At 63.3% G+C, this 56067-nt stretch carries 53 protein-coding genes, 2 tRNA genes and 1 pseudogene (1 of these 56 only partly in view); 27 read left to right on the forward strand and 29 right to left on the reverse strand.

Going from position 1 to position 56067, the window contains the following annotated elements; all coding sequences use genetic code 11:
* On the forward strand, positions 1-1164 hold the 3' portion of the coding sequence (locus QN085_RS19315; protein WP_013973758.1) for a S9 family peptidase. Its footprint begins 879 nt before the window's first position; 1164 of the gene's 2043 nt are visible here — the last part of the coding sequence; its start codon lies off the left edge, out of view; the stop codon is at positions 1162-1164.
* Between the two features lie 194 nt (positions 1165-1358).
* Here QN085_RS19315 and QN085_RS19320 read toward each other — a convergent pair whose 3' ends face one another.
* Positions 1359-1637, reverse strand: a complete 279-nt coding sequence (locus tag QN085_RS19320; RefSeq protein WP_013973759.1) for a hypothetical protein — start codon at positions 1635-1637, stop codon at positions 1359-1361.
* A 131-nt stretch (positions 1638-1768) separates the two neighbouring features.
* Between QN085_RS19320 and QN085_RS19325 the strand changes: the two genes are divergently transcribed.
* The 4 genes from QN085_RS19325 (at position 1769) to QN085_RS19340 (ending at position 4565) form a co-directional block, all read left to right on the forward strand.
* Positions 1769-2140, forward strand: a complete 372-nt coding sequence (locus tag QN085_RS19325; protein WP_003259546.1) for a YajD family HNH nuclease — start codon at positions 1769-1771, stop codon at positions 2138-2140.
* Between the two features lie 73 nt (positions 2141-2213).
* Positions 2214-2684, forward strand: a complete 471-nt coding sequence (locus tag QN085_RS19330) for an RNA methyltransferase (protein ID WP_013973760.1) — start codon at positions 2214-2216, stop codon at positions 2682-2684.
* 62 nt (positions 2685-2746) lie between these two features.
* Positions 2747-3085, forward strand: a complete 339-nt coding sequence (locus tag QN085_RS19335; protein WP_013973761.1) for a YgaP family membrane protein — start codon at positions 2747-2749, stop codon at positions 3083-3085.
* A 128-nt stretch (positions 3086-3213) separates the two neighbouring features.
* Positions 3214-4565 (forward strand): IS3 family transposase gene (locus tag QN085_RS19340; protein ID WP_410479626.1). Its coding sequence is split into 2 segments (ribosomal slippage): positions 3214-3685 and positions 3685-4565, totalling 1353 coding nucleotides; the frame shifts between segments, so codons are not numbered across the junction.
* Between the two features lie 80 nt (positions 4566-4645).
* Here the strand turns inward: QN085_RS19340 and QN085_RS19345 are convergent.
* On the reverse strand, positions 4646-5854 hold the full coding sequence (locus QN085_RS19345) for a hypothetical protein (RefSeq protein WP_013973763.1): 1209 nt from the start codon (positions 5852-5854) through the stop codon (positions 4646-4648).
* Positions 5855-5895: 41 nt separating this feature from the next.
* Positions 5896-6345, reverse strand: a complete 450-nt coding sequence (locus QN085_RS19350) for a YcgN family cysteine cluster protein (protein WP_015271351.1) — start codon at positions 6343-6345, stop codon at positions 5896-5898.
* Positions 6346-6489: 144 nt separating this feature from the next.
* Here QN085_RS19350 and QN085_RS19355 point away from each other — a divergent pair, with 144 nt between their 5' ends.
* Positions 6490-7083, forward strand: a complete 594-nt coding sequence (locus tag QN085_RS19355; protein ID WP_013973765.1) for a nitroreductase family protein — start codon at positions 6490-6492, stop codon at positions 7081-7083.
* Between the two features lie 185 nt (positions 7084-7268).
* On the opposite strand, the gene QN085_RS19360 is transcribed toward QN085_RS19355, so the two are convergent.
* The 5 genes from QN085_RS19360 to QN085_RS19380 all read right to left on the reverse strand — a co-directional run bounded on the left by QN085_RS19360 (position 7269) and on the right by QN085_RS19380 (position 11894).
* On the reverse strand, positions 7269-8201 hold the full coding sequence (locus QN085_RS19360) for a D-2-hydroxyacid dehydrogenase (RefSeq protein ID WP_013973766.1): 933 nt from the start codon (positions 8199-8201) through the stop codon (positions 7269-7271).
* Positions 8202-8203: 2 nt separating this feature from the next.
* On the reverse strand, positions 8204-8497 hold the full coding sequence (locus QN085_RS19365) for a YcgL domain-containing protein (RefSeq protein ID WP_015271354.1): 294 nt from the start codon (positions 8495-8497) through the stop codon (positions 8204-8206).
* A complete protein-coding gene (gene rnd / locus QN085_RS19370; RefSeq protein WP_013973768.1) occupies positions 8494-9627 on the reverse strand; it encodes a ribonuclease D in 1134 nt (377 codons plus the stop codon). The genes QN085_RS19365 and rnd overlap by 4 nt, the downstream gene beginning before the upstream one ends.
* Positions 9628-9725: 98 nt before the next feature.
* The gene (locus QN085_RS19375; RefSeq protein WP_013973769.1) at positions 9726-11363 is read right to left on the reverse strand and encodes a phosphoethanolamine transferase; all 1638 of its coding nucleotides are present in this window, start codon (positions 11361-11363) and stop codon (positions 9726-9728) included.
* 165 nt (positions 11364-11528) lie between these two features.
* Positions 11529-11894: a 5-carboxymethyl-2-hydroxymuconate Delta-isomerase gene (locus QN085_RS19380; RefSeq protein WP_023662359.1), complete on the reverse strand. Its 366-nt coding sequence runs from the start codon at positions 11892-11894 to the stop codon at positions 11529-11531.
* A gap of 117 nt (positions 11895-12011) precedes the next feature.
* On the opposite strand from QN085_RS19380, the gene QN085_RS19385 reads away from it, so the two are divergent.
* Entirely contained in the window at positions 12012-12248 is a 237-nt protein-coding gene (locus QN085_RS19385; protein WP_003259536.1) for an HP1242/YdcH family protein, read from the forward strand.
* Positions 12249-12371: 123 nt separating this feature from the next.
* Here QN085_RS19385 and QN085_RS19390 read toward each other — a convergent pair whose 3' ends face one another.
* Positions 12372-13553: a trans-sulfuration enzyme family protein gene (locus tag QN085_RS19390; protein WP_013973771.1), complete on the reverse strand. Its 1182-nt coding sequence runs from the start codon at positions 13551-13553 to the stop codon at positions 12372-12374.
* 92 nt (positions 13554-13645) lie between these two features.
* Here QN085_RS19390 and QN085_RS19395 point away from each other — a divergent pair, with 92 nt between their 5' ends.
* Positions 13646-14107 carry an Lrp/AsnC family transcriptional regulator gene (locus QN085_RS19395; RefSeq protein WP_013973772.1) on the forward strand — a complete coding sequence of 154 codons (462 nt, stop codon included), beginning with the start codon at positions 13646-13648 and terminating at the stop codon, positions 14105-14107.
* A 117-nt stretch (positions 14108-14224) separates the two neighbouring features.
* On the opposite strand, the gene QN085_RS19400 is transcribed toward QN085_RS19395, so the two are convergent.
* Positions 14225-16555, reverse strand: a complete 2331-nt coding sequence (locus QN085_RS19400) for an FdhF/YdeP family oxidoreductase (protein WP_041505653.1) — start codon at positions 16553-16555, stop codon at positions 14225-14227.
* 348 nt (positions 16556-16903) lie between these two features.
* Here QN085_RS19400 and moaA point away from each other — a divergent pair, with 348 nt between their 5' ends.
* Together moaA and QN085_RS19410 are read left to right on the forward strand one after the other, a co-directional pair.
* On the forward strand, positions 16904-17908 hold the full coding sequence (moaA, locus tag QN085_RS19405) for a GTP 3',8-cyclase MoaA (protein WP_013973774.1): 1005 nt from the start codon (positions 16904-16906) through the stop codon (positions 17906-17908).
* A gap of 20 nt (positions 17909-17928) precedes the next feature.
* Positions 17929-18828, forward strand: coding sequence for a bestrophin family protein (locus tag QN085_RS19410; protein ID WP_013973775.1), 900 nt, complete (start codon positions 17929-17931; stop codon positions 18826-18828).
* A gap of 129 nt (positions 18829-18957) precedes the next feature.
* On the opposite strand, the gene moaB is transcribed toward QN085_RS19410, so the two are convergent.
* Entirely contained in the window at positions 18958-19497 is a 540-nt protein-coding gene (gene moaB / locus QN085_RS19415) for a molybdenum cofactor biosynthesis protein B (RefSeq protein WP_003259533.1), read from the reverse strand.
* Between the two features lie 140 nt (positions 19498-19637).
* Here moaB and QN085_RS19420 point away from each other — a divergent pair, with 140 nt between their 5' ends.
* Entirely contained in the window at positions 19638-20525 is an 888-nt protein-coding gene (locus QN085_RS19420; protein ID WP_013973776.1) for a LysR family transcriptional regulator, read from the forward strand.
* Here the strand turns inward: QN085_RS19420 and QN085_RS19425 are convergent.
* Positions 20513-21295 (reverse strand): AraC family transcriptional regulator, encoded by a 783-nt coding sequence (locus QN085_RS19425; RefSeq protein ID WP_013973777.1) that lies wholly within the window; start codon positions 21293-21295, stop codon positions 20513-20515. The genes QN085_RS19420 and QN085_RS19425 overlap by 13 nt on opposite strands.
* A gap of 378 nt (positions 21296-21673) precedes the next feature.
* Between QN085_RS19425 and QN085_RS19430 the strand changes: the two genes are divergently transcribed.
* The 5 genes from QN085_RS19430 (at position 21674) to QN085_RS19450 (ending at position 28218) form a co-directional block, all read left to right on the forward strand.
* Entirely contained in the window at positions 21674-23290 is a 1617-nt protein-coding gene (locus QN085_RS19430; RefSeq protein ID WP_013973778.1) for an APC family permease, read from the forward strand.
* 23 nt (positions 23291-23313) lie between these two features.
* A complete protein-coding gene (locus tag QN085_RS19435; protein ID WP_031325247.1) occupies positions 23314-24240 on the forward strand; it encodes a 4-hydroxyproline epimerase in 927 nt (308 codons plus the stop codon).
* A 45-nt stretch (positions 24241-24285) separates the two neighbouring features.
* Positions 24286-25233: a dihydrodipicolinate synthase family protein gene (locus QN085_RS19440; protein ID WP_013973780.1), complete on the forward strand. Its 948-nt coding sequence runs from the start codon at positions 24286-24288 to the stop codon at positions 25231-25233.
* Between the two features lie 157 nt (positions 25234-25390).
* On the forward strand, positions 25391-26968 hold the full coding sequence (locus QN085_RS19445; protein ID WP_041505652.1) for an aldehyde dehydrogenase (NADP(+)): 1578 nt from the start codon (positions 25391-25393) through the stop codon (positions 26966-26968).
* A gap of 2 nt (positions 26969-26970) precedes the next feature.
* Entirely contained in the window at positions 26971-28218 is a 1248-nt protein-coding gene (locus QN085_RS19450) for an FAD-dependent oxidoreductase (RefSeq protein ID WP_013973782.1), read from the forward strand.
* Between the two features lie 124 nt (positions 28219-28342).
* Here QN085_RS19450 and xenA read toward each other — a convergent pair whose 3' ends face one another.
* On the reverse strand, positions 28343-29434 hold the full coding sequence (gene xenA, locus QN085_RS19455) for a xenobiotic reductase XenA (RefSeq protein WP_024087583.1): 1092 nt from the start codon (positions 29432-29434) through the stop codon (positions 28343-28345).
* 50 nt (positions 29435-29484) lie between these two features.
* Between xenA and QN085_RS19460 the strand changes: the two genes are divergently transcribed.
* On the forward strand, positions 29485-29820 hold the full coding sequence (locus QN085_RS19460; RefSeq protein WP_003259528.1) for an ArsR/SmtB family transcription factor: 336 nt from the start codon (positions 29485-29487) through the stop codon (positions 29818-29820).
* A 119-nt stretch (positions 29821-29939) separates the two neighbouring features.
* Here QN085_RS19460 and QN085_RS19465 read toward each other — a convergent pair whose 3' ends face one another.
* The 3 genes from QN085_RS19465 to mqo form a co-directional block, all read right to left on the reverse strand.
* Positions 29940-30557 carry a helix-turn-helix transcriptional regulator gene (locus tag QN085_RS19465; RefSeq protein WP_013973785.1) on the reverse strand — a complete coding sequence of 206 codons (618 nt, stop codon included), beginning with the start codon at positions 30555-30557 and terminating at the stop codon, positions 29940-29942.
* Entirely contained in the window at positions 30557-31201 is a 645-nt protein-coding gene (locus tag QN085_RS19470) for a hypothetical protein (RefSeq protein ID WP_013973786.1), read from the reverse strand. Before QN085_RS19470 ends, QN085_RS19465 begins: the two co-directional genes overlap by 1 nt.
* A 260-nt stretch (positions 31202-31461) precedes the next feature.
* The gene (gene mqo, locus QN085_RS19475; protein WP_013973787.1) at positions 31462-33099 is read right to left on the reverse strand and encodes a malate dehydrogenase (quinone); all 1638 of its coding nucleotides are present in this window, start codon (positions 33097-33099) and stop codon (positions 31462-31464) included.
* A 405-nt stretch (positions 33100-33504) separates the two neighbouring features.
* On the opposite strand from mqo, the gene QN085_RS19480 reads away from it, so the two are divergent.
* Positions 33505-34557 (forward strand): proline racemase family protein, encoded by a 1053-nt coding sequence (locus QN085_RS19480; protein ID WP_013973788.1) that lies wholly within the window; start codon positions 33505-33507, stop codon positions 34555-34557.
* A 152-nt stretch (positions 34558-34709) separates the two neighbouring features.
* Here the strand turns inward: QN085_RS19480 and QN085_RS19485 are convergent, their stop codons facing one another.
* Positions 34710-34901 (reverse strand): YhfL family protein, encoded by a 192-nt coding sequence (locus QN085_RS19485; RefSeq protein WP_003254720.1) that lies wholly within the window; start codon positions 34899-34901, stop codon positions 34710-34712.
* Positions 34902-35121: 220 nt separating this feature from the next.
* Here QN085_RS19485 and QN085_RS19490 point away from each other — a divergent pair, with 220 nt between their 5' ends.
* From QN085_RS19490 to QN085_RS19500, 3 genes and pseudogenes are all read left to right on the forward strand, one after another.
* Positions 35122-36576: a TrkH family potassium uptake protein gene (locus QN085_RS19490; RefSeq protein ID WP_023660685.1), complete on the forward strand. Its 1455-nt coding sequence runs from the start codon at positions 35122-35124 to the stop codon at positions 36574-36576.
* Positions 36577-36737: 161 nt separating this feature from the next.
* Positions 36738-38099: a Na+/H+ antiporter NhaA gene (gene nhaA, locus QN085_RS19495; protein WP_285687972.1), complete on the forward strand. Its 1362-nt coding sequence runs from the start codon at positions 36738-36740 to the stop codon at positions 38097-38099.
* Positions 38100-38137: 38 nt separating this feature from the next.
* A pseudogene (locus tag QN085_RS19500) lies at positions 38138-38218 on the forward strand (chloride channel protein); the annotation flags it as partial.
* A 167-nt stretch (positions 38219-38385) separates the two neighbouring features.
* On the opposite strand, the gene QN085_RS19505 reads toward QN085_RS19500, so the two are convergent.
* The 5 genes from QN085_RS19505 to dapA form a co-directional block, all read right to left on the reverse strand.
* A tRNA-Ser gene (locus QN085_RS19505) sits at positions 38386-38475 on the reverse strand.
* Between the two features lie 91 nt (positions 38476-38566).
* Complete coding sequence (gene purC, locus QN085_RS19510) at positions 38567-39277, reverse strand: phosphoribosylaminoimidazolesuccinocarboxamide synthase (protein ID WP_004375217.1); 711 nt, start codon at positions 39275-39277, stop codon at positions 38567-38569.
* Between the two features lie 30 nt (positions 39278-39307).
* On the reverse strand, positions 39308-40066 hold the full coding sequence (locus tag QN085_RS19515; protein WP_013973791.1) for an MBL fold metallo-hydrolase: 759 nt from the start codon (positions 40064-40066) through the stop codon (positions 39308-39310).
* Positions 40067-41188, reverse strand: a complete 1122-nt coding sequence (bamC, locus tag QN085_RS19520) for an NlpB/DapX family lipoprotein (protein WP_004375223.1) — start codon at positions 41186-41188, stop codon at positions 40067-40069. It lies immediately after the preceding gene.
* A 15-nt stretch (positions 41189-41203) separates the two neighbouring features.
* Positions 41204-42091: a 4-hydroxy-tetrahydrodipicolinate synthase gene (gene dapA / locus QN085_RS19525; RefSeq protein WP_023660687.1), complete on the reverse strand. Its 888-nt coding sequence runs from the start codon at positions 42089-42091 to the stop codon at positions 41204-41206.
* A gap of 259 nt (positions 42092-42350) precedes the next feature.
* Here dapA and QN085_RS19530 point away from each other — a divergent pair, with 259 nt between their 5' ends.
* On the forward strand, positions 42351-42911 hold the full coding sequence (locus tag QN085_RS19530) for a glycine cleavage system transcriptional repressor (RefSeq protein ID WP_013973793.1): 561 nt from the start codon (positions 42351-42353) through the stop codon (positions 42909-42911).
* An 11-nt stretch (positions 42912-42922) separates the two neighbouring features.
* Positions 42923-43396 carry a peroxiredoxin gene (locus QN085_RS19535; RefSeq protein WP_013973794.1) on the forward strand — a complete coding sequence of 158 codons (474 nt, stop codon included), beginning with the start codon at positions 42923-42925 and terminating at the stop codon, positions 43394-43396.
* Positions 43397-43510: 114 nt separating this feature from the next.
* On the opposite strand, the gene QN085_RS19540 is transcribed toward QN085_RS19535, so the two are convergent.
* Together QN085_RS19540 and QN085_RS19545 are read right to left on the reverse strand one after the other, a co-directional pair.
* Positions 43511-44581, reverse strand: a complete 1071-nt coding sequence (locus QN085_RS19540; RefSeq protein ID WP_015271461.1) for an AI-2E family transporter — start codon at positions 44579-44581, stop codon at positions 43511-43513.
* A gap of 19 nt (positions 44582-44600) precedes the next feature.
* Positions 44601-44840 carry a sulfurtransferase TusA family protein gene (locus tag QN085_RS19545; RefSeq protein WP_004375233.1) on the reverse strand — a complete coding sequence of 80 codons (240 nt, stop codon included), beginning with the start codon at positions 44838-44840 and terminating at the stop codon, positions 44601-44603.
* Positions 44841-44962: 122 nt separating this feature from the next.
* Here QN085_RS19545 and QN085_RS19550 point away from each other — a divergent pair, with 122 nt between their 5' ends.
* Entirely contained in the window at positions 44963-46399 is a 1437-nt protein-coding gene (locus QN085_RS19550; RefSeq protein WP_013973796.1) for a M48 family metalloprotease, read from the forward strand.
* A gap of 109 nt (positions 46400-46508) precedes the next feature.
* Here QN085_RS19550 and nadA read toward each other — a convergent pair whose 3' ends face one another.
* Positions 46509-47567, reverse strand: coding sequence for a quinolinate synthase NadA (gene nadA, locus QN085_RS19555; RefSeq protein WP_003254747.1), 1059 nt, complete (start codon positions 47565-47567; stop codon positions 46509-46511).
* A gap of 277 nt (positions 47568-47844) precedes the next feature.
* A complete protein-coding gene (locus QN085_RS19560; RefSeq protein WP_013973797.1) occupies positions 47845-49353 on the reverse strand; it encodes a YdgA family protein in 1509 nt (502 codons plus the stop codon).
* A 444-nt stretch (positions 49354-49797) separates the two neighbouring features.
* Here QN085_RS19560 and QN085_RS19565 point away from each other — a divergent pair, with 444 nt between their 5' ends.
* From QN085_RS19565 to QN085_RS19575, 3 genes are all read left to right on the forward strand, one after another.
* Complete coding sequence (locus tag QN085_RS19565; protein ID WP_013973798.1) at positions 49798-51150, forward strand: APC family permease; 1353 nt, start codon at positions 49798-49800, stop codon at positions 51148-51150.
* Positions 51151-51216: 66 nt separating this feature from the next.
* Positions 51217-53280, forward strand: coding sequence for a methyl-accepting chemotaxis protein McpU (gene mcpU, locus QN085_RS19570; RefSeq protein WP_023660689.1), 2064 nt, complete (start codon positions 51217-51219; stop codon positions 53278-53280).
* A gap of 155 nt (positions 53281-53435) precedes the next feature.
* Positions 53436-54395: a cation diffusion facilitator family transporter gene (locus tag QN085_RS19575; protein WP_013973800.1), complete on the forward strand. Its 960-nt coding sequence runs from the start codon at positions 53436-53438 to the stop codon at positions 54393-54395.
* A gap of 177 nt (positions 54396-54572) precedes the next feature.
* On the opposite strand, the gene QN085_RS19580 is transcribed toward QN085_RS19575, so the two are convergent.
* From QN085_RS19580 to queE, 3 genes are all read right to left on the reverse strand, one after another.
* Positions 54573-54648, reverse strand: a tRNA-Lys gene (locus QN085_RS19580).
* A 60-nt stretch (positions 54649-54708) separates the two neighbouring features.
* Positions 54709-55383: a 7-cyano-7-deazaguanine synthase QueC gene (gene queC, locus QN085_RS19585; protein ID WP_013973801.1), complete on the reverse strand. Its 675-nt coding sequence runs from the start codon at positions 55381-55383 to the stop codon at positions 54709-54711.
* A 17-nt stretch (positions 55384-55400) separates the two neighbouring features.
* Positions 55401-56048, reverse strand: coding sequence for a 7-carboxy-7-deazaguanine synthase QueE (gene queE, locus QN085_RS19590; RefSeq protein WP_015271468.1), 648 nt, complete (start codon positions 56046-56048; stop codon positions 55401-55403).
* Positions 56049-56067: the final 19 nt, after the last annotated feature.

Raw genomic sequence — 56067 nt, forward strand, 5'->3', positions numbered from 1 at the left:
CTGTACCACGCCCCGGTCGCACCAGTGCCCAGCCGTGAGCAATGGCAGGTGCTGGTAGCGCACCGCGACGCGATCATGCTCGAAGGCCTCAGCCTGAATGCCGGCGCGCTGACCCTGAGCCTGCGCGAAGGCGGCCTGCCGATCATCGAGGTACGCCCGCAGGGCCTGGCACCCTACCGCGTCGAACTGCCCGACGCGGCCTACAGCCTGTACGTGCAGGACAGTCTGGAATTCGCCAGCCCACGCCTGCGCCTGCGCTACGAAGCACTCAACCGCCCAGCCCAGGTACGCCAGCTGGAGCTGGCCAGCGGTGCCCAGGCGGTGCTCAAGCAAACCCCGGTGCTGGGGCCGTTCGATGCCGACGACTATGTCAGCGAGCGCCTGTGGGCTACCGCAGCGGACGGCACCCGGGTGCCGATCAGCCTGGTGCGCCGCCGCCAGGACCTGGGCCAGACCGTGCCGCTGTACCTTTATGGCTACGGCGCCTATGGCGAAAGCCTCGACCCGTGGTTCTCGCACGCGCGCCTGAGCCTGCTGGAGCGCGGCGTGGCCTTTGCCATCGCTCATGTGCGTGGTGGTGGCGAACTGGGCGAAGCCTGGTACCGCGCCGGCAAGCAGGAGCACAAGCACAACACCTTCAGCGACTTCATCGCCTGTGCCGAGCACCTGATCGCCGAGGGTGTCACGGCTGCCGACCGCCTGGCCATCAGTGGCGGCAGCGCTGGTGGCCTGCTGATGGGCGCTGTGCTCAACCTGCGCCCCGAGCTGTTCCGCTGTGCGATTGCCGAAGTGCCGTTCGTCGACGTGCTCAACACCATGCTCGACCCCGAGCTGCCGCTGACCGTGACCGAGTACGACGAATGGGGTAACCCTGAGGAGCCGGAGGTGTATGAGCGGATCAAGGCCTATGCACCGTACGAGAACGTGAAGGAACAGGCCTACCCGGCGATGCTGGTGGTGGCGGGCTACAACGACAGCCGCGTGCAGTACTGGGAAGCGGCCAAGTGGGTGGCGCGGCTGCGCACGCGAAAAACCGACGATAACCTGCTGCTGCTCAAGACCGAGATGGGGGCTGGGCATGGCGGGATGAGCGGGCGGTATCAGGGGCTCAAGGATGTGGCCCTTGAGTACGCGTTCGTGTTCGGCGAGCTAGGTATCGTTTGAGAAAGCTGGGGGCGCTTTGCGCCCCTTTCGCGACACAAGGCCGCTCCCACAGGTACCGTGCATGCCCTGGATCCTGCGCGATCCCTGTAGGAGCGGGTTTACCCGCGAACACGGGCGAAGCCCGTGCCATCCACCGCGGCGCCTGCTTCGCGGGTAAACCCGCTCCCACAGAAAACCGGGGCAGCCGGCTGAATTCAATCATCCTGCACCGGCTGCTTCGGCGGGTCCTGGCGCAACCCCGGCAATGGCTGGTCTTTCGGCGGCCCGGGCACGGGCATCGGCGGTAACAGTGGCGCCCCCGGCTGGCTGTCATAGGCCTTGGGCGGCGTACTCGGGGTAATCTGCGGATATGGCGTAGGCGTAGGCGTACCCGGTGCACCGGGCACCGGCGTGCTCAACCGGGGTGGCGTGCTGGCAGCTTCGGCCATGGGCAGGCCGGCCAACAACAGCACAACGAGGATCGCGCGAAACATCAGCAACCTCCTGTCGGGAACCTTCCTACAGGCTACGCCTAAATCAAAGCTTTCGCCTGTCCGCCTGCCCCGCAAGCGCGCTAGACTCAGCGCATAACCGTCATTTGCCTGATCAGAACAAAGGAAACACCATGAGCTCCACCTCTTCCGCCGCCGCCACCGCGCGCCTGGACCGCATCCTGGCCGATGCCAAGCGCGACAAGGAAATGGGCTACCGCGACAAGGCCCTGAAAATGTACCCGCACGTCTGCGGCCGCTGCGCCCGCGAGTTCTCCGGCAAGCGCCTGAGCGAGCTGACCGTGCACCACCGCGACCACAACCACGACAACAACCCGCAGGACGGCTCCAACTGGGAGCTGCTGTGCCTGTACTGCCACGACAACGAGCACTCGCGCTATACCGACCAGCAGTACTTCAGCGAAGGCTCCACCAGCACCCCGAGCATCGCCAAGGCCACCCACAACCCGTTCGCCGGGCTGGCGGGCATGCTGAAGAAAGACTGACCATCGATTCACCGCCCCGCTGCTACCGGGCAGCCCGTATAATCGCGCTTTTTTTCGCGAAGGGCCCCGGTACGTGGCAAACAAACGATACAGCTGCATTGGCCTGTTCAACCCCAAGTCGGCAGAAAACGTCGGCTCGGTGATGCGCGCCGCGGGCTGCTATGGCGTCAATTCGGTGTTCTACACCGGCAAACGCTACGAGCGTGCGCGTGACTTCGTCACCGACACCAAGCGCGTGCACTACGACATCCCACTGATCAGCATCGATGACCTGCAGCGCATCATCCCGCTGGGCTGCACGCCGGTGGCCGTGGAGTTGGTGGAAGGCGCGCGGCCATTGCCGGAATACACCCACCCGGATCGGGCCATCTACATCTTCGGGCCGGAAGACGGCAGCCTCAGTGCCGATGTGCGGGCATGGTGCGAAGAGACCATCTACATTCCGACCGAGGGCTGCATGAACCTCGCAGCGACGGTGAATGTGGTGCTGTATGACCGCATGGCCAAGGGGCTGAATACCCGTTCGGGGCCCAGGTTCAAATAGCCGACTGAACGATGGCGGCGGCCGACAGGTCACCTGCATACACTTCAGACGGAGACCTTGCCATGCTTGATATCCATTCGGCAGCGACATCGCAAGACAAGAACGTTCACGGCCTGGAGCGCGCCAGTTCGCTGGCTGGCGGCGCGTTGATGGTCAGCAAGGGGCTGCGCCACGGCGGCCTGGTCGGGTTGTTGCAGATCGCAGTTGGCGGCTTGGCACTGGCTCGGGGCTTCAGCGGGCATTGTGCGACCAAGGCCTGGTGGCAGCGGCACCGGCAGGAGTATCACCGCTTGCGTTCGGACATCGAGCGCAGTGCTGCGGAACTGGAGGCGTTGAAGGCCAGTGCCGAGGCGGCGACGCGGGGGGTGACGGTAACCGGGAAGGATCCGTTGGCCAGTTGATTTTGCACCGCCTGTGCCGGCCCTTTCGCGGGTAAACCCGCTCCCACAGGATCACCGAGGCTTCGGCCTCTTCGCCGTACTGGACTGCCCCCAAGAAGTTGGACACCAATCCAACCCTTGGGGGATCTATGGGTAAATACACAGAGCAGTTCAAGCTCACGGCTATCACCGCTTACCTAGAGGGCAGCCGGGGCTTTCGCAAGGTGGCACAACACTTTGGCATCGATTTCAGCCTGCTTCGGCGCTGGGTTGCTGGCTACCAAGTCGATGCCAGCCTCGGCCCTCGCTCGCATGGTCGCCGCTACACCGAGGAATTCAAGCGGCGGGTGCTCAAGTACATGCTTGAGCATCGCCTGTCCCTGCGCCAAACAGCGGCGCACTTTGACCTTGGACAGTCCTCACAGATAGGCATTTGGCTGCGGCAGCACTACAGTGGCAGTCCTGAAGCCACTCTCGCCAAACAAAGAAAATCAGCCGTGCCGAAGAAAATTAAGCCCATCAAGCCGACAGATACCAATGACGCAGAGAAATCTCGTGAGCAGTTGTTGAGCGAGCTCGAGTATCTGCGCATGGAGAATGATGTCCTAAAGGAGTTAAAGGCTCTGCGAGAGGAGAAGGAGCGAACACGGACGAAAAAGCCCTGATCGTCTGTAAATTCAGACATAAATATCCGCTGCCTGACCTCTTGCAGATGGTGGGGTTGGCACGCAGTACCTTTTATTACCAGATCAAGTGCCAGCAAAAGCCGGACAGGCACGCCTCGCTCAAGGAGTTGGTGCAGCGTGTCTATCACGAGGAGAAAGGGCTGTATGGCTACCGCCGCATTGCCCTTGCCATCAGGAATCAGGGGACCTTGGTCAACAAGAAGGTCATTGAACGGTTGATGGCTGAGCTTGGTTTGCAGTCCGTTGTACGCCCGAAGAAGTATCGATCCTATCGCGGCATTGTCGGCAAGGTGGCAATGAATTTGCTGGAGCGTAATTTCGTCGCGCAACGCCCCAACCAGAAGTGGGCGACCGATGTCACTGAGTTCAAAGTGGCCCAACAAAAGCTCTACCTGTCGCCCGTGATGGACTTGTACAACGGTGAGATCATCGCCTATGAAACAGCTTGCCGGCCTACTTATGGCTTGGTCGGGAACATGCTGGAAAAGGCGCTCGATGGGTTGGGTGAAAAGCCCAAGCTAGTGATCCACTCAGACCAAGGATGGCATTACCAGCAGCCCCAATACCGCCATAAGCTCGCAGCGCGCGGTGTGAAGCAGAGCATGTCTCGCAAGGGCAATTGTCTGGATAATGCAGCGATGGAAAGCTTCTTCGGCACACTGAAGTCAGAGTTCTTCTACCTGAAGCGCTTTGAAAGCGTCGAACAGCTGAAGGCGGGCCTGGAGGAGTACATCCATTACTACAACCATGACCGCATCAGGCTGAAACTCAATGGCCTGAGCCCTGTCAGCTACAGGACTCAGGCCACTGGCTAAAACTGTCCAACTTTTTGGGGGCAGTCCATACTGTGGGAGCGGGTTTACCCGCGAAGAGGCCGGCACAGGTGCAGAAACGGCTAGCGCAACGCCTTGCTCTGCAACACCTCTGAGCGCCGCCCCAGCACGTTCTCGCTGATCTGCACGAAGTCTTCGGTGCTGACGCTGGGCAGGCGCATCAACCCGCGTGCCACATCGTCCAGCGAGCGTTTGGCCTGAGTGTGGATGCGGATTTCCTTGTCCAGCGCTTGCAACAGCATCACTCCGCGCGCCACCTGCGCCGGGGTGGCATGCTCGCCCTTGAGCCGGGTGACCTTGGCGCCCTGCTTGCTCAGGCGCGCCTGCCAAGCCTCGTAACGGTCGTCACTCACCCCGCCCGAGCGGCGCAGCAACTCGCTGGCATAATAGTCGTTCAGGCTTTCCACCAGCCAGTCACTGCCATCACGCCCATGGATCTGCGCAAACAGTTGCACCACTTCGCGCAGCAACGGGCTGCTGCCATTCTCGCTGACCATCGGCCGGGCACTGTGCAGGTACAACGAGCCCTGCGCGGCGGTCGCCCCACGCCACATGCCGTCGCGAGCGCCGACCAACAGCAGCTTCGGCGGGTTGCGCGGGAAAACCGCCTGCAATTGCGGCCAGACAAAGGTCAGCATGGTCAGGTTGTCCATGCGCCGCATACCCTGCCCCACCGGTGCGGCCACGGTGACCTCGGTTTCGCCCAGGCGGGCGCGGCGGCTGCCCAGGTCGCCGGCGAGCATCCAGCCTGTGGGGCGGTCGAACAGGCGCGAAACGTTGTCGATGCGGAACTTGTCCTTGCCGATACGCGGCCAGGAGGTCTCAATGCTCTTCCAGCCCTCCGGCAGGTCGAACGCCAGCCGCGCCACCAGTTCGGTGCCATCCTGCTGGTCGAGGCGCGCAGGCGGCACCAGCTGGTCGCCCAGGAACAGCGCCCAATGCGGGGTGATGCGCGATGAATAGGCGCCGCTGCCGCGTTTCTGGTCCAGCTGCACGCGGTAGCTGAGGCTGGTCTTGCCGGCCGCCGGTTGCCACACGCCGCGCTGGCCCTGCAGTTGCCATTGGCCATCAGCCTGGAAGCCACTGTAGGCCCCAGCCTTGCCCAGGTCGAAATCCAGGCTGCGCACGGCACTGCCTTCGGCCAAGGTGAGGCGGACCTCCGCCTGGCCGCTGGCTGGCAACAGGCGCACCTGATAGTCGAGGTCGACCTTTTTCGCCCAGGCCGGCGAACTGGCCATCAGGCCAAACAGCAACAACAGCTGGCAACGCATACAGAAACTCCTTGTTTCCCCGTGGCAGCGGGCCGCGCCGGTCAGCTGGCGCGGAAGATCAGATGGTCTTCCCAGTCGTCTTCGTGCACATCGTGTTCACTGAGCATGCGCCCCGACTGGGAAATGCGCTGTTCATGGACCTGCTGGCGATCGCCGCAGACCAGGTGGTGCCAGGCCGGCAGGTCCTTGCCCTCACTGACCAGGCGGTAGCCGCAGGTACTCGGCAGCCACTTGAACTGGTCGGCCTTGCCCGGGGTGAGCTGTATGCAGTCAGGTACCTGGGCGAAGCGGTTGGGGTAATCGCTGCACTGACAGGTGTGCAGATCCAGCAGTTTGCAGGCGATGCGCGTGTAATAGACGCTGTTGTCGTCCTCGTCCTCGAGCTTTTGCAGGCAGCACAGGCCGCAACCGTCACACAGCGACTCCCACTCTTGCGGGCTGAGTTGTTCGAGGGTCTTGCGCTGCCAGAACGGCGCGTTTTCAGCGATCATGACACGGGTTTCCTGCATTCATCTTGGAGCCACGGCGCGCGGCGGCGCCAGTCTAGAGCCTGGCCTTCGGCAAAGCCAGACCGCTTGTCAGTCGCGACGCGACGCAGTAGCGTGCGCGTTTACCGCCCTTTTGCAGGAGCCGCCATGAGCGCCAACCCCCGCATTGCCGATTACGCCATCAACGAGCAGTTCATCAACCGCTGGTCGCCACGTGCCTTCACCGCCGAGCCGATCAGCGAGGAAACCTTGCTGAGCTTCCTCGAAGCTGCACGCTGGGCGCCCTCGGCGAACAACTCGCAACCTTGGCGCTTCCTCTATGCCCGCCGTGACACGCCGAACTGGGAGCGTTACCTGAACCTGCTGGTGCCGGCCAACCGCAGCTGGGCGCAACAGGCATCGGCGTTGGTGCTGGTGATTTCCAAGACCACCTACGCCGCCCCGGGCGCCACGGAAGAAAAGCCGGCGCTGTGGCACACCTTCGACACCGGCTCCGCCTGGGGGCACCTGGCCCTGCAAGCCAGCATCAGCGGCTGGCATACCCATGGCATGGCCGGTTTCGACCAGGAGCTGGCGCGTCAGGAGTTGAAGGTTCCTGAAGGCTACGTGCTGCATGCCATGGTGGCAATCGGCAAGCTGGGCGATAAGGCCAGCCTGAACGAAGCGCTGCAGGCGCGTGAAGTCCCGAGCCCGCGCAAGCCACTGAGCGAGCTGGCTGCCGAGGGTGATTTCAGCTTGTAAGCCTTTATTGGCTGTACCGTCCTCTTCGCGGGTAAACCCGCTCCCACAGGATCTCCACTGCCCCATGGGGCCTGTGTTGATCCTGTGCCAGCACAGCCAACACCAGCCTCCCACAGGACCTGAGGGTAGTGGGGATCCTGTGGGAGCGGGTTTACCCGCGAAGAGGCCAGTACAGGCAACAGAAATCAATAGCCTCGGGCGAAGTCCACTTCACCTCGCAACCCCTGCCCCGCCGCATACGCCCGCACATTCTCGACAAACAACCGCACCATCGCCGCCGGCGAGGTGGGTGCCGAGCTGTGCCCGGTCAGCAGCAAGCCCCACGCCGTCCAGAACGGGTGTTGCCTGGGCAACGGCTCCTGCCGGCAGACATCGATCACCGCCCCCGCCAGGTGCCCTTCCTTCAGTGCCTCGACCAGGTCAGCGTCGACCACCGCAGCGCCGCGCCCTGCATTGATGAACAGCGCCGTGGGCTGGAAGCGCTTGAACAGTGCCGCGTCATACAGGTCGTGGGTTGCCGGGGTATCCGGCAGCAGGTTGAGTACGTAATCGACCTGACTCACCAGGCGCGGCAGGTCGGCCAGCGCCGCTACCTCGACGAACGGCGCCTGCTCGCGGGCGCTGCTGGCAACGCCATACAGCACCACGCCAAACGCCTGCAGGAACTCGGCCACCCGCTGGCCAATGTCGCCAGTGCCGACGATCAGCACCTTGCGCCCTTCCAGGGTCCGCCCCGGGCGGTCGTCCCAACGACGCTCGACCTGGCTGACCAGCCGCGACAGCACCTCGCGCTCATGGCCGAGCATGTAGGTGAGCATGTACTCGGCCATCACCTGGCCAAAGATGCCCACGGCGCGGGTCAGGCGATAGTCGCGCGGCAGGCCCTCGGCCAGCAGCGGGGTGATACCGGCCCAGGTGGACTGCATCCAGCCCGGCTTGTGGCCCTGGCGCAACAGGCTTGCCAGCAGGTCCGGCTGGCCCAGCCACACCGGGCACTGTGGCGCCTGGCGTGCCAGTTCGGCGGAGTCGCCGCTGGTCAGGACTTCCAGCTCAGGCGCGGCTGCGCGCAAGATCTCGGCGTATCGAGCATGATCATGCTCAGCAATCAGTACTCGCATGATCAGGCAGGGTCGTTACGGCGCAGCAACTCTTCGGGCAGGTGCTCGATGTAGTCGTCTTCCGGCGGCGGCATCTGCAGGTGGTAACCCTGGTTGTCGAGGTTTTCCAGCACCTTGGCGATATCCTCGCGGGCCAGTTTGCGCTCGGGGGTAAGCACCAGGTCGAAGGCGTGCACGGGGGTGCCGAAGAACGGCAGCAGGCCTTCGGGCACGCGCTCCAGGCCGTCGGCCTTGAGCACGTACAGGTACATTTCGTTCTTGCGGGGGCTCTTGTAGATAGAGCAAATGCGTTTCATCGGGTCTCTCCGGCGCCTGCGAGGCTGTCCAGCAGGGCCTGGCCCATGCGCTCACGGCGCCAGCCGCGCAGCGAATCGGGCAATTGATAGGGGCCATTGGGGTAGCCGCTCTTGAGCAGCGCTTCCAGGGCTTTTTTGCGCAGCATCAGCTCGGGGGCAATGCCCAGGCGCTCACCTTCGGCCTGGCCGATGGCACGCAGCTGCTTGAGGATACCTGCGGCCTCGATCGGCAAAGGCTCGGGCAAGGCCTGTGGCCATTGCTCGGCTGGCAGGCTGGCGGCACGCTTGATCAGCTGGATGAGGAACTCACCGTCCTGACGAATGGTGCGCGGATGCATCTCGTCGATCTTGGCCAGCGCCGACAGGTTGCTCGGCTGGCTCTTGGCCATCGGCCACAGCGAGTGCTCCTTGAGGATGCGATTGCGCGGTACGTCGCGGTTGCGCGCTTCACGCTCGCGCCAGGCACACAGCTCACGCAGCACTGCCAGTTGCTGGGGGGCCAGCTTCCAGGCCAGCTTGACGTCGCGGTACAGGCTTTCGGGCTCGACTTCGCGGCGCAATGCAGCCACCAGCTCGGCGCCGTCCTCCAGCACCCAGGCGTACTTGTCGTCACTCAGGCGCGGGCGCAACACGGTGAACAGCTCGGCTAAGTGCACGGCATCCTCGGCGGCATAGCTGACCTGGGTTTCCGAGAGCGGGCGCTGCAGCCAGTCGGAGCGGGTTTCGCCCTTGGGCAGGTCGATACCCAGCACATCCTGCACCAGGCGCGAATAACCCATGGAGAACCCCAGGTTCAGATAACCGGCCGCCAGTTGGGTGTCGAACAGCGGCTGTGGCAGCTTGCCGGTCAGGCGCAGCAGCACTTCGAGGTCTTCGCTGCAGGCGTGCAGCACCTTGACCACACCGCTGTCATCCAGCAGTTCGGCCAGGGGTTGCCAGTTGCCGATCAGCAACGGATCGATCAGGAAGGCACGCTGGCCATCGCCGATCTGGATAAGCCCGGCTTTCGGGTAGAAGGTGTCGACCCGCATGAATTCGGTGTCGACGGCGACAAAGGGCAGCTGATGCCAGTCGCGGCAGTGTTCGGCCAGGCTCTGGTCGTCACGGATCCAGTGTATTTCGATGGCCACGAGGCTCTCCCACTAACATTGGCGCGCAGTATATACGGCGCGGGCACTGCTGGTGAAACCTGCGCCATCCCTGGAATGGATAAACGGTGCAGTCAGACTCAGCGCTTGGCCGCCAGCCACGGCCGGCAGCTGGCGAACATGTCCAGCGATTGCTGGTAGACCTCGGTACGCACCTGCAACAGGCCGAGCATCGAGTGGAACAGGTTGTCCTGCGACAGCGGCGCATCGCTGAGCTTGGCCAGGCAATCGGTGTCGACGCCGAAGTCCTCCTTGTAGCTGTCGGAGAACCAGGTCAGCAACGGCACATGCTTCTGCTGCTCGGGGGCGATGGCGTAAGGCGTGCCGTGCAGGAACAGGTTGTACTCACCCAGCGACTCGCCATGGTCGGACAGGTAGATCATCGCCGTGTCGACCTTGTCCTGCTTGCTGCGCAGGGTATCGATCAGCGAGGCCAGCACCTTGTCGGTATAGGCCAGGGTGTTGTCGTAGCCGTTGACGATTTCCTGTTCGCTGCACTGGTCCAGCGCGTTGCTCTGGCACACCGGGGCAAAGCGCTGGTCGGCGCCGGGGTAGCGCTTGAAGTATTCAGGCCCGTGGCTGCCCATCTGGTGCAGCACCAGCACGGTGTCCTTGTCGAGGTTGTCGATCAGCTCACCCAGGCCCTGCAGCAGGATCTGGTCATGGCATTCACCATCAGCGCACAACTGCGGGTCCTGGAGTTTGCTGACATCGATGAACTGCACGCGGTCGCAGGTACCCTTGCAGCCCGATTGATTGTCACGCCACTGCACCGCCAGGCCGGTCCGCTGGAGGATGTCCAGCAACCCTTCGCGGTTCTTCGCCACGCGGGCATCGTAGTCCTTGCGCTTCATGCCAGAGAACATGCACGGCACCGAAACGGCGGTTTCCGTGCCGCAGGAGTGAACATCGGAGAACGCCAGCAGGCCCTGCTCCCTGGCAAGGTTCGGTGTGGTATCGCGGTTGTAGCCGAGCACGCCGAAGTGATCTGCCCGCGCACTTTCACCCACCACCAGCACAGTCAGCGACTTGCGTTCATGCTTTTGCCAGGCAGCGTCACGCTTGGCATCTTCGCCGTAATGCTGGAAGGGCCGTGATGCGGTACCGACGCGCTCGCTGACATAACCGATGGAGGCACCCACGATATTGCTGGGGGTGAGCATCAGGCGCAGTTCGTGGTGGTTGCGAAACAGCGACGAAAGGCCCTGGTAGTTGACCAGTGCCACCGAGCCCAGGGCCACCACGCAGGCACCGCCAACCACCAGCTTGCCGAGCAGTTCACGGTGCCAGGCGCGATAGGCGATCGGCGCCTTCCACAACAGCAGCGAAGGCACTACACCGAGGCCCAGGATATACAAGGCAAACTTCAACGAAAGCAGGTCACGCACTTCCGCCACGTTGGTTTCCGCAATATTGCGGAACATGCCCGCGTCAATGAGTACGCCGTACTGGTTCATGAAGTAAGCCACACCCGCGCCACTCATGAACAACACGATAAGTATTGGCTTCAATACATAACGGAAGGCGAACAACGTAAGGATCAGGTTGAACGCGAACAGCATCAGCACGGCAAACGCCAGGCTCAGCCAAAGCCCCGGCAAACCGGGCGGCACGACCTGTTCGAGATGCTGCCAGAGGAAGACATTGAAGCCTATCAGCAGGTAAAGGCTGGCCAGCAGCGTGACCCATTCAGTCCGCAGGGATTTGAAGTTGAGCATCAGTGTTCGCAATCAAGAGTGATTATCAGCCCGAGGGCCTGCGCGGCACCGGGGAAACTTGGCTGAACTCTAGAAAGCGTGCCATCAATATTTTGTGAAAAAGACGCCAACAAATTCGTGAGCAGGCGCCTTTTCTACATTAAAAGAAGTTCATTCAGCGCTTGTTCAGCCTGGCAGGCGTGCCTTGGCATACGGCTCGCGGTCGATGTCCAGCACTTCCACGCACAGCTGGATGTCCAGCCCAGGTTGCTTGGGGATGGCCTCACGCAGCACATCCAGCAGGCTGCCGGACAGTTGCTTCTTCACCTCGGGCGAGCGCCCGCTGAGGATGGCCAGGCGCACATGGGCAAAGGCACGCTCGCCGGGCGCAGTGCCCACTCGATAGTGCTCGAAGGCTTCGGCGCGGCTTTTGATATCGGCCTCGTCGGCGAACTGGCCACTGCCGACCAGGGCATGGTTCAGGCGCAGCAGCAGGACGTCGACATTCAGCTCATTCAGGTTGTCGCTGTATTCGAGGTTCAGGTGAGGCATGGCGCAGGTTCCGGGTCACGGGGGAGATGCGACAGCCTACCCCAGTCCCCTACCTGCGCAAAGACGACTATCCTCAAAGGTCAGAACCATCCGCCAACCCCCGACAGAGGTGAAGAAATGCCAGTTCCGCATGATCTGCTCGCTGACCTGCACGTTACCGCTGATGCATTCCAGGCGCTCATGGACAAGGACCAGACGCTGCACTCACTGCACAAGGAATACAACGCAAAAGACAAAGAGGTGGTCGCTGCCGAAGGCAACGGCACCAACGACGAAACCGTCAACCGCCTGCGCAAGGAGCGCTTGCTGATCAAGGACAAGATCGAACGGATCATTCATCCGCCCAAATCCTGACAGGAATTCATTGAATCCACCGGCCTCTTCGCGGGCTTGCCCGCTCCTACAAGTACAGCGCCAAACCTGAAGGCAGCGCAATACCTGTGGGAGCGGGTTCACCCGCGAAGAGGCCAGCAGCCCTCACATAGCAGCCGCAGCCTTCAACGCCCCATCCAGGTCCTCGACCAGGTCCCGATAATCCTCGATCCCCACCGACAACCGCAGCAGGTTTTCGCTGATGCCCATCACGCCCTTCTGCTCCGGGCTCAGCGAGCAGTGCGACATGCTCCAGGAGTGGTTGATCATGCTTTCCACGCCGCCCAGCGAGTCGGCCAGCACGAAGATCTGCAGCGCCTCCACCAGGCGGTTTAGCGCGACCCGGTCGCCCTTGACCTTCATCGCCACCACCGCCCCGCCACTGCGCATCTGCCGTTTGCACAACTCATGTTGCGGGTGGCTTTCCAGCCCCGGGTAATACACCTGCTCGATCTGCGCGTGGCTTTCGAGGAAGCGTGCCACCTGCAGGGCATTGGCACACTGGCGCTCCATGCGCACATCCAGGGTCTTCAGACCGCGCAGGGCCAGGTAGCAGTCGAACGGCCCCTGCACCGCGCCAATCGCCATGCTGATGCGGCGCAGGCGCGCCAACAGCGCATCATTGGCAGCTACGACCACGCCACCGGTGAGGTCGGAGTGGCCGCCGATGTACTTGCTGGCCGAGTGCATCACCAGGTCCACGCCCAGGGTGATCGGGCGCTGGTTCCACGGCGAGCAGAAGGTGTTGTCGATGCAAGTGAGGATGCCCCGTGCCTTGGCCAGGTCGCACACCGCCTTGATGTCGACCAGGTGCAGCAACGGGTTGGTCGGCGATTCGATCCAGATCAGCTGGGTTTCCGGCTTGATGGCGGCGGCCACCGCCTCGAGGTCGTTGAGGTCGACGTAGGTGGTGGTCAGGCCCGAGGTGCGGCTGCGGTAGTCTTCCATGATGCGGAAGGTACCGCCGTACACGCCGTTCATCACCACCACGTGGGCATCCTTGGGCAGCAGCTCCAGCACGGTGGCGGTGGCGTTCACGCCCGAGGCGCAGGCGACCGCGCCAACGCCCTCTTCCAGGGCGGCGACACAGGTTTCATAGGCGTGCCGGGTGGGGTTGCCGACACGGCTGTAGGAGTATTCCGGTTTGTCGTCCAGGCTGCGCTTGGTGAACGAGCTGGCGGTGACGATCGCCGGGAAAATAGCGTTATCGGCGACGCTGAACTGCTCACCGGCGTGAATGGTACGGGTGGCGAAATTGCGCGGCTTGTCGGACATGGTCAGGCCCATTGGCAGAGTGAAAGCTGCAACTATCGCACAACCCAAATCTTCTAGCCTTGGGGTAATCTGTGAAATATTTTTCTCCACGGCCCACGCGCGATATGGACAGCTTCGACCAGCACATTCTCACCCTGCTTCAGCGCGACGCCTCGATCTCGCTCAAGGACCTGGCCGAGGCCGTCAACCTCTCCACCACGCCGTGCTGGAAGCGGGTCAGGCGCCTGGAAGAAGACGGCTACATTGTCGGCCGTGTCGCCCTGCTCGACCCGGAACGGCTGGGGCTGGGGCTGACGGTGTTCGTCCAGCTCAAGACCCAGCGCCACGACAGCGCCTGGCTGGAGCAGTTTGCCGCGACCGTGACCGGGTTCGAGGAAGTGATGGAGTTCTACCGCATGTCGGGGGACTGGGATTACATGCTGCGGGTGGTGGTGGGGGACATTGCGGCGTATGACCGGTTTTATAAAAAGCTGATCACCAGTACTGACGGGCTGTCGAACATCACTTCCAGTTTTGCCATGGAGCAGATGAAGTACACCACGGCTTACCCGGTGAACCGTTCCTGATCGGTGCTGGATTCTTCGCGGGCTTGCCCGCTCCCACAGGGACCCCACAGTTTTCAGCACCTGTGGTACTCCTGTGGGAGCGGGCAAGCCCGCGAAGAGGCCAGCACAGGCAACCGATCAATCCGCGGCCAGCACCGCCGCAATCCGGTTCCCCGCCTTGGCCTTCTCGACCTTGATCGCCACGAACTTCGAGGTCGGGGTATAGGTCCCCTCGCCATAGCTTTCCAGCGGCACCAGCGGGTTGGTCTCCGGGTAATAGGCCGCCGCCTGCCCCTCGGGCACGTCATACGCCACCAGGCGGAAGCCCGAGACGCGCCGCTCCACGCCATCCTCCCACAGCGACACCAGGTCCACATGTTCGCCCGGCTCGAAGCCCATCCGGCGGATGTCCACCTCGTTGACGAACACCACTTCACGCAGGCCGAACACCCCGCGATAACGGTCGTCCAGGCCATACAGGGTGGTGTTGTACTGGTCGTGCGAGCGCAGGGTCTGCAGGATCAGGTCGGGCTTGTCACCGCGCGCCAGCACCTTGGCATTCACCAGTTGCTCCGGCAGCCGGTGCGGGCTGAAGCGCGCCTTACCTGTGGCCGTGCGCCAGGTACGGTCGGCGGCATTGTTGCCCAGGTGGAAACCACCTGGGTGCTGCAGGCGCTCGTTGAAATCGGTAAAGCCGGGTATCACATCGGCAATCATGCTGCGGATACGGCCATAGTCGGCAACTGCGTATTCCCAGTCGATCGGCTGTTTGCCCAAGGTCGCCTGGGCCATGCCGGCGATGATCCACGGCTCCGAGCGCAGGTGCGGCGAGCGCGGGCGCAGCTGGCCGTGGGAGATGTGCACCATGCTGAAGGTGTCCTCCACGGTCACGCCTTGCGGCCCGCTGGCATGCATGTCGATTTCGGTACGGCCCAGGCACGGCAGGATCAACGCATCGCGGCCGGTGACCAGGTGCGAGCGGTTGAGCTTGGTGGAAATCTGCACGGTCAGCGCGCAATTGCGCATGGCCGCATGGGTGCGCGGCGTATCCGGCGTGGCCTGGGCAAAGTTGCCACCCAGGCCGATGAACACCTTGGCCCGCCCCTCTTCCATGGCCTTGATCGCCAGCACGGCGTTGTGCCCGTGGGCACGCGGCACGCGGAACCGGAAGCGTTCTTCGATGGCATCGAGCAGGGCCGCCCCGGGCTTCTCGTCGATGCCCATGGTGCGGTCGCCCTGCACGTTGCTGTGGCCGCGCACCGGTGACAGGCCGGCACCGGGCTTGCCGACGTTACCGCGCAGCAGCTGCAGGTTGACGATTTCCTGAACGGTCGGCACCGAGTGGCGGTGCTGGGTGACGCCCATGGCCCAGCACATGATTACCCGTTCGGCCTTGCGGTACATGCGCGCGGCCAGTTCGATCTCGGCCTGGGTCAGGCCCGATTGCTCGACGATGTGCGCCCAGGGCGTGGCATCCACGGTTTCCAGGTATGCGTCGATGCCACTGGTGTGCTCGGCGATGAAGGCATGGTCGAACACCGCCGGTTCGCCATTGGCCTGGGCTTCGCGTTCCCACTGCAGCAGGTACTTGGCAATGCCACGCATCACTGCCATGTCACCGCCCAGGGCCGGGCGGAAGTAGGCCGTATTGGTTGGTTCGGAGCCATTGCTGAGCATCTCGAACGGGTGCTGCGGGTGCTGGAAGCGCTCCAGGCCGCGCTCCTTGAGCGGGTTGAAGCAGACCACCTGGGCACCACGCTTCACCGCTTCACGCAGCGGTTCGAGCATCCGCGGGTGGTTGGTGCCGGGGTTCTGACCGATGACGAAGATGGCATCGGCCAGTTCCAGGTCGTGGAACACCACGGTGCCCTTGCCCACGCCGAGGGTTTCCGACATGCCCACGCCGCTGGCTTCATGGCACATGTTCGAGCAGTCGGGGAAGTTGTTGGTGCCGTAGGCGCGGACGAACAGCTGGTAGAGGAACGCCGCCTCGTTGCTGGCCCGGCCCGAGGTGTAGAACTCGGCCTGGTCGGGCGATTCGAGTGCGCGCAAGTGTTGCGCAACCAGCGCAAAGGCTTCTTCCCAGCTGGTTTCGACATAGTGGTCGGTGGCCGCGTCGTAGCGCATCGGGTGGGTCAGGCGGCCCTGGTACTCCAGCCAGTAGTCGGTCTGCTCGGCCAGCGCACTGACGCTGTACCTGGCGAAGAATGCCGGGTCCACCGAGCGGCCGGTGGCTTCCCAGTTGACCGCCTTGGCGCCGTTCTCGCAGAACTTGACCATGTCGTTTTCCGGCGACTCGCCCCAGGCGCAGCCGGGGCAGTCGAAGCCGCCGTTCTGGTTGGTCTTGAGCATGGCCCGCAGGTTCTTGAAGGCATTGTCGCTGCCCAGCCAGCTCTTGGTCACGCTCTTGAGCGCCCCCCAGCCGGCGGCGGCGCCTTTGTAGTCCCTGATATGTTGGTCCTGGCTCATGCGGTGAATCCTCACGCTTCGATGCTTTTTTTCAGCCTATGGAGCGTGGGGTAGAGCCGTCCAATCGAAAGATCTTACGGGGTGATAGGCGGTTTCGATCATGGGCTGGAACCGCGCCACGGCCTTCGCGGGTGAACCCGCTCCCACAGGGCCCCCACAGGTTTCGAGCCCTGCGCTTTACCTGTGGGAGCGGGTTTACCCGCGAATTGGGCGACGCGGTCAACACTTTGAAATACGTGACCTGCAGCCATGATAGAGACCATCGATCAATCGGTCGGACAAAGCAATTTGACGGCCCTGCGCCCAAGTTATAGCTTGGATTGAGTCCCTACCCATTCGAGCGCGAACGTGGAACAGAACAGCCGGGCCCTGATCGACGGCTTCAACCGGAAAATCGACTACCTGCGGATGTCGGTCACCGACCGCTGCGACTTCCGTTGCGTGTACTGCATGGCCGAAGACATGCAGTTCCTGCCGCGCCAGCAAATCCTCAGCCTTGAGGAACTGCTCCAGGTGGCCGAGCGCTTCGTCGCCCTTGGCACCCGCAAGATCCGCCTGACCGGCGGCGAGCCGCTGGTGCGCCAGGGCATCGTCGACCTGTGCGGGCGCATCGCCGCCCTGCCCGGCCTGCGCGAGTTGTGCCTGACCAGCAACGGCTCGCAACTCGGGCGCCTGGCCCAGCCGCTGTTCGACGCAGGTGTCACGCGCCTGAACATCAGCCTCGACAGCCTGGACGCCGAGCGCTTCAAGCAACTGACCCGCACCGGCGACCTGCACCAGGTGATCGCCGGCATCGACGCCGCCCGCCAGGCCGGTTTCAAGCGCACCAAGCTCAACTGCGTAGTCCTCAAAGGCCGCAACGACCACGAACTGGTCGACCTGGTGCGCTTTGCCATCGACCGCGAACTGGACATCACCTTCATCGAAGAAATGCCCTTGGGCGTGATCAGCGAACATGAACGCGGCGAGTCGTTCTGCTCCAGTGACGAAGTACGTGCGCTGCTGGCCGAGCAGTTCACATTTGTCGAATCGACCGAGTCGTCCCAGGGCCCCGCCCGCTACTGGCGCCTGGCCGAAGCCGCCAATACTCGGGTCGGCTTCATTTCGCCACACAGCCACAACTTCTGCGCCACCTGCAACCGCGTGCGACTCACCGTCGAAGGCCGCCTGCTGCTGTGCCTGGGCAATGAACACTCGGTGGACCTGAAGCAGGTTCTGCGCGCCCACCCCGGCAACCCCGAACGCCTGGAAAAGGCCATTCGTGATTCCTTGCACCTCAAGCCCTACCGCCATCATTTCGAAGTCGGTGGCGACGTGCAGATCCTGCGTTTCATGAACATGACCGGCGGCTAGGCAGCCGTCTCTGGATTTCCATGATCGTCCACCCCACCCCCGATGTGCTGCGTGTGCTGTTCACCCTCAAGGGTTCGATCGTCAAGCGCATCGCCCTGCGTTGCCTGACGATCACCCTGCTGGCCGCGCTGATCGTGTTGGTCGAGCGGCATTTCCCGGCGTTTTTCTACCCGGTCAGCGCCACCCCGTTCACCTTGCTGGGCCTGTCGCTGTCGATTTTCATGAGTTTTCGCAACAACGCCTGCTATGACCGCTGGTGGGAGGGGCGCAAGGCCTGGGGCAAGCTGATCATCGAAACCCGTTCGTTCGTGCGCGAAAGCCTGGTGATTACCGACGAAACCCTGCGTGCCGAACTGTTGCGCAGCCTGTGCGGCTTTGCCCATGCGCTGAATGCTCGGCTGCGCAGCGAGGACGAACTGGCCGCCGCCCGGCCCTGGCTGGCCCGGCCCGATGCAATCAGCCCGCACAACGTGTGCGACGCCATCCTGCGCGAAATCGGCGGGCACTGCTCGCGGCTGGCAACACAGCAGCAGATCAGTGACTGGCGCTACAGCCTGCTGGAGCAGCGGCTGGTGGGGCTGACCGAAGTGCAGGCTACCTGCGAGCGGATCAAGGGCACGCCGTTGCCGTTCCCCTACACGCTGCTGCTGCACCGCACCATCTACATCTTCTGCCTGTTGCTACCGTTTGCCCTGGCCGAGCCGCTGGGCTGGCTGGCGCCGCTGTTCACCACCATCGTGGGGTACACGTTCTTCGGGCTGGATGCGATTGGCAACGAACTGGAAGACCCGTTCGGGCGCGATGAGAACGATCTGCCGACCGATGCCATGGTGCGGACCGTGGAGCGCGATGTGCTGGCGGGGTTGGGGGAACAACAGCTACCGCCGGCGTTGTTGCCGGTGGACCATGTATTGAGCTGACTGAATGCAGTGGCCTGTGCCGGCCCTTTCGCGGGTAAACCCGCTCCTACAGGGCCCCACAGGTTTCGAACCCTGCGCGATACCTGTGGGAGCGGGTTTACCCGCGAAGAGGCCGGTACAGGAAAAAACTCAGCCCCGGCTTGCACAGGCCTCGATCGGTTTCAGGTGCTTGACGAAGTTGCACGGCCGGTGCCGCGCATCCAGCTGCTCCGCCAGGATGCCCTCCCACGCCGTACGGCAGGCCCCGGTGGAGCCCGGCAGGCAGCACACCAACGTGCGGTTGGACAGCCCGGCCAGCGCCCGGCTCTGCACGGTCGAGGTGCCGATATCGAGAATCGACAGGGCCCGGAACAGTTCGCCAAAGCCATCGATGCGCTTGTCCAGCAGGCACTCGACCGCTTCCGGCGTGCTGTCACGCCCGGTAAAACCGGTACCGCCGGTGATCAGCACCACCTGCACCTGTTCGTCGGCAATCCAGGTGGCGACCTGGGCGCGGATCTTGTAAAGGTCGTCCTTGAGCAACGCCCGCGCCACCAGGCGGTGGCCGATCTCCACCGAGCGGCTGGCCAGCAGCTCACCGGAAGTGTCGTTGTCGTAGGTACGGGTATCGCTGACTGTCAGCACGGCGATGTTGAGCGGTACGAAGACCGCATCGGGTTGGACGCGCACGGTGGGGCTCCTCGAGTGGCATTGCCGCCACGCTAGAGGCATGGCCTGGGGGCGTCCAATCGATATGGCGTACCGACTCATCAATGACATCTATCGCAGACGTGGGTTAAGGTCTGCATAACCCGATACCAGGCACCTCCATGGACATCAAGCAGCTCAAATTCCTCATCGCCCTCGACCAGACCCGCCACTTCGGCCAGGCGGCGGCGCTGTGCCATATCACCCAGCCGACGCTGTCCATGCGCCTGCGCAACCTGGAGGACGAGCTGGACCTGGTACTGGTCAAGCGCGGCCAGCGCTTCGAAGGTTTCACCGAAGCGGGCGAGCGAATCCTGGCCTGGGCCCGTACCCTGCTCGCCGCGCACGATGGCTTGCAGGCCGAAGCCGCCAGTTGCCGCGGCCAGGTGGTCGGCAGCCTGCGCCTGGGCACGGTGCCGCTGGCCAGCTTCAACCCCATGCACCTGCTGCTGCCGCTGCGTGAAAAATACCCCGAACTGCACTTCCAGATCAGCTCGCTCAGCTCGGAACAGGTCATCGACGGGCTAAGCCGCAACCAGCTCGACCTGGGCATCTGCTACCTGGACCAGGTCAACACCAGCTTCTTCGAAGTGATCGAACTGGGCACCACCACCATGGGCCTGCTGCACGATACCCGGCACTTCCAGTTCGCCAGCGACACCCTGCGCTGGGACGAGCTGGGCGACATTCCGCTGGGCCTGCTGAGCAAGGGCATGCACTACCGCCAGTCGCTGGACCTGAGTTTTCGCAGCCGTGGCCTGGAGCCGAATGCGGTACTGGAAAGCGACTCGAGCTTCCAGCTGATCCAGGCCATCAACACCGGCATGTGCTGTGCGGTCATGCCACTGGACTGCGGCCTGGAAGACCTGAGCGAGCACCTGCGCATCCTGCCGGTGGCCGACGCCGCCATCCACAGCCCGGTCGGCCTGCTGCTGCGCCGCAGCGAACCGCGTTCGGCAATTGCCGAGCAGTGCTTCGATGAGGCGCGGGTGCTGTTTCAGGCCAACTGAGCGCTGGTTGCCTGGCGGTACTGGCGCGGGGTGAAGCCGGTCAGTTGCTTGAACTGGCGGCTGAAGGCGCTGTGGTCGGTATAGCCGCAGCACATCGCCACTTCAGTGATCGGCAGTTCCGAATGCAGCAAACGGTGGGCGTGCTCCAGGCGTGCCTTGTGGATCATCTGCCGTGGCGTGAGGTGGAACACCCGCTTGCAGTAGCGCTCCAGCTGGGCCACGGAAATGCCAGCGATACGGGTCAGCTCGCCCATGCTGATCGGCTGGTGGAAATGCCGACGGATATGCTCGTCCACCGCCGCCAGGCGCTGGTAGGCGGGGTGGCTGTCGGCGGCTGACTGCAAGTCGACCGAGATGCCGACCAGGCCGATGATCTCGCCGGCACGGTTGTACAGCGGGCGCTTGTGGGTCAGGCACCAGCCAGGCTCGCGGCTGCCGTAAAGATGCAGCTCCAGTTGGTCTTCCAGCACCAAACCCTCCTTGAGAACGCGACGGTCCTGCTCGGTGTAGCCGGGGCCCAGCTGTGCCGGGAACACTTCGGCGCTGGTCTTGCCCAGCAGCGGTTGCAGGCGCTTGAGGCCACAGCGCTGGACCAGGGTGTTGTTGGCCAGCACATAGCGGGCGGCCGGGTCCTTGATGAAGATCGCGGCGTTGGGGATGGCGTCGAGGATCGGCAGCAGCAGGGATACACCGGCGAGCAGGGCCTCGAGGTTGGCGGGGCGGTGCTGGTCGAGTGACTGGTACAGGGTTGCCAGGGGAGTGTCGGTCATCTGCTCTCTCTCGGTTTGCTGTGCCGGCCTCTTCGCGGGTAAACCCGCTCCTACAGGTACTGCGCAGCCCTCGAAGCTGCGGAGATACCTGTAGGAGCGGGTTTACCCGCGAAGAGGCCGGCACAGCAAGTAAATGTCTACAACCCTTATGTGTTAAGGCTTACAGCCTATCCACCACCCTTCCCTCCTACCACTGCTTTTTCGCAACTGTGCCGATTTCGTCATCCACCCTGCAGAAAACCATCAAGAACCGCCGCCTTGATCGGTCCACTCTATGCCCCACGCAAGCCGCCCCAAGTCCTACAAGAGCGCGGCCCAAAAAGCCGCATCTCGTGACATCAGACCTGCCTATCCAATAACCAACAAAAAGGCGAACCCATGTCAGGCAAATTCAAAAAACAGTTGTCATTGCTGGACCTCACCTTCATCGGCCTAGGTGCCATCTTCGGCTCCGGCTGGCTGTTCGCCGCCAGCCACGTCTCGGCCATCGCCGGCCCGGCCGGCATCCTGTCCTGGTTCCTTGGCGGCTTCGCCGTACTGTTGCTGGGCATCGTCTATTGCGAACTGGGCGCTGCCCTGCCGCGTGCCGGGGGCGTGGTGCGCTACCCGGTGTACTCCCACGGCCCGCTGCTGGGCTACTTGATGGGCTTTATCACCCTGATCGCCTTTTCCAGCCTGATCGCCATCGAAGTGGTCGCTTCGCGTCAATACGCCGCCGCCTGGTTCCCCGGGCTGACCAAGGCCGGCTCCAGCGACCCGACCGTGCTCGGCTGGCTGGTACAGTTCGCCCTGCTGGGGCTGTTCTTCTTCCTCAACTACCGCAGCGTGAAAACCTTCGCCAAGGCCAACAACCTGGTCAGTGTGTTCAAGTTCATCGTGCCGCTGCTGGTGATCGGCGTGCTGTTCACCTTCTTCAAACCGGAAAACTTCGAGGTTCAAGGCTTTGCCCCGTTCGGTCTGTCCGGCGTTGAAATGGCGGTATCGGCCGGTGGCATCATCTTCGCCTACCTGGGCCTGACGCCGATCATTTCGGTGGCCAGCGAGGTGAAGAACCCGCAACGCACCATCCCCATCGCGCTGATCCTCTCGGTACTGCTGTCCACCGCGATCTACGCCCTGCTGCAACTGGCCTTCCTCGGCAGCGTGCCGACCGAAATGCTGAGCAACGGCTGGGCCGCAGTGACCAAGGAACTGGCCCTGCCCTACCGCGACATTGCCCTGGCTTTGGGTGTGGGCTGGCTGGCCTATCTGGTGGTGGCCGACGCGGTGATCTCGCCCAGCGGCTGCGGCAACATCTACATGAACGCCACCCCGCGCGTGGTCTATGGCTGGGCGCAGACCGGCACCTTCTTCAAGTACTTCACCCGTATCGACGCCGAGTCCGGCATCCCGCGCCCGGCGCTGTGGCTGACCTTTGGCCTGTCGGTGTTCTGGACCCTGCCGTTCCCGTCCTGGGAAGCGCTGATCAACGTGGTTTCCGCCGCCCTGGTACTGAGCTACGCCGTGGCCCCGGTCACCGTCGCCGCCCTGCGCCGCAACGCCCCCGACATGCCGCGCCCGTTCCGGGTCAAGGGCATGGGCGTGCTCGGCCCGCTTTCATTCATCATCGCCGCGCTGATCGTGTACTGGTCGGGCTGGAAGACCGTGTCGTGGCTGCTGGCCCTGCAGATCGTGATGTTCGTGCTGTACCTGCTGTGCGGCCGCTTCGTGCCGACCCAGCACCTGTCGCTGGCCCAGCAAGTGCGCTCGTCGGCGTGGCTGATCGGCTTCTACGCGGTGACCATCCTGCTGTCGTGGCTGGGCAGCTTCGGCGGCCTGGGAGTACTCGGCCACCCGTTCGACACCGTGGTCGTGGCCGCTTGTGCGCTGGGCATCTACTACTGGGGCGCGGCCACCGGCGTGCCTGCCCACCTGGTGCGCCTTGAGGGCGAGGATGAAAGCGAAGCCTCCTCCGAAAGCTACCCAGGCCAGCGCCCTGCCGCCGTCGCCTCCTGACCCACTCTCGAATGGATATGCCCATGAAACACGTTCACGTCATCGACTCGCACACCGGCGGGGAACCAACCCGCCTGGTGATGAAAGGCTTCCCGCAACTGCATGGCCGCAGCATGGCCGAGCAGCGCGATGAACTGCGAGAGCTGCACGACCAGTGGCGCCGCGCCTGCCTGCTGGAACCACGTGGCAACGATGTGCTGGTCGGTGCGCTGTACTGCCCACCGGTATCGGCCGACGCCACGTGCGGGGTGATCTTCTTCAACAACGCTGGCTACCTGAACATGTGCGGGCACGGCACCATCGGCCTGGTCGCCTCGCTGCAGCACCTGGGCCTGATCGCACCGGGCGTGCACAAGATCGATACCCCGGTCGGCCAGGTCAGCGCCACCCTGCATGAAGACGGCGCCATAACCGTCGGCAACGTGCCGTCCTACCGCTACCGCCAGCAAGTGCTGGTGGACGTGCCCGGCCATGGTCCGGTGCGCGGCGACATCGCCTGGGGTGGCAACTGGTTTTTCCTCGTCTCCGAACACGGCCAGCGCATCGAGCTGGGCAACCGCGAGGCGCTGACCGAATACACCTGGGCGATGCTCAAGGCCCTCGAAGCCCAGGGCATCACCGGTGAAAACGGTGCCCCCATCGACCACGTCGAACTGTTCGCCGACGACGCCAACGCCGACAGCCGCAACTTCGTGATGTGCCCCGGCAAGGCCTACGACCGCTCGCCCTGCGGCACGGGCACCAGCGCCAAGCTGGCCTGCCTGGCCGCCGACGGCAAGCTCGACGAAGGCCAGACCTGGGTACAGGCCAGTATCACCGGCAGCCAGTTCCAGGGCCGCTACGAGCGCGACGGCGAACGCATTCGCCCGTTCATCACCGGCCGCGCCTACATCACCGCCGACAGCACCCTGCTGATCGACGAACAGGACCCGTTCGCCTGGGGCATCTGACCCCGGCTATTTCCAAAAAAAAGAATATCGCGAGGAGTGACAACAATGACCAACAACATCTTCACCGGCACCATGCCCGCCCTGATGACCCCCTGCACCGCCGAGCGCAAGCCGGACTTCGACGCCCTGGTGCGCAAGGGCCGCGAGCTGATCGAGGCCGGCATGAGCGCCGTGGTGTACTGCGGCTCGATGGGCGACTGGCCGCTGCTGACCGAAGCAGAGCGCCAGGAAGGCGTGGCGCGCCTGGTGGCCGCCGGCATCCCGACCATCGTCGGCACCGGCGCGGTGAACACCCGTGAAGCAGTATCTCACGCCGCCCACGCGGCCAAGGTTGGTGCCGCCGGCCTCATGGTCATCCCTCGCGTGCTCAGCCGCGGTGCCTCGCTGATTGCCCAGAAGCACCACTTCTCGGCTATCCTGGCAGCCGCGCCGAAGCTGCCGGCGGTTATCTACAACAGCCCGTACTACGGCTTTGCCACCCGCGCCGACCTGTTCTTCGAACTGCGCAGCGAGTTCCCCAACCTGATCGGCTTCAAGGAGTTCGGCGGTGGCGCCGACCTGCGCTACGCCGCCGAGCACATCACCTCCAAGGATGACGACGTGACCCTGATGGTCGGCGTCGACACCCAGGTGGTACATGGCTTCGTCAACTGCAACGCCACCGGCGCCATCACCGGCATCGGCAACGCCCTGCCGCGTGAGGTGCTGCACCTGGTGAGCCTGAGCAAACAGGCGGCCAAAGGTGATGCCAAGGCCCGCCGCCTGGCGCGTGAACTGGAGGCGGCGCTGGCGGTGCTGTCGTCGTTCGATGAAGGCTGCGACCTGGTGCTCTACTACAAGCACCTGATGGTGCTGAACGGTGACAGCGAATACAGCCTGCACTTCAACGAGACCGACGTGCTGACCGACGCCCAGCGCAATTATGCCGAGCAGCAGTACGCGCTGTTCCGCAGCTGGTACGCCAGCTGGTCGGCTGAGCAGAACCTGGCCTGATCACCTGATTCCAGGCCGAGCCGCAGCCCCTGTGGGAGCGGGTTCACCCGCGAACACCGGCGAAGCCGGTGCCAGGCACCGAGTCGCCTGCTTCGCGGGTAAACCCGCTCCTACAAAGGCCGCGCTCTCTCTTGATATTGATTCCAAAGGAGGCTCCATGACCCTCACAGGCAACCTGCTGATCGGCCAGACGCCGGTAACCGGCAGCCGCGAAGCCATCCGTGGCATCGACCCGGCCACCGGCCAGACACTGGAACCGGCCTACCTCGGCGGCACCGGCGAACACGTGGCCCAGGCCTGCGCCCTGGCCTGGGCGGCGTTCGATGCCTACCGAGAAACCTCGCTCGAGCAACGGGCACAATTCCTCGAAACCATCGCCACGCAGATCGAAGCGCTGGGTGATGCCCTGATCGATCGCGCCGTGGCCGAAAGCGGCCTGCCAAAGGCGCGCATCCTGGGCGAACGTGGCCGCACCTGCACCCAGTTGCGTACCTTCGCACGTGTGGTGCGGGCTGGCGAATGGCTGGACGTGCGGGTCGACAATGCCCTGCCTGAGCGCCAGCCCCTGCCGCGTGCCGACCTGCGCCAGCGCCAGGTGGCCCTGGGGCCGGTGGCGGTATTCGGCGCCAGCAATTTCCCATTGGCCTTCTCGGTAGCCGGTGGCGACACCGCCTCGGCCCTGGCCGCCGGTTGCCCGGTGGTGGTCAAGGCCCACGGCGCCCACCCGGGCACCAGCGAGCTGGTCGGCCAGGCAGTCGCAAAGGCCGTGAAGCAGTGCGGCTTGCCGGCCGGAATGTTTTCGTTGTTGTACGGTTCCGGTCGTGAAGTGGGCATTGCGCTGGTCAGCGACCCGCGCATCAAGGCCGTTGGCTTTACCGGCTCGCGCAGCGGTGGCATTGCGCTGTGCCAGGCGGCCCAGGCCCGCCCAGAGCCAATCCCGGTGTACGCCGAAATGAGCTCGATCAACCCGGTGTTCCTGTTCGACACCGCCCTGCAGACCCGCGCCGAGGCACTGGCACAAGGCTTCGTCGCCTCGCTGACCCAGGGTGCCGGCCAGTTCTGCACCAACCCCGGCCTGGTGATTGCCCGTCAAGGGCCGGCGTTGCAGCGTTTCATCGACGCCGCCAGCGAACACGTGCGCCAGGCTGCGGCGCAGACCATGCTTACCCCAGGCATTTTCAGTGCCTACCAGGCCGGTGTCGGCGCCCTGGCCGCAAACGCCAATGCCCAGGCCGCCGCCAGTGGCCAGGCCGGGCAAGGCCCCAACCAGTGCCAGGCGCAGCTGTTCGTGACCCAGGCCGAAGCGTTCCTCGCCGACCCGGCGTTGCAGGCCGAAGTCTTCGGCGCGGCGTCGCTGGTGGTGGCCTGCGCCAACGATGAGCAAGTGCGCCAGGTGGCCGAGCATCTGGAAGGCCAACTGACCGCCACCCTGCAACTGGACGATGCCGACATCGACAGCGCCCGCGCCCTGCTGCCGACCCTTGAGCGCAAGGCTGGCCGCATCCTGGTCAATGGCTGGCCGACCGGTGTAGAGGTATGCGACGCGATGGTCCACGGCGGGCCGTTCCCGGCCACCTCCGATGCCCGCACCACTTCGGTGGGCACGGCGGCGATCCTGCGCTTCCTGCGCCCGGTGTGCTACCAGGACTTCCCCGATGCCCTGCTGCCGCAGGCACTGAAACACGGCAACCCGCTGCAGCTTCGGCGCCTGCTCGACGGTAAACGGGAAGGCTGAGCATGGTCGAAAGCGCTGAAACCGATATCGCCGTGGTCGGCGCCGGCATAGTCGGCGTCACCTGTGCCCTGCAACTGGCCCGCCAAGGCCGCCGGGTAACCCTGGTCGACCGCCAGGCACCCGGTCGAGGCGCGTCCTACGGCAACGCCGGGCACCTGGCCACCGAGCAGGTATTCCCGATTGCCGACCTGTCGATTCTCAAACGCCTGCCGCGCATGTTGCTGGACCCGATGGGCCCGTTGCGCCTGGACTGGAAGTACCTGCCCAAGGCCATGCCGTGGTTCACCCGCCTGCTGCTCAACCTGCGCCCTGGCCCGTTCCAGCGCAGCGTGGCCGGCATCCGCTCGTTGAACGAAGGCAGCCTGGGTGCCTGGCAGCGGCTGCTAGGCTCGATCGGGCGCGGCGAACTGTTTCAGGAAGATGGCTCGTTGCTGGTATTCGAGCGGCCAGAGTCGCGCCAGGCCCTGGAGGCCTTGCGCGCACGCATGCAACAGCAGGCGGTGGCGGTGGACTTCTGGTCGGCCGACACCGTGCGCGAGGCGGCGCCGCAACTGAGCCCGTCGTTGCAGGGTGGGCTGTTCTTCCCGCGAACCGGGCACTTCATCGACCCCTACCGGGTGGTGTGCGAATTGTTCGAAGCGGCCAAGGCCAGTGGCGTGCGCTTTGTCCAGGCGCAGGTCGATGGCGGGCGGCTGCACAGCGGCGGGGTCAGGCTGGCCAGCGATCAGGGCACGCTCGATGCCCGCCAGGTGCTGATCAGTTGTGGTGCGCATTCCGCGCGGTTGACCGCCACACTGACCGGCAAGCAGGTGCCGCTGGACACCGAGCGCGGCTACCACCTGATGTTGCCTGGCGAGCATCAGCGTTTGCCGTTTGCAGTCACATCGCTGGAGCGCAAGTTCATCATGACGCCCATGGCCGAGGGCCTGCGCCTGGCCGGCACGGTGGAGTTCGCCGGGCTGGACGCGCCGCCGAGCATGCAGCGGGCTTGGCAGTTGCACCGGTTGAGCAAAGGGTTGTTCAGGAGGGACCTGAGTGTTGAGGGAGCGACGCCCTGGATGGGCTTCCGGCCTTCATTGCCAGATTCGTTACCGGTGATCGACCGGGTATGTGATGGGCGGGTTTTGTTGGCGTTCGGGCATCAGCACCTGGGTTTGACCCAGGCGGCGGTGACAGCGGAATGGGTGGGGCGGTTGGCTGACAGGGAGAGTGGGGCTGATATGGCGGCTTACCGGTTGGACCGGTTTTAGCCTGTGCTGGCCTCTTCGCGGGTGAACCCGCTCCCACAGGGATCGCGCAGGCCTTGAGGGCAGTGGAGATCCTGTGGGAGCGGGTTTACCCGCGAATGGGCTGCAAAGCAGCCCCCTTCATGCCTCAGCGATAACGCTCGAGCCAGTGCGCATACGGTGCAGGCAAGGTCCAGGAGGCTTTCTCCACCCCCAACTCCTTGGCCGCAAAGTAAGCCCAGTGCGGGTCTGCCAGGTGCGCACGCCCTACCGATACCAGGTCCAGCTGATTGGCTTGCAGCGCTGCTTCCGCCAGTTTCGGCGTACCAAAACCCCACGCCGAGGTTACCGGCAGCTTCGCCTCACGACGCACGCGCTCGGCAATCGGCCCCATGAACGCCGGGCCCCACGGGATATTGGTGTCGGGAATGGTGAAGCCGACACTCACGCTCAGCAGGTCGAGGCCGCCAGCCTTGAAACGGCGCGCCAGTTCGATCGACTCTTCCAGCGTCTGCTCATCCCGGCCGTCGTACTCCAGCACACCAAAACGTGCGGTCAGGGGCAGGTTCTCTGGCCATACCTCACGTACCGCTGCCAGGGTTTCCAGCAGGAAGCGGCTGCGGTTGTCGAAGCTGCCACCGTAAGCGTCGGTACGCTTGTTGGAGTGTTCGGAGAAGAAGCTCTGGCCCAGGTAACCATGGGCAAAGTGCAACTCGATCCACTCGAAACCGGCATCGCGCGCACGGCGGGCGGCATCGACGAAGTCCTGTTTGACCCGGGCAATGTCGTCCAGGGTCATCTCGCGCGGCACTCGTGGCAGGTGCGCGCCGAAGGCGATGGCGGACGGGGCAATGGTTTCCCAGCCGCGAGCGTCGTCGGCGGCAATGTGGTCGTCACCCTCCCACGGGCGGTTGGCGCTGGCCTTGCGCCCGGCGTGGGCAATCTGGATACCCGGCACGGAACCGGCGGCCTTGATTGCCTGCACCACCGGCACGAAAGCCTGGGCGTGGGCATCGCTCCAGATGCCGGCGCAACCGGGGGTGATGCGCCCTTCCGGTGCCACGGCAGTGGCCTCGACCACCAACAGGCCTGCACCGCCACGGGCCAGGCCGGCCAGGTGCACGTGGTGCCAGTCGTTGATCATGCCGTCCTCGGCCATGTACTGGCACATCGGCGGAATGGCAATGCGGTTGCGCAGGGTGACGTCCTTGAGGGTATACGGTTCGAACAAAGCGGACATGGGCAAGCTCCCGGGCTATCTGATTACGATAGTTCGATCATAATCGAACTATGGCAATTAATGATAGCCCCGTTATCATGACGACCATGCGAGCCTATCAACATCCCAATTCTGAAGACCTCACCCTGGAACGCCTGCTCTATGCCCTGAGCGACCCGGTGCGCCTGGGTATCGTGCGCCACCTGGCGGGCGTGGCCGAAGCCAGCTGCGGCGAGCTGGACGGTGGCCGGCCGAAGTCGAGCATGTCCCACCATTTTCGCGTGCTGCGTGATGCGGGGTTGGTGCATACCCGCAATGTGGGGACTACCCATATGAATTCGTTGCGTAGCGAGATGCTGGGGGAGCGGTTTCCCGGGCTGCTGGACTGCATTCTGCGGCAGCAGTGATTTTCCTGTGCCGGCCTCTTCGCGGGTAAACCCGCTCCTACAGGGTAATCACTGTCTTCAAGACCTGTGCGATCTCTGTGGGAGCGGGTTTACCCGCGAAAGGGCCAGAACAGGCAAAATCAATCTTCTTTCTTGCCCAGGGCAAACCGGCATACCTGCCCTCCCCTGAGCATGCACTCCTCATGGCTCACCTCGGCCCCACCCAAGGCCCCGATCAGCGCCAGGTCCAGCTCGCACACCACCGGGTGCGCCTTGGCCAGGTGATGGAACACGCAATTGTGCGCAACGATCTGCGGCTCGCCCCCCGAGCGGAAGAACACCTGCGCCTCGTACCCGGCATTGTTCATGTGCTCGACGATGCGTGCTTCATCCACGACTTGATGCTCCAGGTCCGCCGCCAGCTTGCGCCCCAGCTGGCGCATCAGCGCCAGCAACGCCTCCTGCCCCAGCAAGCCGGCCACTTCCGCAATCAGCAGGTTGGCCAGCAACGGGTACTGCCGCGGGAACAATTCGCGGGCCTGTTCGGTCAGCTCGTGCAACTGCTCCGGGCGGCGCCCGGTGGGCCGGGTAGCGCCACGCTTGACCAGGCCGTCGCGCTCCAGCGCTGCCAGGTGCTGGCGCACCGCCGTGCGGGTGATTGCCAGGGCCTGCGCCAGGTCGTCGATGCTCATGCCGGCCGGCTGGAGCAGCAACGCATGGAGCAGGTCCTGTTGGGTACGGCCCAGGCCTTCGAGCATCAGAATTTGTCCGGGAACTGTTTGACCAACGCCGCAGCCAGGGCGTCGGACAGGGTCAGAATATGCTCGCGCATCATCGCCCAGGTGCGCGCCTCGCCTACGTAGTCAGCGGCCGCCAACTGGTCGATCTGGGCCACGTGGTGCCCGCCGTGGGCGCTGAGCAGCGTCAGCAGGGTCGGCTCGGGCAGGTTCGGGTTGGCCTTGGCCAGAAACGCGGCGATGGCCTTGGCATTGCTGGTCAGCTCGTTGACCGCGGCTTGCTGGCCTTTTTTGTCCTTGGCCACGGTGGCGTCGCTGTAGTGCTTTATGGCGCCCCAGTGGCCGGCCAGCAGCTTCAGCAACTGATCGGCGGCAGGCTGGCCGTACAGCGGGGCAATACTGTTGGCGATCCTGGTGGCGTCGGTGACCACTTCCTTGGCAGCGACTTCGGCCTCCTTGGCATTGCCGGCTTGATTGGCCACGGCATAGTTGCGCACCCAGAAGATGTGCTCGACCCACAGGTCGCGCAGGGCCATGCGCGTGGTCATTGCAGCAGATTCGGCAGGTTTGGCGGCAGGGGTTTCACTGGAGTAGGAGTAGCTTTGGCTCCATGCCGGCTGGGCGCACAGGGCGAGCAGCAGTAAGGCGGCAATCTTGATGTTCATGACGGCACCCTCCTGGAGGGGGATCGACTGACAAGATTAATTTAAGCATCAAAATATGTTTTTATTGGGGCTGAGCTGGGTTTCCGATCAGTGGTTTCCTGAGCTGGCCTCTTCGCGGGTAAACCCGCTCCCACAGGGATAGCGCCAAGCCTGTGGCCAGCGCGGTCCCTGTGGGAGCGGGTTTACCCGCGAAAGGGCCGGAACAGGCAACAAAAAAGCCACGAGGTCTCCCCCGTGGCTTCTGTCACAACAATGGCCGTTTACAGTGCCATGTCATTCTCAGGCTTGCTTTCAACCGGCTGGCTAGGTGCAACCGTAGTGCCGACGCTCTCGTCGATTACCGGTGGTTTCTCCAGCTGCAGCACTTCAGCGGTGTAGTTCCACTCTTTCTGGGTGGCTGCCGCCGAGTCGTTCAGCTTGGTGCCGTAGCTTGGCACGATCTGCTTGATCTTGGCCTGCCACTCTGGGGTAGCGACCTTCTCCTTGAACACGGTTTCCAGCACGTTCAGCATGATCGGGGCCGCAGTCGAAGCACCTGGCGATGCACCCAGCAGGCCGGCGATGGTGCGGTCTTCGGAAGCGACCACTTCGGTGCCCAGCTTCAGCACGCCGCCCTTCTCGGCATCACGCTTGATGATCTGCACGCGCTGGCCGGCCTGCCACAGGCGCCAGTCTTCCTTCTTGGCGTTCGGGAAGTAGGTACGCAGGGCTTCGAAGCGGTCGTCGTCAGACAGCATCAGCTGGCCAGCGAGGTATTCCACCAGCGGGTACTGCTCGATGCCGACCTTGGTCATCGGCCACACGTTGTGGGTGGTGGTGCTGCTCAGCAGGTCCAGGTACGAGCCGTTCTTCAGGAACTTGGTCGAGAAGGTGGCGAATGGGCCGAACAGGATCACGCGCTTGCCATCCAGCACGCGGGTGTCCAGGTGCGGAACCGACATGGGTGGCGCACCGGTGGAGGCGATGCCGTAGGCCTTGGCCATGTGCTGCATGGCCACGGTCGGGTTCTCGGTCACCAGGAACGAGCCGCCTACCGGGAAGCCTGCGTACTCCTTGGCTTCAGGAATGCCCGACTTCTGCAGCAGCTTCAGCGCGCCGCCACCAGCACCGATGAACAGGAACTTGGCGTCGGTAGCCGATTCGCTACCGTCCTTCAGGTTCTTGTACTCAACGTGCCACGAGCCGTCCTTGTTGCGGGTGATGTCCTGCACTTCGCTGGACAGCTTCAGGTCGAAGTTTTCCTGGGTTTTCAGGTGGCCGACGAACTGGCGGGTGATCTCGCCGAAGTTGACGTCGGTGCCGATTGGCGTCCAGGTCACGGCCAGCTTCTGGTTCGGGTCGCGGCCTTCCATCATCAGCGGGACCCACTTGGCGATCTGCGCGTGGTCCTCGGAGTACTGCATCGGGCGGAACAGCGGGCTGGCCTGCAGCGCGTCGTAACGCTTCTTCAGGAACTTGATGTTGTCATCGCCCCACACGAAGCTCATGTGCGGCGTGGTGTTGATGAACGAGTGCGGGTTCTTCAGCACGCCCTGGCGGACCTGCCACGACCAGAACTGGCGGGAGATCTGGAAGGCCTCGTTGATTTCGATGGCCTTGGCGATGTTGACGTTGCCGTCCTTGTCTTCCGGGGTGTAGTTCAGCTCGGCCAGCGCGGAGTGGCCGGTACCGGCGTTGTTCCAGCCGTTGGAGCTTTCTTCGGCCACGCCATCCAGGCGTTCGACCATTTCCATCGACCAGCTTGGCTCCAGCTCGTGCAGCCACACGGCCAGGGTCGAGCTCATGATGCCGCCGCCGACCAGCAGCACATCTACTTTCTTGGTTTCTGCGGCGTGCGCTTGCATGACGCTTGCAGCGACAGCCAGACCCAGCAAGGTCTTGCCAGCTTTCTTGAACATTGATCGATTCCAGTCAGGAGAACAGAGGGCGGGCCTGTGGCTGGCCCAGGTAAAGCATGTTCTGCAGCGCAGGCTTGTTGTTGATCATTGTTCAGCAGCCAGAGAACCAGAAAACGACTCGGCCTTTTGTCGAATTGACCGACAAGGCTGAATCGTTTTTCCGATTGTAACTTAAATGCCAGCACAAACAAATTGCCGGCCCGGGAGTCAAGGTGGCGGGTTGTCTCAGGCCTGTGCGCCCGTGTGGGAGCGGGCTTGCCCGCGAAAGGGCCGGCACAGGCCTGCGCAAATGCCATTCAAAAAACCGGTCACCCGATCGGAATTATTCGACTTACAGCCCCGCCCTACCGCTTTTATCCTGCGCTCCAGACCCCGCCTCAATCCGATCAGAACAGGGCCGCCCATATGTCATTCAAACGAACCATCCACGCCGTCGACACCCACGCCGGCATCCCCATGCGCGTCATCACAGGCGGTGTACCGCACATCCCCGGTGACAGCGTACACGCCAAGATGAAATGGCTCGAAACCAACGACGATCAGTTGCGCAAGCTGATGCTGCGTGAACCGCGCGGCTATCCGGCGCACTGCTGCAACATCATCGTCCCGCCAAGCCACCCCAAGGCCGACGCCGGCTACATCATCATGGAGCAGATCGAGTACCCGGTGATGTCCGGCAGCAATACCATCTCGGTGGCCACCGTGCTTTTGGAGATGGGCATGCTGCCGATGCAGGAGCCGCTCACCGAGCTGGTGCTGGAGGCCCCGGCCGGGCTGATCCGCATCAAGGCCCGATGCGAGGGCGGCAAGGTCAAGGCCGTCACCTTCCAGAACGTACCGGCGTTCGCCGCACACTTGGATACCGAAATCGACGTACCGCACCTGGGCAAGGTGCGCGTGGACGTGGGCTGGGGCGGCATGTTCTATGTGATCGCCGATGTGCGCCAGTTCAAAGGCCTGCAACTGATCCCGCAGCACGGCGCCGAAATCGCCCGGGTATCGTCGATGATCCGCCAGGCGGCTATCGAGCAACTGCCGGTGGCACACCCCGACTACCCGGGCATCGGCATTACCATCTCGCAGCTATCCGGCCCCAGCGAAGACCCCAACGCCGACTGGAAGAACGCGGTGACCATGACCTGCGGCGAGTTCTCGTGGGACGACCCGGCCACCTGGACCGGGGCGCTGGACCGCTCCCCGTGCGGTACCGGCACCTCGGCGAAGATGGCCACCCTGCACGCCAAGGGCGAGCTGCCATTGCACCAGGACTTCCGCCATCAGGGCCTGCTCGGCAACATCTACACCGGCCGCCTGATCAATGAAACCAGCATCGGCGGCAACGAGGCCGTGGTACCAACCATCACCGGCAAAAGCTGGATCTACGGCCTGAACACCTTCGTGCTCGACCACGACGACCCGTTCCCCGAAGGCTTTACCATCGGTGATATCTGGGCCTGAGCCCAGGCAGCGTTCAATGCACTGGTATCCGCGAGCCGGGCCTTCTGGCAAGACCTTCATCTGAAGAGCCCACAAACAAAAACCCCCGACCATGTACATGACCGGGGGCCTTGGATCACGCCGCAAGCGTCGCGATCAGGGTACCGCCAAGATTACTGCTGCTGAGGCAGTTTATCGATCGGGCCGCAGCCACCGATGATCTTGGAGATGGAAACCGAAGGGTGGAACAGGTAGTCGTAGGTGCAGTTTTTTGGCTGGTTGTAAACCTGACCAGTGCAACCCGACAGCAGGGCAACACCCGAAACGACAGCAACGGCTACAGTAGCCTTGAACAGCTTTTTCATACTAAGTCCTTTAAATGAATCATCTTCGGCCATCGTCTGATGGCGCCGGGATGATACAGAACCCAGGCATCGGATCCAAGCCGCAAGGTGCACTGGCTAGTTGCACCTGTGCAACAATCGAGTGGCTCTGTATGAACTGTCCTAAGACATTACGGCTTTTTTACTCGACATTGCTGTACGGCAGGCAATACTGCCGGCATTGTCCGCACGAGCTCAACTAATGCCGCTTCCAGCGTTGCGCTTCATAGCCTTCATTATTGGTGTATTCCTGATCACCTTGGCCGTCAGCATGGTAATCCCGATGCTGACACTGCTGCTGTACGACCGCAGCGATGATCTCGGCGCTTTCGTCTGGTCAAGCCTTATCGTCCTCTGCGCAGGCCTGGTCATGGTGGCCCGAGGCGCTCCCGGCGCACCGCAACTGCGCGCCAGGGACATGTACCTGCTCACAACGGCAAGCTGGGTCATCGTTTGCGCATTTGCGGCCTTGCCGATGGTGTTCATCCGGCACATCAGTTACACGGACGCGTTCTTCGAAACCATGTCAGGGATCACCACCACCGGCTCGACGGTACTGACCGGGCTGGACAATGCATCGCCCGGGTTGCTTATCTGGCGGTCTTTGCTGCACTGGCTGGGAGGCATCGGCTTTATCGGCATGGCTGTCGCGATCCTGCCCCTGCTGCGCGTAGGTGGCATGCGTCTGTTCCAGACCGAATCTTCGGATTGGTCAGACAAAGTGACACCCCGCTCGCATGTTGCGGCCAAGATGATCCTGATCATCTATGTGGGCCTGACAGTCTTGGGAACATGGGCGTTGTGGGCTGCCGGCATGACCCCGTTCGAAGCAATCAATCATTCGATGGCACTGATTTCAACCGGTGGTTTCTCTACCTCCGATGCCTCGCTGGGCCACTGGGGGCAGCCTGCGGTGCATTGGGTAGCCGTTGTCATCATGATCCTCGGCAGCCTCCCCTTCACCCTGTATGTGGCCACGCTGCGTGGCCATCGGCGCATCCTGTTCGATGACCATCAAGTCCGCGGTTTCATTGGCTTTCTCGTCTTCATCTGGCTCACGGTCGGAACCTGGCTCTGCTTGCACAGCGATCTGTCATGGTGGGATGCGTTCCGTATCGTGGCGGTCAACGTCACCTCCGTGGTGACCACCACGGGTATTGCCGTGGGCGACTACACGCTCTGGGGCAGCTTCGCCATCATGCTGTTCTTTTACCTGACGTTCGTCGGTGGCTGCTCGGGGTCTACCGCTGGAGGCCTGAAGATATTCCGTTTCCAGGTGGCCGCGGCCTTGCTTGTCAGCAGCCTGAAACAGTTGATCCATCCAAGGGCAACGATCTCGAAGAAATACAATGGGCACCCGATCGATGAAGAGATCGTGCGCTCACTGCTGACGTTTTCATTCTTCTTCTCAGTCACCATCGCGGTCATCGCCCTTGGCCTCTCGCTGCTAGGGCTCGACTGGACAACGGCATTGAGCGGGGCCGCTACCGCCGTGTGCAACGTCGGCCCGGGGCTGGGAACGCTTATCGGTCCTGCAGGTAATTTCGCCTCGTTATCGGACGCTGCCAAATGGCTGCTGACTGTCGGCATGCTGCTTGGACGGCTCGAAATCCTGACCGTACTGGTACTCGTCTCTCCAGCTTTCTGGCGATTCTAGGCCAGAGGTTACCCGCCCATCTTCACGCTCATTCACGGTCACGTCATAGCCGTGAGTAGCGGTTGTTCGGTAGACTACTGCACGGGTGCCAGCTGCACGGTGCAGTGGGGCAGGTTAAAGAACAGCGCAGGTCGGGCCGCCATGCGGGAGTACTTGCGCCTATGCAAAAAAAGGAATTGTCTCGCGCCCAGGAATTGGCCGAGCGTGCCTTCGCCACCCTTGAACGCTTTCTGCACATTGAAGCGGTTAGCGGCATCGTTCTACTGGTTGCAGCTATTGCTGCGCTGATCTGGGCCAACTCCCCGGCTGCCGAAAGCTACGACGCCCTTTGGCACACACCGTTGACGATCGGCGTGGGTTCGCTGATCTATTCACAGTCGCTGCATTTCTGGATCAATGATGGCTTGATGACCATCTTCTTCCTTGTCGTGGGCATGGAGATCCGTCGCGAGATCCACGAGGGCGCACTGTCCAGCCTTCGGCAGGCCATGCTGCCCATGGCGGCCGCCATTGGCGGTGTAGCCGTACCCGCGCTCTTCTATTTGGGTTTTGGTCACGCTGCGGCGGAACAACAAGGCTGGGCCGTACCGACGGCTACGGATATCGCCTTTGCGGTAGGTGTCCTGGCGCTGCTCGGCAAGTCGATCCCGTCCAACGTCCGCGTGTTTCTGCTGGCCCTGGCCATCATCGATGACATCATCGCGGTGCTGATCATCGCGTTCTTCTATTCGGGCGGCCTCGATTACAGCGGTTTCGGGGTTGCGCTGATCGGCCTGCTGATGGTGATCGGGCTGCAGAAGATCGGAGTGGGTTCGGCCTACGCGTATATCATTCCCGGCTTTGTCACCTGGCTGGGCATCTTGTTGACCGGAGCCCACCCCACCCTTGCAGGCGTTGTGCTGGGCCTGATGACGCCAGTGGTCGCAATGCCGATGCGCGAGCGACCACTGGATGCAATCAGCCGATTCACCGGAGAGCTGCTGGGGCGCGCCAGGGCGCCCGAGCGCGATGCCAGCGACCTCATGGACCCGTTGAAGCGCCTGCGCCTGGCCCAGCGCGAACTGGTGCCACCAGTGGTGCGCATGCAAGGCACCCTGCACCCTTGGGTAGCCTTCGGCATCATGCCGGTGTTTGCCTTGGCCAATGCCGGGGTAAATCTTTCGGGTGTCGATTTGTCAGCCGAGGCCCCGCAGTGGGTGATGATCGCCGTCGCTGTCGCTCTGGTAGTTGGCAAACCCTTGGGCATCGTCAGCGTCAGTTGGCTGATGGTCCGCTTGGGCTGGTGCGCGCTTCCCGCCGAGGTGAGCTGGCGCAGCATCACCTTGGTCGGGCTGCTGGCCGGCATCGGTTTCACCATGTCGATCTTCATTGCCAATCTCGCCTTCGTCGATCCTGGCGCGCTGGGGGCGGCGAAACTTGGCGTGCTTTCGGCATCGGTGATTGCAGCATTGCTTGGCCTGGCCTGGGGTGCATACAGCATCCGTAAAGCATCTGCCATGACCAAAGCAAGTTCGATGACCTAGAAAACCTGACTGGTGACCCACTTCTATCACGCAAGTGGGGTTCGATACTTGCCGGGGGCGCAGTGGGCATTGCGGCGGCCTTAAACGCGCCTCTGGCCGGTATGGTGTTTGCCATCGAGTAACCAAGCCGCACGTTCGAGCAACGCCGGTGCTCTTTGCCGAAAGCTGTGCCGGACACGGCCTCGCATGTTCAATTTCTGGCCTGAATTTGCCCTAACCCAATGGCCAGAAACGACGAAGCCCCCGAAAACTTTAACGTTTTCGGGGGCTTCGCTTACTTCGCGTATGGCGGAGAGATAGGGATTTGAACCCTAGGTACTGTTGCCAGTACAACGGATTTCGAATCCGTCCCGTTCGACCACTCCGGCATCTCTCCAATGCCGCGCATCATACCAGCGTTCTTTTAAAACGCAAACCTTTTTTTAAAAAAAATCGCGTGGTATCAGGCGCTTGCGTGAACGCACCGCTTACAGCGGCACGCCCAGGCGCTTGGCAACTTCTTCGTAGGCTTCGATAACGTCGCCCAGCCCCTGACGGAAGCGGTCCTTGTCCATCTTCTTGCGGGTCTCTTTGTCCCACAGGCGGCAGCCGTCCGGGCTGAACTCGTCGCCCAGCACGATCTGGCCATGGAATACGCCGAATTCCAGCTTGAAGTCGACCAGCAGCAGGCCGGCGTCATCGAACAGCTTGCTCAGCACTTCGTTGACTTTCAACGACAGCTTTTTCATTTCGGCCAGCTGCTCGGCAGTGCCCCAGCCGAACGCGACAACGTGGGATTCGTTGATGAAGGGGTCGCCCTTCTCGTCGTTCTTCAGGAACAGCTCGAAGGTGGACGGCTCCAGCTTGATGCCCTCCTCCACGCCCAGGCGCTTGACCAGGCTGCCGGCGGCGTAGTTGCGCACCACGCACTCGACCGGGATCATGTCCAGCTTCTTCACCAGGCACTCGTTGTCGCCCAGCAGCTTGTCGAACTGGGTCGGCACACCGGCTTCTTCCAGTTTCTGCATGATGAAGGCGTTGAACTTGTTGTTCACCATGCCTTTGCGGTCGAGCTGTTCGATGCGCTTGCCGTCGAACGCCGAAGTGTCGTTACGGAACAGCAGGATCAAGCGGTCGGCGTCGTCGGTCTTGTAAACCGATTTGGCCTTGCCGCGGTAGAGTTCGTCGCGTTTTTCCATGATTGGGCTCCGCTTGCTTGAGGTGTTGGGCTAGGCGATTTCACGCCAGTCGAGCCCGTGTTCCTGATTCGCCACCTGGAGCCAGTCCGGGTCGCACCCAAGGGTGTCGACGAAGCACTGGCGAGCCAAGTGTGGCAGGTTGTTCTTGCTGCTGAGGTGGGCCAGCACCAGGTGTTGCAGGTTGCTCCAGCCCAACTCGTGCACCAGGCGCGCGGCCTGGTGATTGTTCAAATGTCCTTGCATGCCACCCACCCGCTGCTTCAGGAAGGCCGGGTAGTGACCGCGTGCCAGCAAGTCGCGGCAGTGGTTGGCCTCGATCAGCAGCGCATCCAGGCCCTGGTAACGCTCCAGCAGCAGCGCGTCGTACGAGCCCAGGTCGGTCAGCATGCCGAAGCGCCGCTGGCCGTCGCTGACCACATACTGCAGCGGCTCGTAGGCGTCGTGCTCGACCCGCGCCGCGGTCACTTCCAGACTGCCGATACGCAGGCTTTGGCCACAAGCGAGAAAACCGGCCACCTCCACCGGCTTGCGCATGCCGCGCAAGGTCCCCTGGCTGAGGTAGACCGGTACATTGTAGCGCCGTGACAGCAAGCCGACCCCATGCACGTGGTCGGCATGTTCGTGGGTGACCAGTACCGCACTGAGCTGTGCCGCCGACACGCCGAGCAGCGCCAGGCGCCGCTCGGTCTCGCGCAGGGAGAACCCGCAATCGACCAGGATGAACGTGCCACCACTGGCGATCAGCGTGCCGTTTCCCTGGCTGCCGCTTCCGAGTACCGCGAAGCGCACTTAGCCCAGGTGGTCCTGAATGGCGCTCAGCACGCGGCGGGCGACATCGGCCGGGGCCACGGTGTTGATGTTCTTCTCGACCGTGACCTGCACGCTCTCACCCACCTTGCTCAAGCGAACCTGGTAGCGCTCGGCACGGGCTTCACGCTCTTCCTTGGTCGGCTCGCTGCCGAACATGCGGCCGAAGAAGCCAGGCTGGTTCTGCTTGTCTTCAGGCTTTTCAGACAGGTTGATGTAGTACAGGCCCAGGCTGCGGTTGATGTCCTCGACACGCCACTCGCCACCTTGCTCCAGGGCACGGCCCACGCTGGACCAGGCGCGATCCAGGTCGGCGCCCAGGTACAGCACCGGGTTGCCGCTGCCGTCTTCGCTCAGGCTGACCCGGCTTGGCGCGTCGAAATCGCGCGCGGCCAGCAGCGATACCGAACCGCCCTTCTCGGCGCTGCGGTTCATGCTGGCAAGCATTTCGTCGACCAGCAGGGCATCGGCACCGGTGTTGCTGGAGGTGGACGGGAAATCGGGCTCGGCAGTGCTGCCAGCCGGGCGCTCGACGCTGACCACATACACCTCGGAGGTGTTGCGCTGCACGCCAGGCTCCATGCGCACACGCACGCGCACTTCACTGTCAGCGCTGCTGGCAGTGCTGGCCAGGCGCTGGCCGAGCGATGCCGACAGTTCGTCGAAACGCTGCCAGGTGGTGTTGAATTCGCCGGTCTGCGGACGCTCTTCGGCGATGCGGAAGCCGTTGTCCTCGAAGAACTGGCGAGCCACCGGCCATACTTCGGCCGGCGAATGCTGAGCCAGCACCCAACGGCTGCTGCCGCTGCGCTGCAGGCTGTAGTCGGTAACCTGGGCGGCGCCACCGGTCATCGGTTGCGGGCGAGGCACCTCGAATTCGCCGGTGGCGCTGTCGTCGGCGACGTTGCGTGGGATCGGCAGCAGCGGGTCAAGGCGCTTGACGTTGCTGGCGTCCGGCGGCAGCTGCATCGGCGCAGTCGGGCGCGCCTGCAGGTAATCGCTGCCGCGGTCGCGGAAATAGCCATCCTCGCCCCACAGCCAGCCACACCCACTGGTGCTGGAAATGATCAGGGCAAGGGCGGAAAGACCAGCCAGTCGCTTCATGCGGTGTACTTCCTCTTAAACCAGTACGCCGGACTGGCGCAAGGCAGTACGGACTTTTTCGTGGCAGCCTTCGCTCAGCCAGGTCAGCGGCAGGCGAATGCCTTTGTGCATCAGGCCCATTTCGACGAGTGCCCATTTCACCGGGATCGGGTTGGACTCGCAGAACAGGTCTTTGTGCAGCGGCATGAGTTTTTCGTTGATTGCGCGGGCCTTCTCGGCATTGCCCTCAAGGGCGGCCTCGCACAGGTCGGCCATTTCGCGCGGGGCGACGTTGGCGGTGACGGAGATGTTGCCTTTGCCGCCCATCAGGATCAGCTCGACGGCGGTCGGGTCGTCGCCGGACATGACGATGAAGTCTTTGTCGACGCCATCAAGGATGGCCTTGGCGCGTACGAGGTCGCCGGTGGCTTCCTTGATGCCGATGATGTTCTTGACCTTCGACAGGCGGATCACGGTATCGGCCTGCATGTCGCAGGAGGTGCGGCCGGGTACGTTGTAGAGAATCTGCGGGATGTCGACGGCTTCGGCGATGTGCTTGAAGTGCTGGTACAGGCCTTCTTGCGTCGGCTTGTTGTAGTACGGTACCACCAGCAGGCAGGCGTCGGCGCCGGCATTCTTGGCGTTCTGGGTCAGGTGCACGGCTTCGGCAGTGGAGTTGGCACCGGTGCCGGCGATGACCGGGATGCGGCGGCTGCTGCGCTTGACGCGCTCAACCACGTGCTTGATGACCAGGATGTGTTCTTCGACATCCAGCGTGGCGGACTCACCGGTGGTGCCGACAGCGACGATCGCATGGGTGCCGTTTTCCAGGTGGAAGTCTACAAGTTTGTCGAGGCTGTCCCAGTCAAGACGCCCTTGTGCATCCATGGGAGTGACCAATGCCACCATACTGCCCGCAATCATGTAACTGCTCCTGCCGGAAAAAGAGAGCGGTAATGGTACTGGGGGCATCGGCCTTGCACAAGCGAAGCAGGCGGGCGGAGCATTCCCCTCGGCGCCTTATTTCGCTACCCTTGATGCTTTGATCGGTGCAGCGCGGCCCGCCGGGCCGTCGACCTTGCTCCCCGCCAGCGTCCACGACCTCGCATGCGAGCCCCGGGCCCTGCCGACAGGAGGCTTTCGCCCGTCCTGTGCCGACCGCTCATCGCTTTAGGAATGCTGCATGTCCACCCCCACCGTCCGCGAACAATTCCTTGTCATCAGTGCCTTGGGCCCGAACCCCATGGAGCTGGCCAACGTCCTCAGCCGCGCTGCGTTCGAGAACCGCTGCGCGGTGGTCACCTCGCGCCTGAGCCGCCACGGCGAGACCAGCGCCCTGGTACTGCAGGTAGGTGGCAGCTGGGACGCCCTGGCGCGCCTCGAAGCCATGCTGCCGGGCCTGGGCAAGAAGCACGGCCTGACCCTGGACGTGGTGCGCAGCGCCGACCAGGAAGTGCGCCCGCAGGCCCTGCCCTACGTGGCCTACGTCAGCGCCGCCTACCGGCCGGACATCATCAACGAGCTGTGCCAGTTCTTCCTCGACCACCGCGTCGAGCTGGAAGCCATGACCTGCGATACCTACCTGGCACCGCAGACCGGCAGCAGCATGCTCAACGCCCAGTTCACCGTGATTCTGCCGGCCGGCACCCAGATCAGCTGGCTGCGTGACCAGTTCCTGGACTTTGCCGATGCCCTGAACCTCGATGCGCTGATCGAGCCATGGCGTCCACAGAACCCAATGTAAGGAAACCGACCATGGCCGTAGCACTCGACCAACCCGTTGCCGACTTCCAGGCCCAGGCCACCAGCGGGCAAACCGTCAGCCTGGCCGAGCTCAAGGGCCGACAGGTGGTGGTGTACTTCTACCCGAAGGACAGCACCCCGGGCTGCACCACCGAGGGCCAGGGTTTCCGTGACCAGCACGATGCCTTTGCCGCAGCCAACACCGTGGTGTTCGGCGTGTCGCGCGATGGCATCAAGTCGCACGAGAACTTCAAGGCCAAGCAAGGCTTCCCGTTCGAACTGATCAGCGACAAGGACGAAGCCCTGTGCCAGCTGTTCGATGTGATCAAGCTGAAGAAGCTGTATGGCAAGGAATACATGGGCGTTGACCGCAGCACCTTCCTGATCGACAAGGACGGAGTGCTGCGCCAGGAATGGCGCGGGGTGAAGGTGCCCGGGCATGTGGATGCAGTACTGGCTGCCGCCCAGGCCCTGAACAAGGCTTGAGATCGTTGGGGGCGCTTTGCGCCCCTTTCGCGACACAAGGCCGCTCCTACAGGAAATCGCGTATCCCTGTAGGAGCGGCCTTGTGTCGCGATGGGCTGCAAAGCAGCCCCAAAATTACAGCATCGGTGACACACTAGGCTCCTGCCGTGGCCAGGCATCCAGCACGGCCTTGATCAAGGTCGCCAGCGGGATGGCAAAGAAGATCCCCCAGAACCCCCACAACCCGCCAAACAGCAACACCGCGCAAATGATCGCCACCGGGTGCAGGCTCACCGCCTCGGAGAACAGCAGCGGCACCAGCACGTTGCCGTCCAGCGCCTGGATGATCGCGTACACCGTCATCAGGTAGATGAACTGGTCACCCCAGCCCCACTGGAACAGTGCGATCAACGTCACCGGCACGGTCACCACAACCGCGCCCACGTAAGGCACCACCACCGACAGCCCCACCAGCAGCGCCAGCAACGCGGCGTAGTTGAGCCCCAGGCTGATGAAGGCGATGTAGGTGGCAATGCCGCAGATCAGGATCTCGATGCCCTTGCCGCGGATGTAGTTTGCGATCTGCCGGTTCATCTCGCTGCCCACCCGGTTCAGCAGGCTGCGCTGACGTGGCAGGTAGCCGCTGACCCAACGGCCGATCAGTTCGCGGTCCTTGAGAAAGAAAAACACCAGGATCGGCACCAGCACCAGATAGATCATGGCGTTGACCAGAAGCGGCAGGCTCGATAGCGAGAAGGTCAGTGCCCACTGGCCGAATTTGCCGATTTCTCCGCGCACCGACTCGATGGCATGCAGCACCTGCTCGTCCGACACCAGGTGCGGATAGCGCTCGGGCAACAGCAACAGCAGCGACTGCCACTTGCCGAGCATGCCCGGCAGCTCGTTGAACAGGGTGATCAACTGGTGCCAAAGCAGTGGCACCAGCACCAGCATGAACACCGCCAGCGCGCCCATGAACAGGGCGAACACCAGCATCACCGCCAACCGGGTGGGTACCCGCAAGCGCTCCAGGGCATTGACCAGCCCCTGCATCAGAAACGCCAGCACCATGCCCGCCAGCACCGGCGCAAGCATGCCACCCAGGGTGAGTACCGCAGTAAAAGCCAGGAACAACAGGACCGCCAGCACCACCGCTTCCTCATCGGAGAAGTAGCGCTGCATCCAGTCGCGAAGCACTTTGAACATTGACGATCCTTGGAAAGACTCAGGCCTTGCGTAGCCAGTAAGTGTAGGTACCGGCCTCGGCCGTTTCCCGCAGCAGGGTATGACCGGCCAACTGGGCGAAAGTGCGGAAGTCGCGCTGGGAGCCGGCGTCGGTGGCGATTACCTTGAGCACCGCGCCGCTGGCCAGGCGGTTGAGCTCCATCTTGGCCTTCAGCAGCGGCAAAGGGCAATTCAGCCCGCTGGCGTCCAGTTCGGCGTCACAGGTCAGGGTTTCACTCATTGCGGAACTCTCCAAAGGCATTGCCAGGCTGTATCTGGATTTGGCCGGCTAGGATAGCGCCACTGGTCGCCAACGTGTGAGCCCGCTACAGTAGGTATCTTTGACCGACGCGAGCTTCATGCATGAATCTACTGCGCCCTACCCTGCTGACGCTGGCCTGCCTGTTGGCCCTTCCCGGCCATGCTGACGACCTGCCATCACTGGGTGATGCCAGTTCCGCGATCGTCTCGCCGCAACAGGAGCACCAGCTCGGCCGTGCCTGGCTGAGCCTGCTGCGCGGCCAGGTCAACCAGCTCAACGACCCGCAGCTGAAGGACTACGTCGAGACCAGCGTGTACCGCCTGGCCGAAACCAGCCAGTTGCAGGACCGCCGCCTGGAATTCATCCTCATCGATAGCCGTGAGCTCAACGCCTTTGCCGCCCCCGGCGGCATCGTCGGGGTCAACGGCGGGCTGTTCCTCAACGCCCAGACCGAAGGCGAGTACGCCTCGGTACTGGCCCACGAACTGGCGCACTTGTCGCAGCGCCACTTCGCCCGCGGCGTCGAGGCCCAGCAGCGCATGCAACTGCCGATGATGGCGGCGCTGCTGGCCGGTATCGTGCTGGCGGCCGGTGGCGGCGGTGATGCCGGTATCGGTGTGATCGCCGGCACCCAGGCGGCGGCGATCCAGGAACAGCGGCGCTTCTCGCGGCAGAACGAACAGGAAGCCGACCGGATCGGCATCCAGAACCTGGAAAAGGCCGGCTACGACCCGCGCAACATGCCGACCATGTTCGAGCGCCTGGCCCGGCAGTACCGCTACGACGCCAAGCCGCCGGAATTCCTGCTGACCCACCCGGTAACCGAGTCGCGTATCGCCGACACCCGCAACCGTGCCGAGCAGGCCCCCAAGGGCGGCGTCGAGGACAGCATGCGCTACCAGTTGATCCGTGCCCGGGTGGCGCTTACCTACGAAGGCACCCCGGGGCTGGCGGCCAAACGCTTCCGCGCCCAACTGGACGAAGACCCCAAGCTGGACGCCGCGCGTTACGGCCTGGCCCTGGCGCAGATCAAGGGCGGCCAGCTGAACGAGGCGCGCGAGCTGCTCAAGCCGCTGCTGGCCAAGGCCCCCAACGACATTACCTACAACCTGGCGCAGATCGACCTGGACATCACCAACAACCGCCTGGCGGATGCGCAGCAGCGTGCTGAACGCATGCAGGGGCTGTACCCAGGCAACTACCCGCTGAAGCAGGTGCGTGCCGATCTGCTGGTGAAACTGAACAAGCCCGCCGAGGCGGAAAAGGTGCTGAACGAACTGGTGAAGAGCCGGCCGGATGACCCGGACGTGTGGTACGACATGGCCGAAGTGCGGGGCCTTTCGGGCAATACCATTGGCTTGCACCGGGCGCGGGCCGAGTACTTCACCCTGGTGGGCGATTTCGACCAGGCCATCCAGCAGCTGGATTACGCCAAGCGCCGGTCGGGCGGGAACTTCCCGCTGGCAGCACAGATTGACCAGCGCCAGCGCGAGATCATGGAGCAGAAGCGCATGGTTCAGGAAATGATGGGGCGTTGAGAGCCCTTTCGCGGGTAAACCCGCTCCCACAGGGACCGCACCGCCCGTGAGCGCTGCGCTGTACCTGTGGGAGCGGGTTTACCCGCGAAGAAAGCGACGCGGTCTGGCGTCAAGCGTTACCGGACAACTTCAGGCGCGCTGCCTGGGTAAAGTCCAGCATCCGGTTCAACGGCTTGATCGCCTTCGGCACCAGCGCCGGGTCGACAAAGATCTCGTTCGTGCCATTACGCAGGCAATCCAGCACACGCTCCAGGGTGTTCATCGCCATCCACGGGCAGTGCGCGCAACTGCGGCATGCCGCGCCGTTACCGGCGGTGGGGGCTTCGACGAACTCCTTGTCCGGGCACAGCTGCTGCATCTTGTAGAAGATGCCGCGGTCGGTGGCGACGATGAAGGTCTTGTTCGGCAGGGTCTGGGCAGCCTTGATCAGCTGGCTGGTGGAGCCCACCGCGTCGGCCAGCTCGATCACCGCTTCAGGCGACTCGGGGTGCACCAGAATCGCCGCATCCGGGTACAGCGCCTTCATGTCGGCCAACTGGCGTGACTTGAACTCTTCGTGAACGATGCAGGCACCGTCCCACAGCAGCATGTCGGCACCGGTTTGCTTCTGGATGTAGCGCCCCAGGTGCTGGTCCGGGCCCCAGATGATGGTTTCGCCGTTGTCCATCAGGCTTTCGACGATTTCCAGCGCGCAGCTCGAGGTCACCACCCAGTCGGCACGGGCCTTCACGGCTGCAGAAGTGTTGGCGTAGACCACCACGGTGCGCTCGGGGTGCTGGTCGCAGAAGGCTGAGAACTCTTCTACCGGGCAGCCCAGGTCGAGCGAGCAGGTGGCCTCCAGGGTAGGCATCAGCACGCGTTTTTCGGGAGTGAGGATTTTCGCCGTCTCGCCCATGAAGCGCACGCCGGCAACGATTACGGTTTCGGCCGGGTGGTTCTTGCCGAAGCGGGCCATTTCCAGCGAGTCGGACACGCAGCCGCCGGTTTCTTCGGCAAGCGCCTGGATGACCGGGTCGCAGTAATAGTGGGCGACCAGCACGGCGTTCTGGGCCTTGAGCTCGGCAGCGATGGCCGCACGGTATTCGGCCTCCTGCTCGGCTGTCAGCGGGTTTGGCTGCTTGGCGTCGAGGTGGGCCTGAACCAACAGGCGTTCGGAAATCTGGGTCATGATCGCTGGACCTGCAGGCGCGTGCGCGCGTCAAATCGAGTGTATCACCCGGCCCTGACAGATCGGCTAAGGGTGCCGGACGGCACAAAGGCCGCCACGGCCCTCTGCGGGCGCGGATTATTATCGGAGGCCGAAGGCTACAGACAATCCAGCGAATTCTAAAGTGGTTTTTGTGTTGCCTGCACTGGCCCTTTCGCGGGTGAACCCGCTCCCACAGAGTCTGCCAAACTCCTGTGGGAGCGGGTTTACCCGCGAAGAGGCCGGTACAGGCTTTCGATCAGCCCTGCGGCGACAGGGCCGCCAGGTGCGAGGCCATGAGCATCGCGAACTCTTCCACGGTCATCTTCTTGCCGTTGAAGTCGACCATGCCGTCGGCATAGTGCAGGCTGCTCACCACATCATTGCCCTGCACCGTGGCCATGCCGCTCTGCAGCGCCATCATGCCGACCATTTCCCCGGCCTGGCTCGATTGCATGGCAATGGCCTGGGCGTCGGTCTGGCCATCCAGCAGTGCCTGCAAGGTTGCCAGGTCACCGATCATCGGCTTGGACAACGACAGCTTGCTCTTCACCTCGGTGATCAGTTGCTTGCTCAACTGGTCAGGCGGCAGGTCGAAGCTGGCCGGGGCGGCGAAGCCCATCGACAGGTCGAAGCGGCTTTCACCATTGGCAGTCCTGAACGACAGGTTTTCCACCGCCACCCGGGGCTTGGCAGCCAGCAGTTTCTGCAGCTCGCCCTGGAACCTGGCCTTCTCCTCATCGTCCATCTGGATTTCCGGCACCGGCTGGCCAGCGGCAGCTGCGGCCTCGAATTCCGGCAGGTGCGCCTGGTACCACGTCGACAACGCCTGTAGCGCCGGCGCGTTGACCGACGTGATGCTCACCGCCATCTGCGCCTTGCCCACCGCACGGCCATCCCAGGTGATATCCCCGACCTTGTACTCCACGCGGCCACCCACGGTATCCGGGCCCTCAAGGGTTTGCAGGGCGTTCTGCTCCAGCCCCTTGACCACCAGCACCTGCTGTTTCGGCCCCAGGGTGACCTTGGTTTCGGCCAGTGCCAGGTCGACGTTGCCAACGTAGATGGCCTCGTGCGCGGTGGCCGCCAGCTGGCCGCCGACCTTCAGCCCATTGAGCTCGAAGGTGGCAGGCGGCTGGTCATCGCGTACCAGTTTCATCACGAACCGATCGGCCTGGCCGTGGAAGCTCGAGGCCTTGCCTTTCTGGTCACCACTGACTTGCAGTTGCATGCCCGAGAAGTCGAGGCTGTTGCCATCCGCTTCGTCGAGCTTGACCGGGGCCAGCTGCACCTGGCTGACCACATTGCCGTCGTAACCCAGGCTGGTCTGTGCGCTGACCGGGGCCTGCTCGCCCGCTGCGGCGAACCACGGCGCGGTGGCGTCGTCCTTCTGCAGCGTGCTGTTGCTGACTGCCAGCACCGGCATCAGCTTCAGTGCCTTTACCCGCGACCAGGGGAACGGGCCGTGCTCGATCTGGTCGGTCACGCCAACGTCGAAATTCACCACTTCGCCTTCGCCCAGGTTGATATCGCGGGCCTTGAGCCGGTACTGGGCGGTACTGCTGAAGAAATGCTGCTCCAGCGACACCCGTTCGATGCTCATGCTGCCACCGGTGCTCACCAGGGCCTTCTTGAGTTCCGCGTTGCTGCGGACCAGGGCGTTGTCCAGCTCCGCAGGCAGCTGCTTGCCGGTGTACCAGGCGCCAGCGGTGGTTGCGACGGCGATGGCGATAGCCAGGCCGGAAAGGATGCCAACTGATTTCTTCATGAATAGAACCGATTGCTGTCCATATGGGCTTCGTAGGCGGCCAAGGGCCACACAGGACGCCAAGAGTACCACTGCCGCCCAGCCCTGGCGCTGGCCAGGCTCGAGAAATCCGGTTTTTGGGAAACGCCTGACAGACCTGCCAAGGGAGACCGGCACACGTTAATTTTTGCGAACACCAGAATTGATCATAACCGCAAAAAAACGCGCAAAAACCGAACAAAACCCCACTTTAATCGATAAATATTTCAATCCAGCAACATCTTGTCATGTTTAACTTGACACTAAGCTACCCATCGTTTTTTATTTTCACCACTTTGCGCGCTCCCCGCGCCCCCGCTGCTCCAACAATAAAGGTGAACAACATGGAGCCCACCCGCTCGCCCTTGCCGCATGCGCAGTACACCGTGCCCGCCGTTTACGCCCAGCCGCAGGAGCCATGCAAGCATGCAGCCTGACCACAGCGCTTCCGGCAACGGCCAACTCCGTAAAACCCTGCGTCTCTGGCACGTTATCATCATCGGTCTGGCCTACCTGACCCCGATGACCGTGTTCGACACCTTCGGCATCGTTTCCGGGATTACTGCCGGCCACGTACCCAGCGCCTACATCCTGGCACTGGCCGGTATCCTGTTCACCGCCGTGAGCTACGGCACCCTGGTAAGGCGCTTCCCGCAGTCGGGCTCGGCCTACACCTACACCCAGCGCGCGATCAACCCGCACGTCGGCTTCCTGGTCGGCTGGTCGTCGTTGCTGGACTACCTGCTGCTGCCAATGGTCAACGCCTTGCTGGCCAAGCTGTACCTTTCGGCCATGTTCCCGGAAGTACCGGAGTGGATGTGGGTGGCTGGCTTCGTCACCCTGATCAGCCTGATCAACATGCGCAGCGTGAACCTGGTGGCGCACTTCAACCTGCTGTTCGTGGCCGTGCAGGTGGCGATCATCGCCGTGTTCATCTACCTGTGCGTGCGCGGCCTGGACCAGGGTGAAGGGCTAGGTACCGCCTGGAGCCTGCTGCCGTTCGCCGACAACCAGACCCAGCTCAGCGCCCTGGCCGCCGGTGCGACCATCCTGTGCTTCTCGTTCCTCGGCTTCGACGCGGTGACCTGCCTGTCCGAAGAAACCCGCGACCCGGGCAAGACCATCCCTCGCGCGATCTTCCTCACCGCCCTGATTGGCGGCCTGGTGTTCATCACCGTGTCGTACTTCATCCAGGCCTACTTCCCGACCATGTCCCGTTTCCACGACCAGGAAGCGGCACTGCCGGAAATCGCCCTGTACGTCGGCGGCAAGCTGTTCCAGTCGATCTTCATCGCCTGCACCGTGATCAACACCATCGCCTCGGGCCTGGCCTCGCAGACCAGCGTGTCGCGCCTGCTGTACGTGATGGGCCGCGACAATGTGATCCCGGCCAGCCTGTTCGCCCGCCTGCACTCGCGTTACAAGACGCCAGTGCTGAATATTGCGGTGGTGGGGCTGATTTCGCTGTCGGCGATCTTCTTCGACCTGGTTACCGCCACCTCGATCATCAACTTCGGTGCACTGGTCGCGTTCAGCTTCGTCAACCTGTCGGTGATCAACCACTGCTATCTGCGTGAAGGCAGGCGCCAGGGACTTGCCAACCAGCTGACGTACCTGGTGGCCCCGACCATCGGCTTTTGCATCATCGTCTCGCTGTGGCTGGACCTGAACGCACATTCGCTGCTGTTCGGTGGCGTCTGGGCACTGCTCGGCCTGCTGTACCTGGCCTGGCTGACCAAAGCCTTCAGGGACTCCCCACCCAACTACATCGCTGAATGACCCATGCTGCCGACAACGCCCGCGCCTGATCGCGGGCGTTGCATTTGCTCGAAAAGGAAAGCCCTCATGCCGCTGCGTCGCCTCTCCATCCAGTGGAAGATCACCCTGCTCGCCGGCCTCTGCCTGCTGGCCATCGTCGCCCTGCTGGTAACCACATCGCTGGCCCAGGCGCGGCGCAGCGCGGCATTGGTCAACCAGGCCAATACCGAAATGCTCGACAGCAGCGCACGCCTGCGCCTGCAGGCCCATGCCGAAACCCAGGCACTGCGCATCCAGCGCTATTTCATGGACGCCTACCAGTACGGCAATGGCTTTGCCCGCCTGGTGCAGGTGCTCAAGGCTCGTGGCGGCAACGACCTGCGCGCCGAACTGACGCGCCAGGCCCGCGCCAGCCTGGCCGGCAACCCGGATGTGATCGGCCTGTACCTGGTGTTCCAGCCCAACGCCCTGGACCCGGACAGCCAGTACCTCGGCCAGGATGCAATGGGCAGCAATGAGAGCGGGCGCTTCTCGCTGTACTGGTCACAACCCAGCCCCGGCACCCTGGAGCTTGAAGCCATGCCGGAATCGATGCTCGGAGACGCCAGCATCGGCAGCAACGGGGTAGCGAAGAACCGCTGGCTGACCTGCCCGCAGGACACCGCCAGAACCTGCATGCTCGAGCCATATCTCGACGAGGTGAATGGCCGCCAGGTACTGATGACCAGCATCGCCCTGCCGCTGCTGGAGCACGGCAAGGTGGTCGGCGTGGTCGGTCTGGACATCGGCCTGGCCAACCTGCAGCAGTTGAGCGTGGACGGCCGCCGGGAGCTGTTCGACGGCCAGGGCCAGGTCAGTATCGCCAGCGCGGCCGGTTTGCTGGCCGGCAACAGCCGCGACGACAGCAAGCTCGGCGAGCCCATGGACAAGGTGGTAGCCGACGGCCTGCTGCGTGTTGCCCACCCGTTCACGCCAATCCCTGATGCCGCCCCCTGGCAGGTATTGCTGGAACTGCCGGAAAGCGTGCTGCAGGCGCCTGCCGTCGCCCTCAACCAGCGCCTGGATGCGCATAACCACAGCGCCAACCTAACCAGCCTGCTGGTTGGCCTGGGCGCTGCGGTAGTCGGTTTGCTGCTGGTGTGGCTGACTGCACGCGGGGTGACCCGGCCAATCCTGGCCGTGGCCGCGCGCCTGGAAGACATCGCCAGCGGCGAAGGCGACCTTACCCGCCGCCTGGAGTATGCCCGCCAGGACGAACTGGGCCAGCTTACCGGTTGGTTCAACCGCTTTCTCGACAAGCTGCAGCCAGTCATAGCCCAGGTCAAAGGCTCACTGCAGGAAGCCCGCGGAACCGCTGACCAGTCGGCAGCCATCGCCAGCCAGACCAGCAGCGGCATGCAGCAACAGCACCGCGAAATCGAACAGGTGGCCACCGCCGCCAATGAAATGAGCGCCACCGCCCTGGATGTCGCCCATAACGCCTCGCAGGCGGCCCAGGCCGCACGCGCTGCCGACCAAGCCAGCCGCGAGGGCCTGCAGTTGATCGACAGCACCCGAGAGGGCATCGACCGCCTGGCCGCTGGCATGAACACCGCCATGGACGAGGCGCGCGCGCTGGAAGGCCGCAGCGGGCAGATCGGATCGGTGCTGGAAGTGATCCGCACCATTGCCGAGCAAACCAACCTGCTGGCGCTCAACGCCGCCATCGAAGCCGCCCGTGCAGGCGAAGCCGGGCGTGGTTTTGCCGTGGTGGCAGATGAAGTGCGTGGTCTGGCCCAGCGTACCCAGTTGTCGGTGGAGGAAATTCGCCAGGTCATCGAAGGCTTGCAGCAAGGCACCCAGGATGTGGTGGGCGCGATGCAGCAAGGCCAGCGCCAGGCCCAGGACAGCGCCGCGCGGATGGAACAGGCGCTGCCGGCGCTACAACGTATTGGCGAGGCAGTGGCAGTGATCAGCGACATGAACCTGCAGATTGCCTCGGCGGCTGAAGAGCAGAGCGCCGTAGCCGAAGAGGTGAACCGCAATGTGGCTGGCATTCGCGATGTGACCGAATCGCTGGCAGGCCAGGCCGATGAGTCAGCGCGGATCAGCCAGGCCCTGAACCGGCTGGCCAACCAGCAGCAGGCGCTGATGGAGCAGTTCCGCGTCTAACCTGTCAGGACCAGTGCGCCTTCTTCGCGGGTGAACCCGCTCCCACAGGGTTTTGCGCCAATCTCGAAGGCGGTACCAAGTTGTGGGAGCGGGTTTACCCGCGAAGAGGCCCAGGCAGGCAACACAGCATCACCGTTTCTTCTAGAGCACATCTTATGCAAACCGCAACCAGATCCACCTTCTTCGACATCAGCAGCGAACAGGGCCTGTTACGCACCTCGATCGCCGTCACCCTGTTCATCGCCGTCATCGGCATCGCCTTCGGCCTGGCCTCCGGCTCGTTCTCCATCGTGTTCGACGGCGTCTATTCGCTGGTCGATGCCAGCATGAGCGGGCTGTCGCTGGTGGTGGTCAGGCTGATTACCGCGCATACCACCAGCGTGCAGATGTCACGCAAGTTGCGCGAGCGCTTCACCATGGGCTTCTGGCACCTGGAGCCGATGGTGCTGGCGCTCAACGGCATCCTGCTCAGCGGCGTGGCCATCTATGCGCTGATCAACGCCGTCAGCAGCCTGCTGCAAGGCGGGCGCCACCTGGAGTTCGGCATCGCCATGGTCTACGCGGTGCTGACCGTGATCGCCTGCGTGACCATCGCTGTTGTCGAGGCCCGCGCCAACCGCAAGCTGGGCTCGGACTTCGTGCGCATGGACGTCAAGGGCTGGGTGATGTCGGCCAGCATCACCGCCGCGCTGCTGATCGCCTTCTGCTTTGGCTATGCGGTGCAAGGCACATCGCTGGAGTGGGTGTCGCCGTATATCGACCCGGCGGTGCTGGCGCTGGTCTGCCTGGTGATCGTGCCGTTGCCGATGTCGGTGGTGCGCCAGGCCCTGTCGGAAATTTTCCTGGTGACCCCTGGCGACCTCAAGCTGCACGTGGATGAAGTCGCCAAGGCCTTCGTCGCACGCCATGGGTTGCAGTCGTACCGCGCCTATGTGGCCAAGGTCGGGCGCTCGCGGGAGATCGAACTGTATTTCATCGTGCCGAAGGCCATGGCCGCGAAGACCATCGATGAATGGGATGCGTGGCGCAACGAGATCGGTGATGCCGTGGGTGGTGAAGGGCCAGACCGCTGGCTGACGGTGGTGTTTACCGGGGATCCGGAGTGGGCTGAGTAAGCTGGGGGCGCTTTGCGCCCCTTTCGCCGGCAAGCCAGCTCCCACCTCGACCGCATTAGCCTCAAGTCATGCGCAAGCCCTGTGGGAGCTGCCTTGCCTGCGATGAGGCCAGTACAAGCAGCCGAAAACGAAAAAGCCCGCCACCGTTGCCGGTAGCGGGCTTTGACGTACTGCATATGGTGGGTCGTGTAGGATTCGAACCTACGACCAATTGGTTAAAAGCCAACTGCTCTACCAACTGAGCTAACGACCCGTTGGATGGCGCGTATAATACTGATTTCTAACGGGAAATCAACACCCCATCAAACTTTTTTCAAAAGTACCGCGTCGGGTCTTCGACACCAGCTGCCTTGAAGCCGTCGGCACGCAGGCGGCAGCTGTCGCATTTGCCGCAGGCACGGCCGTCATCGTCGGCCTGGTAGCAGGAAACGGTCAGGCTGTAGTCCACGCCGCGGGCCATACCGGCCTGCACGATCTGCGCCTTGCTCATGTTCTGCAGCGGCGCCTGAATGCGGAAGCCCTGCCCTTCGACGCCAGCCTTGGTCGCCAGGTTGGCCATGCGCTCGAAGGCTTCGACGAACTCGGGGCGGCAATCGGGGTAGCCGGAGTAATCCACGGCATTCACACCAATGAAGATGTCACGGGCTTCCAGCACCTCTGCCCAGCCCAGGGCCAGGGACAGGAACACGGTGTTGCGCGCTGGCACGTAGGTGACCGGGATGCCTTCACCCGGGGTTTCCGGCACGTCGATGCTGCTGTCGGTCAATGCCGAGCCACCGATGCCATCCAGGTTCAGGCCAATAACCTTGTGCTCGACCACGCCCAGGTCGCGGGCAACGCGGGCGGCGGCGTTCAGTTCGGCGCGGTGGCGCTGGCCGTAGTCGAAACTCATGGTGTAGCAGCTGTAGCCTTCGGCCTTGGCCATGGCGACCACGGTGGCCGAGTCCAGGCCGCCGGACAACAGGATTACTGCGCGTTTGTCGGTCATGTGTGCTTGCTCCTCAATCAACGTCCGGGTTCGTCGTTCCACAGCAGCTTGTGCAGCTGCAGCTGGAAGCGTACGGGCAGGTTGTCGGCGACGATCCAGTCCGCCAGCTCGCTGGCGTTCACCTGGTGGTGGCTGGGCGAGAACAACACCTCGCCGGCACGCTCGGCCAGGTTGTACTGGATCAGCTTGGAGACCGCCCAGTCATAGTCCTCACGGGAACAGATGACGAACTTGACCTGGTCGTTGCGGGTCAGCTGCTCGATGTTCTCGTAGCGGTTACGGTGCGACTCTTCGGAGCCTGGGGTCTTCAGGTCGACCACGCGGCTGACGCGGGTGTCGGTGCCGGCAATATCCAGCGCGCCGCTGGTTTCCAGCGACACCTCGTAACCGGCGTCACACAGGCGCTGCAACAGCGGCAAGGCGTTGGGCTGGGCCAATGGCTCGCCGCCGGTGACGCAAACGTAGCGCGGCTTGAAGCCGGCGACCTGCTCAAGGATCGAATCGAGGGTGCGAACGGTGCCGCCACTGAAGGCATAGGCACTGTCACAGTACTGGCAGCGCAGGGGGCAACCGGTGAGGCGCACGAATACCGTGGGCAACCCAGCCGTTCGCGTTTCACCCTGCAAAGAGTAAAAGACTTCGGTGATGCGTAATGTGTCTTGCATGCTCGCCACGGGCGTGACA

Origin of the sequence: Pseudomonas sp. M2(2023) (assembly GCF_030263955.1) — a bacterium.
Taxonomy (GTDB): domain Bacteria; phylum Pseudomonadota; class Gammaproteobacteria; order Pseudomonadales; family Pseudomonadaceae; genus Aquipseudomonas; species Aquipseudomonas asiatica.

Excerpts from the sequence above, each read along its gene's own strand:
- QN085_RS19320 (WP_013973759.1), bottom strand. The coding sequence starts at position 1,637 with ATGTTTCGCGCGATCCTCGTTGTGCTGTTGTTGGCCGGCCTGCCCATG.
- QN085_RS19325 (WP_003259546.1), top strand. The coding sequence starts at position 1,769 with ATGAGCTCCACCTCTTCCGCCGCCGCCACCGCGCGCCTGGACCGCATC.
- QN085_RS19335 (WP_013973761.1), top strand. The coding sequence starts at position 2,747 with ATGCTTGATATCCATTCGGCAGCGACATCGCAAGACAAGAACGTTCAC.
- QN085_RS19345 (WP_013973763.1), bottom strand. The coding sequence starts at position 5,854 with ATGCGTTGCCAGCTGTTGTTGCTGTTTGGCCTGATGGCCAGTTCGCCG.
- QN085_RS19350 (WP_015271351.1), bottom strand. The coding sequence starts at position 6,345 with ATGATCGCTGAAAACGCGCCGTTCTGGCAGCGCAAGACCCTCGAACAA.
- QN085_RS19355 (WP_013973765.1), top strand. The coding sequence starts at position 6,490 with ATGAGCGCCAACCCCCGCATTGCCGATTACGCCATCAACGAGCAGTTC.
- QN085_RS19360 (WP_013973766.1), bottom strand. The coding sequence starts at position 8,201 with ATGCGAGTACTGATTGCTGAGCATGATCATGCTCGATACGCCGAGATC.
- QN085_RS19365 (WP_015271354.1), bottom strand. The coding sequence starts at position 8,497 with ATGAAACGCATTTGCTCTATCTACAAGAGCCCCCGCAAGAACGAAATG.
- QN085_RS19375 (WP_013973769.1), bottom strand. The coding sequence starts at position 11,363 with ATGCTCAACTTCAAATCCCTGCGGACTGAATGGGTCACGCTGCTGGCC.
- QN085_RS19380 (WP_023662359.1), bottom strand. The coding sequence starts at position 11,894 with ATGCCTCACCTGAACCTCGAATACAGCGACAACCTGAATGAGCTGAAT.
- QN085_RS19385 (WP_003259536.1), top strand. The coding sequence starts at position 12,012 with ATGCCAGTTCCGCATGATCTGCTCGCTGACCTGCACGTTACCGCTGAT.
- QN085_RS19390 (WP_013973771.1), bottom strand. The coding sequence starts at position 13,553 with ATGGGCCTGACCATGTCCGACAAGCCGCGCAATTTCGCCACCCGTACC.
- QN085_RS19395 (WP_013973772.1), top strand. The coding sequence starts at position 13,646 with ATGGACAGCTTCGACCAGCACATTCTCACCCTGCTTCAGCGCGACGCC.
- QN085_RS19400 (WP_041505653.1), bottom strand. The coding sequence starts at position 16,555 with ATGAGCCAGGACCAACATATCAGGGACTACAAAGGCGCCGCCGCCGGC.
- QN085_RS19410 (WP_013973775.1), top strand. The coding sequence starts at position 17,929 with ATGATCGTCCACCCCACCCCCGATGTGCTGCGTGTGCTGTTCACCCTC.
- QN085_RS19420 (WP_013973776.1), top strand. The coding sequence starts at position 19,638 with ATGGACATCAAGCAGCTCAAATTCCTCATCGCCCTCGACCAGACCCGC.
- QN085_RS19425 (WP_013973777.1), bottom strand. The coding sequence starts at position 21,295 with ATGACCGACACTCCCCTGGCAACCCTGTACCAGTCACTCGACCAGCAC.
- QN085_RS19430 (WP_013973778.1), top strand. The coding sequence starts at position 21,674 with ATGTCAGGCAAATTCAAAAAACAGTTGTCATTGCTGGACCTCACCTTC.
- QN085_RS19435 (WP_031325247.1), top strand. The coding sequence starts at position 23,314 with ATGAAACACGTTCACGTCATCGACTCGCACACCGGCGGGGAACCAACC.
- QN085_RS19440 (WP_013973780.1), top strand. The coding sequence starts at position 24,286 with ATGACCAACAACATCTTCACCGGCACCATGCCCGCCCTGATGACCCCC.
- QN085_RS19445 (WP_041505652.1), top strand. The coding sequence starts at position 25,391 with ATGACCCTCACAGGCAACCTGCTGATCGGCCAGACGCCGGTAACCGGC.
- QN085_RS19450 (WP_013973782.1), top strand. The coding sequence starts at position 26,971 with ATGGTCGAAAGCGCTGAAACCGATATCGCCGTGGTCGGCGCCGGCATA.
- xenA (WP_024087583.1), bottom strand. The coding sequence starts at position 29,434 with ATGTCCGCTTTGTTCGAACCGTATACCCTCAAGGACGTCACCCTGCGC.
- QN085_RS19460 (WP_003259528.1), top strand. The coding sequence starts at position 29,485 with ATGGCAATTAATGATAGCCCCGTTATCATGACGACCATGCGAGCCTAT.
- QN085_RS19465 (WP_013973785.1), bottom strand. The coding sequence starts at position 30,557 with ATGCTCGAAGGCCTGGGCCGTACCCAACAGGACCTGCTCCATGCGTTG.
- QN085_RS19470 (WP_013973786.1), bottom strand. The coding sequence starts at position 31,201 with ATGAACATCAAGATTGCCGCCTTACTGCTGCTCGCCCTGTGCGCCCAG.
- mqo (WP_013973787.1), bottom strand. The coding sequence starts at position 33,099 with ATGTTCAAGAAAGCTGGCAAGACCTTGCTGGGTCTGGCTGTCGCTGCA.
- QN085_RS19480 (WP_013973788.1), top strand. The coding sequence starts at position 33,505 with ATGTCATTCAAACGAACCATCCACGCCGTCGACACCCACGCCGGCATC.
- QN085_RS19485 (WP_003254720.1), bottom strand. The coding sequence starts at position 34,901 with ATGAAAAAGCTGTTCAAGGCTACTGTAGCCGTTGCTGTCGTTTCGGGT.
- QN085_RS19490 (WP_023660685.1), top strand. The coding sequence starts at position 35,122 with ATGCCGCTTCCAGCGTTGCGCTTCATAGCCTTCATTATTGGTGTATTC.
- nhaA (WP_285687972.1), top strand. The coding sequence starts at position 36,738 with ATGCAAAAAAAGGAATTGTCTCGCGCCCAGGAATTGGCCGAGCGTGCC.
- purC (WP_004375217.1), bottom strand. The coding sequence starts at position 39,277 with ATGGAAAAACGCGACGAACTCTACCGCGGCAAGGCCAAATCGGTTTAC.
- bamC (WP_004375223.1), bottom strand. The coding sequence starts at position 41,188 with ATGAAGCGACTGGCTGGTCTTTCCGCCCTTGCCCTGATCATTTCCAGC.
- dapA (WP_023660687.1), bottom strand. The coding sequence starts at position 42,091 with ATGATTGCGGGCAGTATGGTGGCATTGGTCACTCCCATGGATGCACAA.
- QN085_RS19530 (WP_013973793.1), top strand. The coding sequence starts at position 42,351 with ATGTCCACCCCCACCGTCCGCGAACAATTCCTTGTCATCAGTGCCTTG.
- QN085_RS19535 (WP_013973794.1), top strand. The coding sequence starts at position 42,923 with ATGGCCGTAGCACTCGACCAACCCGTTGCCGACTTCCAGGCCCAGGCC.
- QN085_RS19540 (WP_015271461.1), bottom strand. The coding sequence starts at position 44,581 with ATGTTCAAAGTGCTTCGCGACTGGATGCAGCGCTACTTCTCCGATGAG.
- QN085_RS19545 (WP_004375233.1), bottom strand. The coding sequence starts at position 44,840 with ATGAGTGAAACCCTGACCTGTGACGCCGAACTGGACGCCAGCGGGCTG.
- QN085_RS19550 (WP_013973796.1), top strand. The coding sequence starts at position 44,963 with ATGAATCTACTGCGCCCTACCCTGCTGACGCTGGCCTGCCTGTTGGCC.
- nadA (WP_003254747.1), bottom strand. The coding sequence starts at position 47,567 with ATGACCCAGATTTCCGAACGCCTGTTGGTTCAGGCCCACCTCGACGCC.
- QN085_RS19560 (WP_013973797.1), bottom strand. The coding sequence starts at position 49,353 with ATGAAGAAATCAGTTGGCATCCTTTCCGGCCTGGCTATCGCCATCGCC.
- QN085_RS19565 (WP_013973798.1), top strand. The coding sequence starts at position 49,798 with ATGCAGCCTGACCACAGCGCTTCCGGCAACGGCCAACTCCGTAAAACC.
- mcpU (WP_023660689.1), top strand. The coding sequence starts at position 51,217 with ATGCCGCTGCGTCGCCTCTCCATCCAGTGGAAGATCACCCTGCTCGCC.
- QN085_RS19575 (WP_013973800.1), top strand. The coding sequence starts at position 53,436 with ATGCAAACCGCAACCAGATCCACCTTCTTCGACATCAGCAGCGAACAG.
- queC (WP_013973801.1), bottom strand. The coding sequence starts at position 55,383 with ATGACCGACAAACGCGCAGTAATCCTGTTGTCCGGCGGCCTGGACTCG.
- queE (WP_015271468.1), bottom strand. The coding sequence starts at position 56,048 with ATGCAAGACACATTACGCATCACCGAAGTCTTTTACTCTTTGCAGGGT.